Annotated in this window: 54 protein-coding genes (2 of these 54 running past the window's edge); 32 read left to right on the plus strand and 22 right to left on the minus strand. The window is 33.6% G+C overall.

From position 1 onward, the window contains the following. The 7 genes from DM444_RS12930 to DM444_RS12960 form a co-directional block, all read left to right on the plus strand. Positions 1-11, plus strand: the final stretch of a protein-coding gene (locus DM444_RS12930) for a DUF58 domain-containing protein (protein ID WP_111287257.1). 853 nt of this gene lie to the left of the window's left edge; the window shows 11 of its 864 coding nt (coding positions 854-864); its start codon lies beyond the left edge, outside the window; the stop codon is at positions 9-11. Positions 12-75: 64 nt separating this feature from the next. Further along, positions 76-1,713, plus strand: a complete 1,638-nt coding sequence (locus DM444_RS12935; RefSeq protein WP_111287446.1) for a hypothetical protein — start codon at positions 76-78, stop codon at positions 1,711-1,713. Beyond that, positions 1,713-2,714, plus strand: coding sequence for a vWA domain-containing protein (locus tag DM444_RS12940; RefSeq protein ID WP_111287259.1), 1,002 nt, complete (start codon positions 1,713-1,715; stop codon positions 2,712-2,714). The genes DM444_RS12935 and DM444_RS12940 overlap by 1 nt, the downstream gene beginning before the upstream one ends. 68 nt (positions 2,715-2,782) lie before the next feature. Continuing rightward, positions 2,783-3,817, plus strand: coding sequence for a vWA domain-containing protein (locus tag DM444_RS12945; RefSeq protein WP_111287261.1), 1,035 nt, complete (start codon positions 2,783-2,785; stop codon positions 3,815-3,817). Positions 3,818-3,856: 39 nt separating this feature from the next. Then, entirely contained in the window at positions 3,857-4,627 is a 771-nt protein-coding gene (locus DM444_RS12950; protein WP_111287448.1) for a tetratricopeptide repeat protein, read from the plus strand. A 107-nt stretch (positions 4,628-4,734) separates the two neighbouring features. Then, positions 4,735-6,483: a BatD family protein gene (locus DM444_RS12955; protein ID WP_111287263.1), complete on the plus strand. Its 1,749-nt coding sequence runs from the start codon at positions 4,735-4,737 to the stop codon at positions 6,481-6,483. An 89-nt stretch (positions 6,484-6,572) separates the two neighbouring features. Then, positions 6,573-7,319, plus strand: a complete 747-nt coding sequence (locus DM444_RS12960) for a tetratricopeptide repeat protein (RefSeq protein WP_111287265.1) — start codon at positions 6,573-6,575, stop codon at positions 7,317-7,319. An 82-nt stretch (positions 7,320-7,401) separates the two neighbouring features. Here DM444_RS12960 and DM444_RS12965 read toward each other — a convergent pair whose 3' ends face one another. From DM444_RS12965 to DM444_RS12975, 3 genes are all read right to left on the minus strand, one after another. Beyond that, entirely contained in the window at positions 7,402-8,952 is a 1,551-nt protein-coding gene (locus DM444_RS12965; RefSeq protein WP_111287267.1) for a vWA domain-containing protein, read from the minus strand. A gap of 506 nt (positions 8,953-9,458) precedes the next feature. Continuing rightward, positions 9,459-10,028 carry a 5-formyltetrahydrofolate cyclo-ligase gene (locus DM444_RS12970; protein ID WP_111287269.1) on the minus strand — a complete coding sequence of 190 codons (570 nt, stop codon included), beginning with the start codon at positions 10,026-10,028 and terminating at the stop codon, positions 9,459-9,461. Then, entirely contained in the window at positions 10,015-10,992 is a 978-nt protein-coding gene (locus tag DM444_RS12975) for a succinylglutamate desuccinylase/aspartoacylase family protein (RefSeq protein WP_111287271.1), read from the minus strand. Before DM444_RS12975 ends, DM444_RS12970 begins: the two co-directional genes overlap by 14 nt. A gap of 138 nt (positions 10,993-11,130) precedes the next feature. Here DM444_RS12975 and uvrC point away from each other — a divergent pair, with 138 nt between their 5' ends. The 14 genes from uvrC (at position 11,131) to DM444_RS13045 (ending at position 29,025) form a co-directional block, all read left to right on the plus strand. Further along, complete coding sequence (uvrC, locus tag DM444_RS12980; RefSeq protein WP_111287450.1) at positions 11,131-12,924, plus strand: excinuclease ABC subunit UvrC; 1,794 nt, start codon at positions 11,131-11,133, stop codon at positions 12,922-12,924. Between the two features lie 172 nt (positions 12,925-13,096). Next, positions 13,097-15,289, plus strand: a complete 2,193-nt coding sequence (locus tag DM444_RS12985; RefSeq protein ID WP_239455676.1) for a patatin-like phospholipase family protein — start codon at positions 13,097-13,099, stop codon at positions 15,287-15,289. A gap of 318 nt (positions 15,290-15,607) precedes the next feature. Next, positions 15,608-16,765, plus strand: coding sequence for a homogentisate 1,2-dioxygenase (locus DM444_RS12990; RefSeq protein ID WP_111287273.1), 1,158 nt, complete (start codon positions 15,608-15,610; stop codon positions 16,763-16,765). Positions 16,766-16,998: 233 nt separating this feature from the next. Next, entirely contained in the window at positions 16,999-18,159 is a 1,161-nt protein-coding gene (gene hppD, locus DM444_RS12995) for a 4-hydroxyphenylpyruvate dioxygenase (RefSeq protein ID WP_111287275.1), read from the plus strand. A gap of 298 nt (positions 18,160-18,457) precedes the next feature. Continuing rightward, the gene (locus DM444_RS13000; protein WP_111287277.1) at positions 18,458-19,228 is read left to right on the plus strand and encodes a DUF3108 domain-containing protein; all 771 of its coding nucleotides are present in this window, start codon (positions 18,458-18,460) and stop codon (positions 19,226-19,228) included. Next, entirely contained in the window at positions 19,228-20,169 is a 942-nt protein-coding gene (locus DM444_RS13005; RefSeq protein WP_111287279.1) for a tryptophan 2,3-dioxygenase family protein, read from the plus strand. Before DM444_RS13000 ends, DM444_RS13005 begins: the two co-directional genes overlap by 1 nt. Positions 20,170-20,194: 25 nt before the next feature. Then, complete coding sequence (locus tag DM444_RS13010; protein ID WP_111287281.1) at positions 20,195-21,415, plus strand: M23 family metallopeptidase; 1,221 nt, start codon at positions 20,195-20,197, stop codon at positions 21,413-21,415. Between the two features lie 52 nt (positions 21,416-21,467). Next, the gene (locus DM444_RS13015) at positions 21,468-22,076 is read left to right on the plus strand and encodes a hypothetical protein (protein WP_111287283.1); all 609 of its coding nucleotides are present in this window, start codon (positions 21,468-21,470) and stop codon (positions 22,074-22,076) included. A gap of 9 nt (positions 22,077-22,085) precedes the next feature. Then, positions 22,086-22,706 (plus strand): hypothetical protein, encoded by a 621-nt coding sequence (locus DM444_RS13020; RefSeq protein ID WP_111287285.1) that lies wholly within the window; start codon positions 22,086-22,088, stop codon positions 22,704-22,706. 6 nt (positions 22,707-22,712) lie between these two features. Beyond that, positions 22,713-23,045: a hypothetical protein gene (locus DM444_RS13025; RefSeq protein WP_111287287.1), complete on the plus strand. Its 333-nt coding sequence runs from the start codon at positions 22,713-22,715 to the stop codon at positions 23,043-23,045. Between the two features lie 111 nt (positions 23,046-23,156). After that, the gene (gene pgi / locus DM444_RS13030; RefSeq protein WP_111287289.1) at positions 23,157-24,800 is read left to right on the plus strand and encodes a glucose-6-phosphate isomerase; all 1,644 of its coding nucleotides are present in this window, start codon (positions 23,157-23,159) and stop codon (positions 24,798-24,800) included. 333 nt (positions 24,801-25,133) lie between these two features. Next, positions 25,134-27,911 carry a TonB-dependent receptor gene (locus DM444_RS13035; protein ID WP_317048482.1) on the plus strand — a complete coding sequence of 926 codons (2,778 nt, stop codon included), beginning with the start codon at positions 25,134-25,136 and terminating at the stop codon, positions 27,909-27,911. Positions 27,912-28,019: 108 nt separating this feature from the next. Beyond that, positions 28,020-28,442 carry a hypothetical protein gene (locus DM444_RS13040; protein WP_111287293.1) on the plus strand — a complete coding sequence of 141 codons (423 nt, stop codon included), beginning with the start codon at positions 28,020-28,022 and terminating at the stop codon, positions 28,440-28,442. Between the two features lie 91 nt (positions 28,443-28,533). Then, positions 28,534-29,025: a septal ring lytic transglycosylase RlpA family protein gene (locus DM444_RS13045; protein WP_111287295.1), complete on the plus strand. Its 492-nt coding sequence runs from the start codon at positions 28,534-28,536 to the stop codon at positions 29,023-29,025. A gap of 30 nt (positions 29,026-29,055) precedes the next feature. On the opposite strand, the gene DM444_RS13050 is transcribed toward DM444_RS13045, so the two are convergent. After that, on the minus strand, positions 29,056-29,511 hold the full coding sequence (locus DM444_RS13050; RefSeq protein ID WP_111287297.1) for a DinB family protein: 456 nt from the start codon (positions 29,509-29,511) through the stop codon (positions 29,056-29,058). A gap of 79 nt (positions 29,512-29,590) precedes the next feature. On the opposite strand from DM444_RS13050, the gene DM444_RS13055 reads away from it, so the two are divergent. From DM444_RS13055 to DM444_RS13085, 7 genes are all read left to right on the plus strand, one after another. After that, the gene (locus DM444_RS13055) at positions 29,591-29,938 is read left to right on the plus strand and encodes an arsenate reductase family protein (protein ID WP_111287299.1); all 348 of its coding nucleotides are present in this window, start codon (positions 29,591-29,593) and stop codon (positions 29,936-29,938) included. A gap of 95 nt (positions 29,939-30,033) precedes the next feature. After that, the gene (locus DM444_RS13060) at positions 30,034-30,894 is read left to right on the plus strand and encodes a YicC/YloC family endoribonuclease (RefSeq protein WP_111287301.1); all 861 of its coding nucleotides are present in this window, start codon (positions 30,034-30,036) and stop codon (positions 30,892-30,894) included. 31 nt (positions 30,895-30,925) lie between these two features. After that, positions 30,926-31,330 (plus strand): hypothetical protein, encoded by a 405-nt coding sequence (locus DM444_RS13065; protein ID WP_111287303.1) that lies wholly within the window; start codon positions 30,926-30,928, stop codon positions 31,328-31,330. A gap of 69 nt (positions 31,331-31,399) precedes the next feature. Then, positions 31,400-31,975, plus strand: a complete 576-nt coding sequence (gene gmk / locus DM444_RS13070) for a guanylate kinase (protein ID WP_111287305.1) — start codon at positions 31,400-31,402, stop codon at positions 31,973-31,975. Positions 31,976-32,014: 39 nt separating this feature from the next. Continuing rightward, positions 32,015-32,374: a four helix bundle protein gene (locus DM444_RS13075; RefSeq protein WP_111287307.1), complete on the plus strand. Its 360-nt coding sequence runs from the start codon at positions 32,015-32,017 to the stop codon at positions 32,372-32,374. A 32-nt stretch (positions 32,375-32,406) separates the two neighbouring features. After that, positions 32,407-32,988 carry a nicotinate (nicotinamide) nucleotide adenylyltransferase gene (gene nadD / locus DM444_RS13080; protein WP_111287323.1) on the plus strand — a complete coding sequence of 194 codons (582 nt, stop codon included), beginning with the start codon at positions 32,407-32,409 and terminating at the stop codon, positions 32,986-32,988. After that, a complete protein-coding gene (locus tag DM444_RS13085) occupies positions 32,989-33,693 on the plus strand; it encodes a hypothetical protein (RefSeq protein WP_111287325.1) in 705 nt (234 codons plus the stop codon). 322 nt (positions 33,694-34,015) lie between these two features. On the opposite strand, the gene DM444_RS13090 is transcribed toward DM444_RS13085, so the two are convergent. From DM444_RS13090 to DM444_RS13135, 10 genes are all read right to left on the minus strand, one after another. Beyond that, positions 34,016-35,485 (minus strand): nicotinate phosphoribosyltransferase, encoded by a 1,470-nt coding sequence (locus DM444_RS13090; protein ID WP_111287327.1) that lies wholly within the window; start codon positions 35,483-35,485, stop codon positions 34,016-34,018. Between the two features lie 6 nt (positions 35,486-35,491). Continuing rightward, the gene (locus tag DM444_RS13095) at positions 35,492-36,430 is read right to left on the minus strand and encodes an ADP-ribosylglycohydrolase family protein (protein ID WP_111287329.1); all 939 of its coding nucleotides are present in this window, start codon (positions 36,428-36,430) and stop codon (positions 35,492-35,494) included. A gap of 3 nt (positions 36,431-36,433) precedes the next feature. Next, positions 36,434-37,165 carry a metallophosphoesterase family protein gene (locus tag DM444_RS13100; RefSeq protein WP_111287331.1) on the minus strand — a complete coding sequence of 244 codons (732 nt, stop codon included), beginning with the start codon at positions 37,163-37,165 and terminating at the stop codon, positions 36,434-36,436. 2 nt (positions 37,166-37,167) lie between these two features. Further along, entirely contained in the window at positions 37,168-38,007 is an 840-nt protein-coding gene (locus DM444_RS13105; RefSeq protein WP_111287333.1) for an ADP-ribosylglycohydrolase family protein, read from the minus strand. Positions 38,008-38,026: 19 nt separating this feature from the next. Then, positions 38,027-38,575 (minus strand): RNA 2'-phosphotransferase, encoded by a 549-nt coding sequence (locus DM444_RS13110; protein WP_111287335.1) that lies wholly within the window; start codon positions 38,573-38,575, stop codon positions 38,027-38,029. 49 nt (positions 38,576-38,624) lie between these two features. Next, entirely contained in the window at positions 38,625-39,152 is a 528-nt protein-coding gene (locus DM444_RS13115; RefSeq protein ID WP_111287337.1) for an NADAR family protein, read from the minus strand. Next, positions 39,149-39,982, minus strand: coding sequence for a ribose-phosphate diphosphokinase (gene prs, locus DM444_RS13120; protein WP_111287339.1), 834 nt, complete (start codon positions 39,980-39,982; stop codon positions 39,149-39,151). The genes DM444_RS13115 and prs overlap by 4 nt, the downstream gene beginning before the upstream one ends. A 74-nt stretch (positions 39,983-40,056) precedes the next feature. Then, a complete protein-coding gene (locus DM444_RS13125; RefSeq protein WP_111287341.1) occupies positions 40,057-40,749 on the minus strand; it encodes an NUDIX hydrolase in 693 nt (230 codons plus the stop codon). A gap of 113 nt (positions 40,750-40,862) precedes the next feature. Continuing rightward, on the minus strand, positions 40,863-41,219 hold the full coding sequence (locus DM444_RS13130; RefSeq protein WP_111287343.1) for a PKD domain-containing protein: 357 nt from the start codon (positions 41,217-41,219) through the stop codon (positions 40,863-40,865). A 44-nt stretch (positions 41,220-41,263) separates the two neighbouring features. Then, a complete protein-coding gene (locus DM444_RS13135; protein WP_111287345.1) occupies positions 41,264-42,169 on the minus strand; it encodes a LysR family transcriptional regulator in 906 nt (301 codons plus the stop codon). 85 nt (positions 42,170-42,254) lie between these two features. On the opposite strand from DM444_RS13135, the gene DM444_RS13140 reads away from it, so the two are divergent. The 3 genes from DM444_RS13140 to DM444_RS13155 all read left to right on the plus strand — a co-directional run bounded on the left by DM444_RS13140 (position 42,255) and on the right by DM444_RS13155 (position 45,921). Then, complete coding sequence (locus tag DM444_RS13140) at positions 42,255-43,025, plus strand: type 1 glutamine amidotransferase domain-containing protein (protein WP_162614964.1); 771 nt, start codon at positions 42,255-42,257, stop codon at positions 43,023-43,025. Positions 43,026-43,424: 399 nt separating this feature from the next. Further along, positions 43,425-44,582: an iron-containing alcohol dehydrogenase gene (locus DM444_RS13150; protein WP_111287349.1), complete on the plus strand. Its 1,158-nt coding sequence runs from the start codon at positions 43,425-43,427 to the stop codon at positions 44,580-44,582. A gap of 343 nt (positions 44,583-44,925) precedes the next feature. Continuing rightward, positions 44,926-45,921 carry an NAD(P)H-dependent glycerol-3-phosphate dehydrogenase gene (locus DM444_RS13155; protein ID WP_111287351.1) on the plus strand — a complete coding sequence of 332 codons (996 nt, stop codon included), beginning with the start codon at positions 44,926-44,928 and terminating at the stop codon, positions 45,919-45,921. 129 nt (positions 45,922-46,050) lie between these two features. Here DM444_RS13155 and DM444_RS13160 read toward each other — a convergent pair whose 3' ends face one another. From DM444_RS13160 to DM444_RS13175, 4 genes are all read right to left on the minus strand, one after another. After that, positions 46,051-46,458: a hypothetical protein gene (locus DM444_RS13160; protein WP_111287353.1), complete on the minus strand. Its 408-nt coding sequence runs from the start codon at positions 46,456-46,458 to the stop codon at positions 46,051-46,053. 79 nt (positions 46,459-46,537) lie between these two features. Continuing rightward, on the minus strand, positions 46,538-47,557 hold the full coding sequence (gene pheS, locus DM444_RS13165; RefSeq protein WP_111287355.1) for a phenylalanine--tRNA ligase subunit alpha: 1,020 nt from the start codon (positions 47,555-47,557) through the stop codon (positions 46,538-46,540). Positions 47,558-47,641: 84 nt separating this feature from the next. Further along, positions 47,642-48,091, minus strand: a complete 450-nt coding sequence (locus DM444_RS13170) for a hypothetical protein (protein WP_239455677.1) — start codon at positions 48,089-48,091, stop codon at positions 47,642-47,644. A 152-nt stretch (positions 48,092-48,243) separates the two neighbouring features. Continuing rightward, the gene (locus tag DM444_RS13175) at positions 48,244-48,600 is read right to left on the minus strand and encodes a hypothetical protein (RefSeq protein WP_111287358.1); all 357 of its coding nucleotides are present in this window, start codon (positions 48,598-48,600) and stop codon (positions 48,244-48,246) included. Positions 48,601-48,843: 243 nt separating this feature from the next. On the opposite strand from DM444_RS13175, the gene DM444_RS13180 reads away from it, so the two are divergent. Beyond that, on the plus strand, positions 48,844-49,389 hold the full coding sequence (locus DM444_RS13180) for a CvpA family protein (RefSeq protein WP_111287360.1): 546 nt from the start codon (positions 48,844-48,846) through the stop codon (positions 49,387-49,389). A gap of 378 nt (positions 49,390-49,767) precedes the next feature. Here the strand turns inward: DM444_RS13180 and DM444_RS13185 are convergent, their stop codons facing one another. From DM444_RS13185 to DM444_RS13200, 4 genes are all read right to left on the minus strand, one after another. Beyond that, positions 49,768-52,164 (minus strand): glycoside hydrolase family 95 protein, encoded by a 2,397-nt coding sequence (locus DM444_RS13185; RefSeq protein ID WP_111287362.1) that lies wholly within the window; start codon positions 52,162-52,164, stop codon positions 49,768-49,770. Between the two features lie 285 nt (positions 52,165-52,449). Continuing rightward, positions 52,450-54,396 (minus strand): sialate O-acetylesterase, encoded by a 1,947-nt coding sequence (locus DM444_RS13190; RefSeq protein ID WP_111287364.1) that lies wholly within the window; start codon positions 54,394-54,396, stop codon positions 52,450-52,452. Between the two features lie 114 nt (positions 54,397-54,510). Next, positions 54,511-56,001, minus strand: coding sequence for a cellulase family glycosylhydrolase (locus tag DM444_RS13195; protein ID WP_111287366.1), 1,491 nt, complete (start codon positions 55,999-56,001; stop codon positions 54,511-54,513). A 95-nt stretch (positions 56,002-56,096) separates the two neighbouring features. Continuing rightward, positions 56,097-57,671, minus strand: the 3' portion of a protein-coding gene (locus tag DM444_RS13200) for a glycoside hydrolase family 3 C-terminal domain-containing protein (RefSeq protein WP_111287368.1). Its footprint extends 663 nt past the window's final position; the window shows 1,575 of its 2,238 coding nt (coding positions 664-2,238); its start codon lies off the right edge, out of view — the gene reads right to left on this strand; the stop codon is at positions 56,097-56,099.

The following is a 57,671-nucleotide window of genomic DNA, read 5'->3' on the forward strand; positions in this document are numbered from 1 at the left end:
AATCACGATAAAAATCTGGCAATTTTGATTAACAAATCAAAAATCGTTAATCTAAAACCAACAATCGTTAATCAAATGAAATTTAAACTTTATATATTTTTATTGCTTTTTTCTACTATGATTTTTGCTCAGCAGAAACAAGTAGAAACGAGTATTGACACCACCAAAAATAAGATTGGTGCTGAGTTCAAACTGACCCTTAAAACAGTTGTGACTTCAACAGCAAAAGTTGAATTTCCAAAACTTAAAAACATTGGCCCGTTAGAAGTTATCCAGTCTTATCCTATTGATACGGTTAAGAAAGATGCCACTAATTACGAACTTATAAAAAAATATGGTCTAACTCAGTTTGATTCTGGCCGATATACAATTCCGAGCATCAAAATTTTAATTGATAAAAAACCTTTTTACTCTGATTCTATTAAAGTTGAAGTTGCCGCTGTGAAAGTCGATACTTTACAGCAGAAAATGTACGACATCAAAGATATTGCTTCTGTTGATGAAGGAATGGGAAATTGGTGGATTTACCTTTTAATTGTTTTAGCTATTCTAGGAATTGGAGCTTTTGTTTACTGGTATGTTAAAAAACGTCAGCTGAAAAAAATCGAAGAAGAAGTTTATAAAACTCCTATCGAAAAAGCGACTAGTTTGTTAAATAATCTGGAACAAAAAGAGCTTGTACAAAAAGGTGAAATTAAAGAATATTATAGTGAATTAACCGATATTGCCAGAAATTATATCGAAGAAGCAATTAATATTCCGGCGATGGAAAGTACGACTTCTGAGTTAATTGCTGCAATTAGAGACGCTTCTACTAAAAAGAAAATGACGCTTACACCAGAAACAGTTGAAAATCTGGAACGCGTTTTACGTCAGGCCGATTTAGTAAAATTTGCAAAATCTAAACCGCTTGATTTTGAAATTAAAGAAGATAAAAATAAAATTCAAAAAGTAATTTTAACTCTTGACAATGCTATCCCAACTGAAGTTCCAGAAGACATTGAAGATCAGTTATTGAACGAAGCGCAAAGACAAAAGCAAATTCAGGCACAACTAAAAAAACAGCGTAATGCAAGAATTGGTTATTCTGTTGCAGCTATCATACTTTTATTGTTTGCTACAACAACTTTCTTTGTTGTTACCAAAGGTTTCAATTACGTAAAAGACAATATTATTGGTCATCCGTCTAAAGAATTATTAGAAGGCGAATGGGTAAAAAGTGCTTACGGAAATCCAGCTGTTCTTATAGAAACACCAAAAGTTTTAAAAAGAATGGATGCAGAAAAAGTACTCCCAAAACAAACTATGGCATTAATTAAAGAAATGCAGCTGTTTGCATACGGAAGTATGATTGATAATTTCTACATTACGGTTTCTACAACTAAATTTAAACAGCCAACTGATATAGATTTAGCTAAAGCTCTTGAAGGATCTTTAAAAGTAATGGAAGCTCAAGGGGCACAAAATATAATTGTAAAACAAGAAGATTTTCAAACTAATGAAGGTATTCAGGGTGTAAAAGGTTACGGAACAATGTCTATTTTGAACCCAGCGACTAAAACGAGCACGAAAGCATATTATGAATTACTTCTTTTCAAACAAGATCAAGGTTTACAGCAAATCCTGATTTTACATGAAGAAGGTGACACTTATGCAAATGACATCACAACCCGAGTATTAAATTCTGTTGAACTTCAAAGAGCAGGCAACTAATGAGCAAGATCAGTTTTTTAAATCCAGAATTTCTTTGGTTGTTTCTATTAATTCCGATTGCGATAATCTGGTTTTTCTGGAAACGCAACCAGCAGTCGGCTACCTTAAAAATGAGTTCGACAACAGGGTTTCAAAATAGCGAATCATTTTGGACAAAGTTCAAACCTGCTCTATACGTTTTCAGAGTTGTTGCTTTGTGTTCGTTGATTATAGCATTAGCTAGACCAAGAACAGTTGATATTAGCAACCAAACTAAAACTACAAAAGGAATTGATATTGTTATGGCAATTGACGTTTCTGGATCTATGCTGGCAAAAGATTTAAAGCCAAATCGTATGGAAGCTCTGAAAAGAGTTGCTGCAGATTTCGTTGAAGAAAGACCAAATGACAGAATCGGATTGGTTTTATATGCTTCTGAAGCTTATACTAAAACTCCAGTTACAAGCGATAAAGCAATTATTTTAGAAGCTATAAAAGGAATCAAATACGATAATGTTTTGCAAGATGGAACTGGAATTGGAATGGGATTGGCAACTGCTGTAAATCGTTTGAAAGACAGTAAAGCAAAAAGCCGCGTTATCATTCTGCTTACCGATGGTGTAAACAATGCTGGATTTATCGAGCCAGAAACCGCTGCTGACATTGCAAAACAATACGGCATAAAAGTTTACACAATTGGTCTTGGAACAAATGGAATGGCAGAATCACCATATGCGTATGCACCAAACGGAGGTTTTTTATTCAAAATGCAAAAAGTTGAAATCGATGAAAGACTGATGAAAAGTATTGCCCGCAAAACAGACGGAACATACTTTAGAGCCACAAGCAACGATAAATTAGCAGAAATATACAACTCGATTAATAAACTGGAAACAACAGAAATTCAAGAATTGAAATTCTACGATTATGATGAAAAGTACAGAGCTTTTGTGTTATTTGCAGGCTTTTTGCTGTTATTAGAAGTTGGATTAAGAAATACGGTTTATAGAAGCTTTATTTAATATTTTAGTCGCAGTCACAGTTTAGAAAACTGCGACCGAAAACCGCGACTGAGAACTAGAATTAAAAAATGGAATTAGACGAAAAAAAATATTTATATCTCTTACTACTTATCCCAATTGTGGTGTGTATTTTCCTTTTCAATATGTATTGGAAAAGAAGAACACAACGCGAATTTGGTGATTTGGAAATGGTTAAAAGGCTGAGTCCTGAGAAATCAGTTTTTAAACCTGTTTTAAAAATCGTAGTAATTCTTTTGGCACTTACCTGCTTGATTATCGGTTTGGTAAATCCAAAGATTGGAACTAAAATGGAAACCGTAAAACGAGAAGGTATTGATATTGTTTTTGCTGTCGACGTTTCTAAAAGTATGCTTGCAGAAGACGTTGCTCCTAGCCGTCTGGACAAAAGCAAACAGTTGGTTTCTCAGATCATTAATAATTTAGGAAGCGATAGAATCGGAATTGTAGCTTATGCAGGAAGTGCTTTTCCCGTTTTACCTATTACATCAGATTATAGCGTTGCTAAAATGTTCTTGCAAAGCATGAGTCCAGGAATGGTTTCATCTCAGGGAACATCTTTGGATGAAGCGATTAGATTGTCTTCGACTTATTTTGATGAAAAAAGCAAAACCAGCAAATTATTAATTCTAATTTCTGACGGTGAAGATCATTCTGAAGGTGCAGCTGCTGCTGCGGAAGAAGCCAATAAATTAGGAATGAAGATTATTACAATTGGTGTTGGAACAGAAAAAGGAGGAACAATTCCGTTAAAGGAAAATGGCGTTGTAAGAGGATATCAAAAAGATCAAAACGGAGAAACGGTAATCACCAAATTAAATCAAGAAGGTTTAAAAACGATTGCCAAAGCAACAAAAGGCGGTTACGTTTACGGCGGAAGCACTAAAGAAGTTTTAGAATATGTAAAAAATGCTTTAAACAATATTCAAAAAACAGAGTTTGAAGCTACACAAATGGCCGAATTCCAATCGCAGTTTCAATGGTTTATTGGGTTTGCCTTTTTATTACTGTTCCTAGATATTTTCTTATTAGAGAGAAAAACAAATTGGATCAAAGAGTTGGATTTATTTAACGAAAAGAAATAAATGTTCAGATTAAAATTCGGGACAGAAAACAAAATTAGAATGAAAAATTTACTTCTTTATATTTTACTAACGGTTTCTTTTGCAGTTTCTGCGCAAGAAAAAGACAAAACATTGCCCGCTGGTAATGAAGAATATAAACAGAATAAATTTGTTGATGCTGAGGCAAACTATAGAATTTCGGAATCAAAATTTCCTAAACGATCAACAGCGCCATATAATTTAGGAAATACCATTTATAGACAAAATCAAGTTTCGGAAGCAAAATACGCTTACGCCAAAGCGATAAAAAATGCCAAAACAAGACCTGAAAAACACAAAGCTTTTCACAATCTTGGAAATGTTTTCATGAAAGAGAAAGATTATACGCAAGCAGTTGAAGCTTACAAACAGGCATTACGTAATGATCCAACCGATGATGAAACACGTTACAACTATGCTTACGCAAAACAAAAATTAAAAGAAAATCCTCCGAAAAACGACCAAAATAAAGACAAGAATAAGGATAAGGACAAAGACAAGGATAAAAATAAAGACAAAAACAAAGATCAAAATAAAGACAAGGATAAGGATAAAGATAAAAAAGACGACAAGGGCGATAAAGACAAGGATAAAAAAGATGGTAAAAACGATCCTAAAAAAGACGACAAGTCTGACAACCAAGGAGAGCCAAAACCACAACCTGGAGGAATATCAAAAGAACGTGTTCAGAATTTGTTAGATGCGGTTAACAATGAAGAAAAGAAAATTCAGGACAAAGTAAACGCTCAAAAAGTAAAAGGTAATCCTAAAAAAACAGAAAAAGACTGGTAAAATAATTTGAATCGTTTAATCGTTAATTTGTTTATTAGAAGAAATATTCAAAAGACGATTAAACGATTAAACGATTAAACAGTTAAATAACAACGATTAAACATTAAATGAAAAGATATTTAATTCTATTTCTACTCACTTTTCAAGGACTTATGGCTCAAGTACAATTTGAAGCCAGAGTCAGCAAAAACACGCTTGGAGTAAACGAAAGACTTCGCATAGATTTCATCATGAACGTTGACGGAGACAATTTCGAACAACCTTCTTTTGAAGGTTTCAAACTTGTTGCAGGGCCAAGTCAGCAGATTAGTCAGTCTTGGATAAATGGACGAAGCTCTTTTCAAAAAATCTATTCGTATATCTTACAGCCTGAAAAAAAAGGTGCTATCACTATTAAACAGGCGGCAATAGAATTCAACGGCCAGATTTACAAAACAAATCCAATAAAAGTTACGGTAACTAATGCCGTGGCTCAAGAAAGAGATCCAAACGACAGACCTCCAGGATCTGGAAATGAGTTATTGACTCTTGTTGCTGAAATTTCAAAAACAAATCCGTACCTAAACGAACCAATTACGGTTGTTTACAAATTGTATTTTAATAATATTGGAGTAACTGGTTTTAAAGAACTGGCAAAACCAAAATACAATGATTTTTGGAATCAAAACATTGAGATCAAACAGCTTGCAATTGAGGAAGGTAATTTCCAAGGACAAAGATGTTATTATGTGATCTTGAAAAAAGCGATTTTATATCCGCAAAAATCTGGAAAACTAACAATTGAACCTCTTTCACTCGATATTGGGGTACAATTACCAACAAATCGTCGCGACATGTTCGGCCAGATGATTACTGTTGAAGACAATAAAGTAGTTTCTGCTGGAGCAAAAACAATCAATGTAAGACCACTTCCTGAGAGCACAAAACCAGAAGGATTTACTGGCGCTGTCGGCAGACTTAATTTTACAGTAACACCTTCGAAAACAACACTTAAAAATGGCGAAAGTCTGGATTTAATTGTCAGCGCTCAAGGAACAGGAAATATGAAGTTATTTACGCTTCCAAAACCTGTTGTGCCAAATGCACTTGAAATGTATGATCCAGTTCATGACGAAAATGTAACAACGTCATTGAGTGGAATGTCTGGAAGAATTACAGATAAATACACGATCATTCCGCAATACAGAGGAAAATATGCAATAAAACCAATGCAGTTTTCTTATTTCGATTTGAGTACAGGTACTTATAAAACCATTACTTCTAAGGAAATTATGGTTGATGTTTTAGACGGACCAACACCTGCTGAAGCAAATACGGGAGAGAAAGCTTCTAAAAATGCAATTGCAAAAACAGATCAGTTTAGACACATCAGAACTAGAACGGCTTTAATTCCTCTTGCAAAAAATGATTTCTATGGCTCGAATTTGTATTTAGGTTTACTGCTTGCTCCATTTGTTATCATTCCGCTAATTATTTTAGCTAGAAAAAGAAAAGAAGCTATTGATAGTGATGTTACTGGAAATAGAATTAGAATGAACAATAAGCTGGCGAAGAAATACTTATCGCAAGCGAAGAAACATCTTAACAATAAAGAGCCTTTCTATATCGCACTGGAGAAAGCAATGCATAATTTCTTGAAAGCAAAACTGCATATTGAAACTTCAGAAATGAGTAAAGACAATATTAGAGAATTACTGTTATCTAGAAAAGCTAATACAGAAACCGTTCAGAATTTTATTGCCCTAACTGAAAACTGCGAGTTTGCACGTTATGCACCAGCATCAAGCGCTTCGATTCAGCAGGATTATGATAAAGCGGTTATGATTATTTCTGAATTAGAAAAACAGATTGCTTAATTTTTTTTACCGCAAAGTTCGCTAAGAAAATTGATTTAGATTGAGTCGAATTTAAGTTCGCAAAGTTTATAATCTTATTATAATAGAAAATGAAAAACATATTATATCTCTTTTTATTAATTTCGCAGGTTTTCTTTGCGCAAGGGCGCTTTGAATCGGCTAATGCGTTGTACCAAAAGGGACAATATAAAGAAGCTGCGCAGGTTTATGAAAACATTATAACAGAAGACAAATTACATTCTGCTGAAGTGTATTTTAATTTGGGTAACTGTTATTACAAACTAAATCAGGTTGCGCCTTCGATTTATAATTATGAAAAAGCTTTGGTTCTTAAACCAAATGACCCAGAAACTTTAAACAATTTAAAATTTGCTAAAAAGCTAACGATTGACGAGATAAAAGAAGTTCCTAAAGTGGGGTTTGCAAAACTAATTCAAAACTTTACTTCTATTTTTGATTACAATACTTGGGCTAAAATTTCTATTGCGCTTGGTTTTGTATTCTTATTGAGTTTTATTAGTTATTATTTTTCAAACGCTACACTTGCAAAAAGAATTTATTTTGTTGGGATGTTTATTGTTTTGGTTGCTTTTGCTTTAAGCATTTCAGCTGGAATGTCTGAAAAAAACCATTTTGATAATGATCGTGTTGCTATCGTTTTTTCTGAATTAAGCCAAGTCCGACATGAACCTCAAAAATCTTCAAATGGAATTATTTTATTGCACGAAGGAGCAAAAGTTTATGTATTGGAAAGTGTTGCAGGTTGGAAAAAAATCGAATTAACAGATGGAACACAAGGCTGGATAGAATCTTCGACAATAAAAGAAGTAAAATAAAGTTTTAAAATATTCAAATATAGAAATCCCAAATTCCAATCTTACTTTGGAATTTGGGATTTTTTCATTTTTGAAATTTGAATTAATTTACGGCATCAACCAATCTTACAAACTCAGATCTATATCCTTCTTCGTCATTTGACAAACCAGATTTTGCTAATCTTTTGATATCCGAACTTGAACTGTTTGCTATATATTTTGATTCACGCAATTTTAATCCGAACCAAGAAACAGCAGTTGTAAATTTGAAATCTTGAGAACTATTTTCTAAGTCCGTTTTCTTGTCTGCAATAACATTTACAATTTCAATACTTTTGTTGCCATCAGGTTTTTTATACCTAAATTTTACTGTAGCCAACTCATCGCTATGATTTCCAGCCACTTTTGGCGTTTTAGTGTATTTTAGATCCGAAGGAACATAATCGCTTTCTACACCCGCAGGAACAATCTCGTACAAAGCCGTAACCGAATGTCCGCTGCCTAATTCTCCCGCATCAATTTTATCATTTTTAAAATCTTCTGCATTTAATTTTCGGTTTTCATAACCGATCAATCGATAAGCTTGAACATGATTCGGATTAAATTCGATTTGGATTTTTACATCTTTCGCGATAGCAAACATTGATCCTTTAAATTCTTTTCCAAGAAAACGATTTGCTTCTTGAATGTTATCGATGTAAGCATAATTCCCATTTCCTTTATCAGCAAGAATTTCCATTTTACTGTCTTTGTAATTCCCCATTCCAAAACCTAGAACAGTTAAGAAAACACCCGATTCTCTTTTTTGTTCAATCAATTTCAGCATATCATCATCAGAAGAAGCTCCAACATTAAAATCACCGTCAGTAGCTATCACTACTCTATTGTTTCCTTCTTTGATAAAATTCTGCTGTGCTAGTTTGTATGCTAGTTCAATTCCTTCTCCTCCTGCAGTGCTTCCGCCTGCGTGTAAATCATCAAAAGCATCCATAATTTCGTCTTTATTATCACCAGAAGTTGGTTCCAAAACTACTCCCGCAGATCCTGCATAAACCACAATCGAAACTTTATCAATGCTTCTAAGTTCTTTTACCAAAACTTTCATCGATTCTTTCAGCAACGGCAATTTATTCTGTTCATCCATCGAACCAGAAACGTCAACTAAAAAAACCAGATTAGAAGCCGGCAAATTTGCCATTGGAATGTTTTTTCCCTGCAAACCGATCTTTAACAATCGGCTGTTTTTATTCCAAGGACAATCACTGTATTCTGTGTTAATGGAAAACGGATGCTCACCATCTGGCTGTGGATATTTGTATTTAAAGAAGTTGATCATTTCTTCAACACGAACTGCGTCTTTTGGAACTTTCTGTCCTTCGTTTATAAATCGGCGGATATTGGTATACGATGCATTATCAACATCGATAGAAAAAGTAGATAAAGGTTCTTTTAGCGGAGATTCAAACGGATTCTCTTCTAATTCTGCGTAGCTTTCTGTATTGGCCTCTGGAATGTAATTTTCCTCTTCGACTAAATCTGTTGTTACTGCAACCGCAGTAGAATCTGCAGTCTCCACTGCAGAGTAATCAGCTTTCTTACAGCCGAAAATAGTAAATACGAGGAATGCCATCATAAAGAAATTAAGATTTCTCATAAAGTAAGTTTTTAAAAAATTAATAAAAGGTTATAGGCTTCAAATAAGGACTAGCATTCCGGATTTACTAGAGGCGATTATTTGCATTTTGTCGAGTATCAAAATCGTGCCAAATTTTTTACAAATATTTTTCTTACCTGAAAATAAAATGAGAAACCCTTATTTTAAAGGTGTTTCTAGCTGAAAATATTTTTTTGATTTCTGTAAAATGAGAAATGTGAGAAGTGAAATGTAATCCTATCTTTTTGTCCATACAGAATTGTAGAGACGCACCGCAGTGCGTCTACGTCCAGCATATCCACAACGATTGTATTAGATGTACTGAAATGAATATTTATTTTTTGCCACAGATTTTAAGGATTAATCATTTGGAATCTTTTTAATCTTTGGTATTGTTTTTTACATCCAATTAATCGGCAAACGTTGTGTTAGACGCACTGCGGTGCGTCTCTACAGTCTCTACAGTAAAATGAGGTGTAAAAAAAATGTGTTTTTTTGCAGTTAAATTAAAACTGATAAATCTTCTCTGGCGTAACGCAATAATCCAATTTGATATCAGATTCAAAAACATCATCAATCTGGTTTACCGCTTCAAAGAATGAAAGTCCAATTTTGATAGTTTCAGGTTTGCATTCGGCAAGGAATTTATCATAAAAACCTTTTCCGTAACCAATTCGGTTTCCGTGAATATCAAAAGCTAAAAGCGGTGCAAAAACCACTTCCACTTTAGACGAAGGAACTTCAATTCCGTCAACTGGTTCAGGAATATTGTATTCGTTTTTTCTGATTTTAGTATTATCCGTTAAAAGAAAATGCGTCATTTTTCTGGTTTCGAAATCACTTTTAGAAACTAAGATTTCTTTATCTTTTCCAGAAAGCAAATGCAGAACAAATTCTGTATTGACTTCTTTATGCTCTTCGATAGGAAGAAAAACATGGTAATAAATTTTATTCCAAATGGGCATTTGGATTAATTGGTTTGCAATTGCCAAACTCTTTTCTTCTACTTCATCAAAAGAAAGAGCTTTACGGAAATTTTTATATTCTATTCGAAGTTCTTTTTTACTCGTCGGCATTGTCTGGGACTTTAGATAAATGATAAATTGCATCGCCTTCGTAAACAATTGGCGAATGATTGGCATTAATTACAAAACCATCATGTGGAGCTTTGACTTTTTGCTCAAATTTCCCAAACGGATCTGTAATAATAGCCAAGATAGTCCCTTTGGTTACATATTTTCCAACCAAATTAAAATCGTGCAGCAATCCCGAACATTTTGCGCGAAGCCAAACCGATTGTTTAATGTAAATTGTAGGAGTTAAGGCAGGTTCCATAATTTGTTTAGAATCGAGCATTCCTAAATAATCAAGCAAACGTTTAGTTCCCAAAACGCCTTGATTTGCAATTTCGTTATTGATATCTAAAGATTTTCCCCCTTCAAAAAGCAGCATATTCACGTTGGCACTTTCAGAAGTTTTTCTAAAAGACCCATTTATGTTTTTAGAATAAAGCGTAAAAGGCGCATTAAAAATATCAGCCAGAACTTTCAGTTCAGGATTATTTTCGGTGATTCTGATTTGCGGCGCGTTAAAACGGCTTGCGCCACCGGCATGAAAATCGACAGCATAATCTAAAATTGGCAGAATTTCTTCTACAATATGATACGCAAATCGACTGGCAAGCGAACCTTTTTTACTTCCTGGAAAAACACGATTCAAGTCGCGTCCGTCTGGAAACTCGCGAGATTTATTCACAAAACCGTACATATTGATCACAGGAATGCAGATTATTGTACCGCGAGCTGGTCTATTTATTTTTTTACTGATTATCTGACGGACAATTTCAACACCATTAATTTCATCACCGTGAATTCCCGCAGAAAATAAAACAGTTGGGCCTTCATGCTTGGAACGGCGTACAATAACAGGAATATTTAGTTTTGTTGTAGTATGAAGCCGAGCAATTTCGACGTTTATGGTTCTGTGTTCTCCCGGCAAAATCGATTCGCCGAAAATAACCAATGGAGCACTATTTTTCATGTAGAATTATAAAATCTAAATATAGAAATTATTCTTTTGATTTTGTAAATTTGAAACTAATTCAATGTTAAGCTTCTTTTAGAAATCGGAATGGTTTTTGAAAAAAGCTTTTCGAGTATCTTCAGACATAAAAAAAGAATGCAAAAACCAGCCTTAGATCTTCAAATTTTAACTTTACCAGATAATCCTGGCGTCTATCAATATTATGATAAAGACGGGAAAATCTTGTATGTGGGAAAAGCTAAAAATTTAAAAAAAAGGGTTTCTTCTTATTTCAATAAAATTCATGATACTGCCAAAACTAATGTATTGGTAAAAAAAATCGTGACTATAAAACACATCGTAGTCCCAACAGAAACCGATGCGCTTTTATTAGAAAATAATTTAATTAAAACACTTCAGCCGAGATACAATGTTTTGCTGCGCGATGATAAAACGTATCCATGGATTTGTATCAAAAAAGAACCTTTTTCTAGAATATTTTCAACTCGAAGAATGGTCAAAGACGGCTCGGAATATTTTGGCCCGTACACCAATTTCAAAACGGTACATACGATTTTAGATTTAATCAAAGAATTATATCCGCTTCGAACTTGTAATTTCGACTTGAGTCAATCGAATATTAATTCAGGAAAATTTAAAGTTTGTCTGGAATATCATATTGGCAATTGCAAAGGTCCTTGTGAAGGTTTAGAACCTTTGGAGGAATACCAAAGACAAGTCAATGCGATTCGCGAAATCCTGAAAGGAAATTTCAAAGAAAGTTTAAAGGATTTCAAAAAATTGATGAACAATTATGCGCAGAATCTTCAGTTTGAAGAAGCGCAAAAAATAAAAGAAAAGATTGAGGTTTTAGAAAACTACCAATCCAAATCGACGATCATTAATCCGAAGATTACCAATGTTGATGTTTTCTCGATCGTTTCTGATGAAAGTGCGGCTTTTGTCAACTTTCTTCAGATTTCGCACGGTTCGATTATTCGTTCGCACACTTTAGAAATGAAGAAAAAGCTGGACGAAAGTGACGAAGAATTATTAGAATTGGCAATTGTAGAACTTCGTGAGCGTTTTCAATTATTATCAAAAGAAATTATCGTACCTTTTGAAATGGATTTGGGAGAAAATATCAAAACCACAGTTCCTCAGCTTGGAGACAAAAAGCAGATTTTAGATTTATCGATTCGAAATGCCAAATTTTATCGAATAGAACAATTGAAGCAATTGCAAATTGTAGATCCAGATCGTCATGTTAATAGAATTATGGCTCAGATGCAGAAAGATTTACGTCTTCCTTCTGAACCTCGACATATTGAATGTTTTGATAACTCAAATATTCAAGGAACAAATCCTGTTGCGGCTTGTGTAGTTTTTAAAGACGGAAAACCAAGTAAAAAAGATTACCGTCATTTTAATGTCAAAACCGTTGAAGGTCCGAACGATTTTGCTTCGATGACCGAAATTGTTTATCGCCGTTACAAAAGATTGCTGGACGAAAATGAACCTCTTCCGCAATTGATTATTATCGACGGAGGAAAAGGACAACTTTCAGCGGCACTAAAAAGTATCGATGATTTAGGATTACGAGGAAAAGTTGCCATCATCGGAATCGCAAAACGTCTCGAAGAGCTTTTCTATCCTGGAGATTCAATTCCGTTATATTTGGATAAAAAATCAGAAACTTTAAAAGTAATTCAGCATTTAAGAAACGAAGCGCACCGATTTGGGATCACTTTTCATAGAGATAAACGAAGTAAATCGGCGCTTAATTCCTCGGTAGAAAGCATTCCTGGAATTGGCGAAAAAACCATGACAACATTAATACAACATTTCAAAAGTGTTAAAAGATTAAAATTAGCCACAGAAAAAGAAATTTCAGACGTTATAGGTGTTTCTAAAGCCAAAAAAATTGTCGATTTTTACAAAACCAATTAAAAATTGTATGCGCCCATTCCAGCTGTCCATTTCAAATACTCGGTCAAAAGGATTTTTTTCTAAGTCCAAAAAAGGAGCTTCTTGGGTCGCTCTTTTTTGGCAAGAAAAAATATCCTTTTGTCTCTCGCAGTTTTCCATTTCCATCTGGGGCGTGACAACACTCTTTTTTGTAATGACCTTTTTGTTTTCGCAAAAATCATTTTCTCAGGAAATAAAAAAAGACAGTGTCAAAAGACCTAAAATTGGATTAGTTTTAAGTGGCGGCGGCGCCAAAGGTTTTGCGCACATTGGAGTTTTAAAAGTTTTGGAAGAAGCCGGAATCAAAATTGACTACATTGGCGGAACCAGCATGGGATCAGTAATCGGCGGACTTTATGCTTCTGGTTACAATGCTTCGCAAATTGATTCCATTTTCAAACAAACCAATTTCGACGAATTAATAAACGATTATATTCCGCGTTCTTCTAAGAATTTTTATGGCAAAAAGAACGACGAATTATATGCTGTCGTTTTGCCTTTTAGTAATTTCAGAGTAGGCATTCCAGAAGCACTTTCAAAAGGAATGTACAATTATAATTTATTGAGCAGTTTAACTAGAAATGTGCGTCATGTTCGCGATTTCAATAAACTGCCAATTCCCTTTTTATGTATCGGAACTAATATTGAAACGGGCGAAGAAGTTTTATTGAATAAAGGAAATCTCGTTCAGGCCATGATGGCGAGTGCCGCTTTTCCTTCCCTATTTACTCCTGTAGAAATTGATGGAAATTTGGTAGTTGATGGTGGTGTGGTAAACAATTATCCAATACAAGAAGTTCGAAATCTTGGTGCTGATATAATTATTGGTGTGGATGTTCAGGATGATTTGATGAAAAGAAAAAACCTGAAAAATGCTACGAGAATTTTGGTTCAGATTACCAATCTGCAGTCTATTGAAAAAATGAAAAGCAAAATAAAAGACACAGATATTTACATTAGACCCGATATTCGTGATTTTGGAGTAATTTCATTTGATAGAGGTGAAGAAATCATCCGAAAAGGAGAAGAAGCTGCTTTTGCTGTTTATGAAAAAATCAAATCATTGACAGATGAAAATAATTTTTATAAAAAACCGAAACTGAAAATTAGCACAGATACTCTTCAAATCCAGAATATTAATACAGATAAATTAGAAAATTATACCAAAGAATATATTCGCGGAAAACTTCGTTTTAAGCCTGGAAGCACTATAACTTACGATGGTCTTAAAACCGGAATCAATAACTTAAATGCTACGCAAAACTTTAGCACTATTTCATATTGTCTTCAGCCAAACGGAGACAAAGATGATCTTGATTTGGTTCTAAGAGAAAATCCGACACAAACTTATTTAAAACTGGGACTTCATTATGATGGTCTTTACAAAAGTGCCGTTTTATTAAATCTTACCCATAAAAAGACTTTCTTAAAAAACGATGTTACCTCTCTGGATATCATTTTAGGTGATAATTTTAGATATGATTTTAATTATTATGTTGAAAATGGTTTTAATATCAGTTTTGGTTTCCGTTCTAGATTGAATCAATTTAATCGAAATGTAACTACTAGTTTGAGTGGCGTTCTTAAAGAGAATCCAAACGTCAACCTTATTAATGTTGACTTTATGGATGTGACCAATCAGGCTTATTTCCAGACTATTTTTGTGCAGAAATTTTTAATGGGCGGTGGATTAGAATATAAGTATCTAAAAATTAGTTCGCCAACCCTTACCAACGAAGACAACATAATTGAAAAAAGCAATTATGTTAGTGCCTTTGCCTATTTAAAATACGATTCGCTAGATGAAAAATATTACCCAAGTTCTGGATTATATTTCTCTACAGATTTGCAAACTTATATGGCATCATCAGATTATACTCAGCAATTTAAACCTTTTTCGATTGCGAAAGCCGAAATATCAGTTGTTAGACCACTATTTAGAAAAGCAACTATAAAATTTGGAGCCGATGCTGGATTTAACATTGGCAGTGACAGTGTTCCGTTCTTTGATTTTATACTTGGAGGTTATGGCTACAACAAAATAAATAATTTTAATTATTTCTACGGATATGATTTTCTAAGTATTGCTGGCAACAGTTATATTAAAACTGATATTAATATTGATTACGAAATCTTAAAAAAAAATCACATCAATTTATCTGCTAATTTTGCCAACTTAGGAGATGATATTTTTTCTTCTGTCGATTGGGTCTCTATGCCAAAATATACAGGATATGCAATTGGTTATGGTTTAGAAACCATCATTGGTCCTATAGAAGTAAAACAATCTTGGTCTCCAGAAATGTCAAAAAGTTTTACGTGGTTTAGTATCGGATTTCAATTTTAGTATTAAAATCGAGAATACTTCAATAAAATCTTCTTATTTTTTTACTTCATAAAATTTATATCAAAAAAAACTAAGTTATTTTATAGTTATAAATAATATAATTTTTATTTTTACTTCGAAAAAATTACGACATTTGTTATAATGAAAACAAATTGGACAGGTTTATTAGAGTATCTTCAATTCCTCATCAAGAGAAATCCTGAGTAATGGCTCTATCGAATTGAAATAATCAGTCAATTGCAAAAATTGAACTGGTTATTATCTCTGCAATTCAAATTTTCGAATTATCTAATTTACTAATTATCTAATTGAAAAGCCATGCCACTATATCATAAACTTGGGGATTTTCCTCAAAAGCGACACACCCAATTTGAAAAACCAAATGGAGGTTTTTATTACGAACAATTGTTTGGAACCGAAGGTTTTCACGGACATTCGTCGCTATCTTATCACGTACACAGACCAACACAGGTCAAAGAAATTTTAAACTCTTATTCCGTTGAACCAAAAATTGCAATCGGAAAAAATATAAAATCACTTCTTTTTAAAGGTTTTGAATTAAAACCTGAAAATGATTTTCTGGACAGCCGAAAAGCAATGCTTGTCAACAAAGACTGCATTATTGGTTTGGCCGCGCCAAAAGAATCGCTTCGAAATTATTTCTACAAAAATGCCGATGCCGATGAAATGCTTTTCATCCATAGAGGAAAAGGGAAATTAAGAACCATGTTAGGAAATATTCCGTTTGAATATGGCGATTATTTAATAATTCCGCGCGGTATCATTTACCAGATTGATTTCGAAACAGAAGACAACCGATTATTTTATGTAGAATCGTATTCTCCTTTTTATACTCCAAAACGTTATAAAAACCAATCTGGACAGCATTTAGAGCATTCTCCATTTTGCGAGCGAGATTTTATTCTGCCAAACGAATTGGAAACGCATGACGAAAAAGGTGATTTTTTAATTAAAATCAAAAAAGAAGGAATGCTTCACGAAGTGGTTTACGCCACACATCCGTTTGATGTTGTAGGCTGGGACGGCTACAATTTTCCGTACGGATTTTCAATTCACAATTTCGAACCTATAACGGGGCGTGTTCATCAACCGCCTCCAGTACATCAAACTTTTGAAACGGCAGCTTTTGTCGTTTGTTCATTCTGCCCAAGACTTTACGATTATCACCCGAAAGCAATTCCGGCGCCATACAATCACAGCAATATAGATTCTGACGAAGTTCTGTATTATGTAGATGGCGATTTTATGAGCCGTAATAATATTGAGCAAGGTCATATCACTTTACATCCAAAAGGAATTCCGCATGGTCCCGCGCCAGGCGCAATGGAACGTAGCATTGGTCACAAAGAAACTCAGGAATTAGCCGTTATGGTTGATACTTTCAGACCTCTTATGGTTACGGAAGAAGCTATGAGTCTTGATGATGGGAAATATTATAAATCTTGGACGGAATAATTTCAATTTTCTAACGCATTTTTAACGCAAAGTTCGCAGAGGATTTTTCGCAAAGTTTGCAAAGATTTTTGATGGCGTTTTACTCAAATGAGTTCACAAAGCTTTGCGTTCTTCGCGATTTATAAAATCTTACTAATAAAAATCTTTGCGCTCTTTGCGGTAAAAAACAAATTTTAAACACAACATTTCGGAAATATCAGTTATACGATTAACCGATTAAACAAATAAACATCATGAGCAAAGAAGTAAAATCAGTAGAATACGGATTAGAAAAAATATTTGAAGGAGCACAAGATTTCCTTCCGTTATTAGGAACAGATTATGTAGAGTTTTATGTGGGGAATGCAAAACAATCTGCGCATTATTATAAATCTGCATTCGGATATCAATCATTGGCTTATGCTGGATTGGAAACTGGAGTAAGAGACAGAGCATCTTATGTTTTAAAGCAAGACAAAATTAGAATTGTTTTAACTACGCCTTTAACGGCTGATTCTCCAATAAACGAACATTTGAAAAAACATGGTGACGGAGTAAAAGTTGCAGCGCTTTGGGTTGAAGATGCTACAAAATCTTACGAAGAAACGATGAAACGCGGCGCACGTTCTTTCATGGAACCAACTGTTGAAGAAGATGAATTTGGTCAAGTTATCCGTTCGGGAATTTACACTTACGGAGAAACGGTTCACATTTTTGTAGAAAGAAAAAACTATAATGGTGTTTTCTTGCCAGGATATAAAGAATGGAAATCAGACTATAATCCAGAACCAACGGGATTAAAATATATTGATCACATGGTTGGAAATGTGGGCTGGAACGAAATGAATACTTGGGTAAAATTTTACGAAGACGTAATGGGATTCGTGAATTTCTTGTCTTTTGATGACAAACAAATTACTACAGAATATTCTGCATTGATGAGTAAAGTTATGTCAAACGGAAATGGAAGAATTAAATTCCCTATCAACGAACCAGCTGAAGGGAAGAAAAAATCTCAGATTGAAGAATATTTGGATTTCTATGGCGGACCTGGAATTCAACACATTGCCATTGCAACAGATGATATTATTAAAACAGTATCGCAACTAAGAGCACGCGGCGTTGAATTTTTATCAGCTCCTCCTCATACTTATTACCAAGCAATTCCAGAAAGATTGGGTGTTCATATGGACATGATGAAAGAAGATTTAAATGAAATTGAAAAATTAGCTATCATGGTTGATGCTGATGAAGACGGTTACCTTTTACAAATTTTTACGAAGCCAGTTCAGGACAGACCGACACTTTTCTTCGAAATTATTCAAAGAATGGGTGCAAAAGGGTTTGGTGCAGGTAACTTTAAAGCGCTTTTTGAGTCAATTGAAAGAGAGCAAGAATTGCGAGGAACACTGTAAACTGTTAATTTTCATATACAAAACAATATAATTCTCTAAAAAACGATGCTTTTTTTGCAAATGTTATGTTAAACTTGACTTTGGCTATTTGTTTTTTGAACTTTCTATCTATCTTTGCACTCGCAAATCAGGAAGGGGTGGTTTCCTTCCGAATTGATATAAATTTCATAATTTATAGTTTTTTGGTTAGTTAATAGCATAAAAACTCAGTCATCTTTGACTGAGTTTTTTTGTTTTGGTACATTTGGAATAGAATTTGCATTTATTTACCTTTATAATAAAACGTAAAGATTATACTATGAAAAAGTTCATCCTCATTATATTAGCACTAACAATACTCTCTTTTGCGCCTCAAAAAGAAGATGCTTTCGATACTGGAGAATATTTCAAATTTAGAATACATTACGGAATCGTGAATGCTGGCTACGCAACTCTTGAAGTTAAAGATGCTACCATAAATAATAAAAAAGTATTTCATTCTGTTGGAAAAGGTTTTACAACTGGTATGTCTAAGTTTTTCTTTAAAGTAGAAGATTTATACGAAAGTTATTTTGACAAAGAAACGGGGAAGCCTTATCGTTATGTTAGAAAAATTGACGAAGGCGGTTATACCAAAAATCAAGAAGGCTTTTTTAATCAAAATGAAAATCGAGTTTTAGTAAAAGACTATAAACGTAAATCCGAAAAAACGATTCTAGTATCAGAAGAAGTACAAGACATTGTATCGGCGTTTTACTTTTTGAGAAACCATCCAAATATTGATAAACTAAAATCTGGAGAAGCCATTACAATCGATATGTTTTTTGATGAAGAAATCACAAAATTTAAGTTAAAATTTGTAGGCCGTCAAGATATTACGACTAAATTTGGCACGGTTTCTACTATGGTCTTCAAACCTCTGGTACAGACAGGTAGAGTATTTAAAGAAAAGGAGAGCTTAACACTCTGGATAACAGATGACGTAAACAAAGTTCCTATTAGAATTAAAGCAGATTTAGCTGTAGGTTCACTTAAGGCTGATCTCGATGAATATAAAGGATTAAAAAGTCCACTTAAAGTAAAAAAATAATGAACCCTACAGATAATTCTGAAGCAATTTTAAAAGAAATTGATCTTAAATTTCAAGCCATAAATCAAAAAACTGATGTTCAATTGGAAGGATTGCTTTGGGCTAAACCAATTACATATTGGGATTATATTCAAACTGATGCACTTTTAAATTTACAAATACAACGCACCACACTTCCTGACGAAATGGTTTTTATCATGTATCATCAGGTAAACGAATTAATTTTCAAAATGATTCTGTGGGAAATTGACCAAATTGCAGAAACAGAAAACATCCAAGTAGATTTTTTCAGCGAAAGATTATCAAGAATCACTAGATATTTTGATATGCTTACCAATTCGTTCAGCATAATGGAAAACGGAATGGAAGTAGATCAATACATGAAATTCAGAAATACACTTACTCCTGCAAGTGGTTTTCAGAGTGCACAATATAGAATGATCGAATTTGCTTCGACTGATGTTATCAATTTAACCGACAGAAGATACAAAGCTAACTTTGACGAAAACACTGATTTAGAAACTAGTTTCGAACATCTTTATTGGCAAGCAGCCGGAAAAGATTATCATACAGGTGAAAAATCATACTTGTTAAATGAGTTTGAGAAAAAATATAAAGGGCAATTTTTAAGACAAATGGCTTCGTTTAAAACGAAAAATATTTGGCAAAAATTCACGCAATTACCAATTGAAGATCAACAAAATACAGCATTAATCGCAGCAATGCGTCATTACGATCAAACGGTAAATATTACTTGGGTAATGCAACACCTAAATACTGCTAGAAAATACATTTTAGAAAGCGGAAAAGGAAATGGTGAAGCAACTGGAGGAAGCGACTGGCAAAAATATATGCATCCAAAATACCAAAGACGCATCTTTTTTCCTAAATTGTGGACCGAAGAAGAATTGTCCAATTGGGGGAATGAAAACGAAGAATAATTTCTCCACCAAAAAATCATAAAGTTTGAAAAAAGCAGTCGTAATTTTAATTGTCTTGTTTTCTATTTTTTCTTGTAAAAAAGAAGAAGAAAAAGTAGAAGCCAAAATCACTAAACCAGCAACCAAAAAAATAGAATTCGGTTTTAATTACGCAGATTTTAATGTTGTAAATGATACTATTTCGAAAGGAGATTCTTTCGGTTCGATCATTCAAAGTCAAAATATTGGAGACAAAAAAGTTTTTGATATTGTAGAACAAGTTAAAGATTCTTTTAATGTAAGAAGTATTCGTTACGGCAAGCCTTTTACTTTACTTCGTTCAAAAAACAAAACTAATGATTTACAGGTTTTTATTTATCAGCCAGATGCTTTAAGCTATTATGTTATTGATTTAAGAGATAGCATTGCAAAAGCTTACAAAAAAGTAAAACCGGTTACCTTAAAAAGAAAAATTATTGGAGGCGTTTTAAAAACTTCATTATCTGAAACTTTAGGAGGTGAAGATGTTGAAACAGCATTGGCTGGCAGAATTACAAAAGTATTTTCATGGTCTATTGACTTCTTTAAACTTAAAAAAGGAGATCGCTACGGATTAATTTTTACTGAAAGATTCATCAACGGAAAAACGTATGATGGTGTTGAAGATCTTGAAGCTGCATTTTTTGAATATAAAGGTAAAATCGTTTATGCTTTTCCTTTTGAAAAAGACACTACTTCAGGAAAGATTGAATACTATGATGACGAAGGAAAAACACTTAAAAACTTCTTCTTAAAAACTCCAATCAAATTTAGCCGAATCACTTCAAGATTCACGATGAATAGATTCCATCCTGTACAACATACTTGGAAAGCACATAAAGGAACCGATTATGCAGCGCCAACAGGAACGCCAATTTCTACAACCGCTTCTGGAGTTGTTGAAACTACTGGATATACTGCAGGTAACGGAAATTTCGTAAAAGTAAAACACAACGGAACCTACTCTACTCAATATTTACACATGTCTAAAATCTTGGTTCGCCGCGGGCAGCGCGTTACTCAAGGACAGACAATTGGTTTAGTTGGAAGTACAGGTCTTGCTTCTGGTCCGCATGTTTGTTACCGTTTTTGGAAAAATGGAGTTCAGGTTGATGCTCTTAGACTGAATCTTCCAACAGGAGAATCTTTGACAGGAGGCGACAGGACTCGTTTTATGAAACAGATCGAACCTTTGAAAAGAGAGTTGGATAGTATTGGGAATTTGTAAGAATAAATCTTTATTTTAGCAAAATAAAAATAAAACCAACAACCAATTCTATATGAAATTTAAAAACTTACTTCTGCTTCTTACTTTGGCAGTAAATTTTTCTTTTGCCCAAAACAACATTATAGTAACTAACAATTACGGAAGTAAGAATAGTGAAATTCAGAATTTACTTGATTTTGAAAAAATATATTTTGAGCAGTTCAATTTTGAAGGAAAAGATTTAAAAGGAAAACAATACGTTATTAATCTACAAGAATTTTCAGATGGCAAACTTGTAAATACATCTTTACTTTTTGACGGCAGAGAAACCGATTATTTCAAAATAAAATCGAATAAAGAATCGCTTACTTTTCTATTTAAGATAGCTGATGGAAAATTAAAAACTTATATCAGAGGTGTGAGATTTGGAAGTAAAAAATCGTACTTTAACCTAAAAAGTGATTCTGACGATTATACCTTAAAAGATTTTTTTGGAAATAAAAGAGAATTGAATATTGACGCCAATCAAGAAACACCAATCCTTGCTATTATTACTCCAACCAAACATGCAGATGGAAGTACTTCTTACTGCGAAGTAGTTCAGTCAAACGTTAAACCAGAAAATCTTGGAACACATTTTAGTATTCCGCATTATTTCTTAGTTACAATTCAATTCAAATAAGAAACAGTCATGAAAAATGCGCGTCTTAAAACCATTTACCATGAAACTTTTTCTGGTTTAAAATTATTTTACAGAGACACTACCCTTTCTGAAAATTTGATTTCAAACTATAAAATTGGACAAATAATTCAAGAAAAAGGTTTTACCGATATGACTTCTATGAGCGGCGGTCTTTCGGGAAACTTCAGATATTTGATTGCAAGCGCACATGCTAAAGATTTATCAAAGTTTAATCCTGATTCGGCAAAAATTGGTCATTTTCTTTTAGATTCAATTGCCTATTTTAAAGTATTGGACATGCAGAAAATTGGCGATAAAACACAAATTTTTCTTTTAAATATTCCAGACAACTCGATTTCACTTTTCAAAAATTCATCTTCAAACTTAGAAGAAGAAATTACTGAAAAAGCTCAAAAACGCTTTCGCGAAAAGATCGATGCTGTTTTAATTCCTGAATTACAAACTGAAAATTGGAAAGAAAGAACCAAACTTCCTCTCGGGATGGACGAAAACGGAATTCTATTTTTTGATGATTCTAAAATTAAAATAGAATATCCAAAAAGAATTGATATTGACGTAGCTAAAAAAACTATAGCAATTAACAAGAAACCTTGGTGGAAATTTTGGTAAAACTTAATGAAACAAATTTTATTACTATCTCTCTCGGCAATTACAATTGGATGTTCTAAACCAAAAACTTTTCTCTTAAATGATACTGGGAAAAACAAAAATTATGTTTCAGAATTCGTAAATAATGCTTTTGAACAAAATGAAATAGGCGCTTCACCTATAATTGTAATTAACGGAAAACCTTTAATTTACGATAAAAGCAAAGACACCATAATAGTACCTTTAAAGAAAACAGACATATCTAGTTTAGAGTTTTTAAACAAAAATAGCAGCCGCATAATATATAATGAAAAAGAAAATGATGGCGCAATAATCATAACCAGTAAAATTCAACCTTAGAATCTATAAAACGTTTTCGTAACTAATTGTTATATAATCGCAAACCGTTCTCCTTTTAAAAGTTATTTCAGTATTTTTGTGTTTCAAAAAACAAACTCAATTATAGATCAAATGGCTTTAAACACAACAAACCCAACTGGGACTGAAGCGTGGAAAAATCTACAAAACCACTATAACGCAATTCATAAAACCACAATACAAGAATTGTTTCAACAAGATAGTGCTCGTGCTGAAAAATTCAATTTACAATGGAATGACTTTTTAGTAGATTATTCAAAAAATAATATCAGTCAAGAAACTATTTCTCTTTTATTAGAATTAGCAAATTCAATCGGAGTAAAAGATGCTATCGCACAATATTTTGGAGGAGAATTAATCAACCAGACTGAAAATCGTGCAGTTTTACATACCGCTTTACGTGCTCCAAAATCGGCAGTGATTAAAGTTGATGGAGAAAACGTAATTCCAGAAGTATACGAAGTAAAAAATAAAATTAAAAATTTCACTGACGAAGTAATTTCTGGTCAGAGAAAAGGTTACACAGGAAAAGCTTTTACGGATGTTGTAAATATCGGAATTGGAGGTTCTGACCTTGGTCCTGTTATGGCTGTTGAAGCTTTACAATTTTACAAAAATCATTTAAATCTCCATTTCGTTTCAAACGTTGATGGTGATCACGTAAATGAAGTAATCAAAAAACTAAATCCTGAAACCACTTTATTTGTAATTGTTTCTAAAACTTTTACAACTCAAGAAACGCTTTCAAATTCTGAAACTATTAAAGAATGGTTTTTGAAATCGGCAACTCAAGAAGATATCGCAAAACACTTTGCAGCGGTTTCTACAAACATTAAAAATGTAACAGAATTCGGAATTAATCCAGACAACGTTTTCCCAATGTGGGATTGGGTTGGAGGAAGATTTTCTCTTTGGAGCGCAGTTGGTTTGAGCATCGCTTTAGCAATTGGTTTTGAGAATTACAGCCAATTATTAGTTGGAGCAAATGAAATGGACGAACATTTCAAATCGGCAGAATTTGACAAAAACATTCCAGTAACTTTAGCTTTATTAAGTGTTTGGTACAACAATTTTTATGGCGCTGAAAGTGAAGCTTTAATTCCATACACACAATATTTATCAAAACTAGCTCCGTATTTGCAGCAAGCAACAATGGAAAGTAACGGAAAAAGTGTTGGCCGTGACGGAAAACCTGTTAATTACCAAACTGGAACAATTATTTGGGGAGAGCCAGGAACAAATTCGCAACACGCTTTCTTTCAATTAATTCACCAAGGAACAAAATTGATTCCGACAGATTTTATTGGATTCGTAAAACCACTTTACGGAAACGAAGATCATCATGATAAATTAATGTCGAACTTCTTTGCACAAACGGAAGCATTAATGAATGGAAAAACAGAAGCGCAAGTTCAGGCTGAATTTGACAAACAAGGACTTTCTGCAGAAAAAGCATCTTATTTAAGACCTTTTAAAGTTTTCACAGGAAACAAACCGACTAATACTATTTTGATTCAAAAACTTACACCAAAAAGCTTAGGTTCTTTGATTGCATTATACGAACATAAAATTTTCGTTCAAGGAGTAATTTGGAACATCTTTAGTTTTGACCAATGGGGAGTTGAATTAGGAAAGCAATTGGCTAATTCTATTTTAGATGAAATCAATTCTAAGGCTGTTAAAAATCATGACAGTTCAACTTCATTTTTGCTGAATCATTTCTTGAAAAACAAATAAAAAACAGAAAATTAAATCTTTCATAACATTCTGAAACGCCTTGATTTAACTCAAATTAAGGCGTTTTTTTTACTAAAATACCGACAAAAAGCATAAAAAAACCGCTTAATTGCACGTTTTAGCTTACAAGATAATTAGAAAAATTATATTTTTAACAAAAAACAGCCGAATAAATTTAACAAAACGACATTTTATTTAAAGAAAAAAGAATAATTCATTTTAATACGCAACACAAAAGACAAAACTTTGTTTTCTTAACATTTCGATAACATTATCTGAGTTATTTGTTATAATTTTGCCAAAAACAATTAACTCAATAACAAAATGAAGAAAATGAAAAATTGGTTACTGACCGGACTATTTTTTATGATAGTTTCAACCGTATTTTCTCAAGGAAAAGTTACTGGTACTATTACCGACGGAACAGGTTCATTACCAGGAGCAAATGTAGTGATCAAAGGGTCTACTACAGCAACTTCAACAGATTTTGATGGAAAATTTACTCTTAATTCTACATCAAGCACAGGAGAGATCGTTGTATCTTTCTTAGGTTATGACAACCAAACTGTAAAATTTACAGTATCAAATGGCGCAACTACAAACTTAGGAACTATTACTCTAGTAGCTTCAAATTCTAACGAATTAAGCGAAGTTGTAGTTACAAGTAGCGTTATTGACGTAGCTAAAGACAGAAAAACTCCTGTTGCAGTTTCGACAATTAAAGCAGCTGAAATTCAATCAAAATTAGGATCTCAAGAGTTCCCTGAAATCTTAAAAAGTACTCCATCTGTATATGCTTCAAAAGCAGGAGGTGGATATGGAGATTCAAGAATTGCGATTCGTGGATTTGACCAAAAAAATATTGCAGTTATGATCAATGGAGTTCCAATCAATGATATGGAAAATAGCTCTGTTTACTGGAGTAACTGGGCAGGTATCTCTGATGTAACATCTGCTATGCAGGTTCAAAGAGGTCTTGGAGCTTCTAAATTAGCTATTTCTTCTGTTGGAGGTACAATCAACATTGTAACTAAAACATCTGATATGAAAGAAGGAGGATCTGTTTCTTCAAGCTTTGGTAACAATAATTACTTAAAAACACAAGCTTCTTACAACACAGGAGTTATGAAAAACGGACTTTCAGCTTCTGTTTTATTTAGTAGAACAGCTGGAGACGGATACGTTGATGCTACTGAATTTGAAGGATACAATTATTTCATTGCTTTAGGTTACAAAGCTAGCGATAAGCATAACTTCCAATTTACATTCACAGGAGCACCTCAATGGCACGACCAAAGATCTACATCTCCACTTTTAAGTGATTACATTAAATACGGTAATGGTACTGATCCAAACATCAAATACAACTCTGATTGGGGAATGAGAAATGGTGAAGAATATAATTTAAAAACAAATTATTACCACAAACCAGTAATGTCTCTTAACTGGGATTACGATATCAACTCAACTACAAAATTATCTACAGTAGCTTATGCTTCATGGGGACGTGGAGGAGGTACTACTACAAATGGTGGTATTAGAGGAAACAACGCTTACTCAACAAACAACTCATTAAGAACACCTGATGGTCTTGTGAATTTTGATTTAATCGAAAACTGGAACTCAGGACAAGCTACAACTTTAGGAACAAGAGTTCCAGTAAACGGACAATACGAAAACAGTGCTGATACAGGTAGTAACAGAGTAAATGGTGCAACAGTTATCAATAATACAGCAGGTATTTCTCAAATTGCTTCTGTAAACTCTCACAACTGGTATGGTACAGTAATCAATTTAGACAAAAAATTCTCTGAAAACCTTACATTCGATTTTGGAGTTGAAGGAAGAATGTATCAAGGTATTCACTTTCAAAACTTAATTGATTTACTTGGAGCTGATGTTTACAAAAACACTGCTGACGTAAATAACAATCCTGGTTATTTTAGCACTACTTATGCTCCAAGACCAAATGGAAATCCATTTATTAGTACAGACTACCAAGATAGAATTAACTACTGGAATGACAGTAAAGTTAATTACTATGGAGCTTTTACACAATTGGAATATACTACTGGTAACTTGACGGCTTTCCTTCAAGGAGCTATATCTCAACAAGCTTACCAAAGAATTGACCACTTCAAGTATGCTTATGATAATCCTCTTGCTAAAACAGGTTTCAAAACTATTACTGGTGGAGATATTAAAGCTGGAGCTAATTATAACATTGACGAACACCATAATGTATTTGTAAATGGAGGTATATACTCAAAACAACCGTTTTTCAATGCAGTATACCCTAACAATGCTTCAATTGTTAACCCGAACCTTACAAACGAGAAAATCAAAGCAATCGAACTTGGTTACGGTTTCCGTTCTGGAATCTTTAATGCTAACTTAAATGCTTATTATACTACTTGGGATGACAGATTTACAACTGCAACTGACCAAGCAGCGACTAACCCTAGCGGATATTATACTTTCCAAGGTGTTAATGAAATACATAAAGGTGTTGAGTTAGATGTTACAGCTAAACCAATTGACAAGTTAAAATTAAACGGAATGATCTCTATTGGTGACTGGAAATATAGCGGTAATGCTACAAGTAGCCGTTTTGATGTTGCTAATAACCCAATTGATGGAGACCAACCTTTATACTTGGATGGAGTTAAAGTTGGAAACAATGCTCAAACAACAATGGCACTTGGTGCGGCTTATGAGATCTTAAACGGTCTTAATGTTGATGCAAACCTTAACTACTCAGAAAAATTATACGGAAATATCGATGTAGCTAAATTCTCTGCTGTTGATAACAAAGGCGCTATGGAATTACCAGGTTTCGCAACTACAGATGCTGGTGTATCTTACAAATGGAACATTGCTCCTAAGTTAGGTTCATTAAACTTCAGATTAAATGTAAACAACGTTTTTGATAAAGTTTTCATCAACGAATCATTTACAAACATCTTTGCTGATGACAACATAAGCACTTCAAACCCAGCTTTAGGAACTTATGCTTCTAACGGTCAGCTTTACAACGGAGTTGCTACTGCAAACAAAGTTTACTTTGGTTACGGAAGAACTTGGAACTTAAGCGTTCGTTACGATTTCTAAGAATTTAGAATCTAAATAAATAATAAAAACGGCATTGACTTTTAAGTTTGATGCCGTTTTTTTATAGCCTTTTTTGCTATATTTGTTTTTAAACAAAAAACAAAGTTTATGTATAATTTTCTACAAAAATTCCACTCTGGTTGGGCGTACTTAGCATTGCTTCTTTTACTTGTTGCAGTGGTTAACGCAATTCTCGGAGTAACATCAAAAAAAGAGTTTACTGCTAAAGATCGTAAAATCGCTTTATTTGCCTTAATTGGAACTCATACTCAGTTATTAATTGGTTTAATCTTATATTTTGTTTCTCCTCTTGGAAAAGCCGCTTTTGGACAAATGTCTAATGCAGAATTAAGATTAACATCATTAGAACACCCTCTAATTAATATTATCGCTATCGTCCTAATTACAATTGGATGGTCTAAACATAAAAAACTAATCAATAGTGAAGCTAAATTTAAAACCTTTGCTATTTTTTACGGATTAGGATTACTGCTTATTTTAAGTAGAATTCCTTGGAACCTTTGGTTCTAAAAAAATACCAATTAAAGCCCTCCTACAGGGCTTTTTTTATCTCGGCATATTATTTGTACAAACTCCCCCCAAGTCTGAAAAAGAATAACCCATGAGAAATAAAAAAACCATTTTATTCGCCACAATTGCTCTAACGTTACTTAGCGGCTTTACCTATGTGATAAGCCAAACCAAACCTACAACAGAACCTAAAATTGTTCAAGACACTGTTAAAAATGTAAAACCAACTATTGTTCCCTTACCAGAGGACTCAGTTTTTACAGATAAAGGTTTAAAACTTAGACCATACAAGAAAAACGCTCATGCATCCTACTACGCAGATCGTTTTAACGGAAAAAGAACCGCTAACGGAAGCAGATTCAACAACAACAGTTACACTGCTGCCCACAAAAAACTTCCTTTTGGAACTAGGGTAAAAGTAACAAATGAAGCCAATGGCAAATTCGTTATCGTAAAAATTACAGATCGCGGACCTTTTGTAAAAACCCGCGAAATCGATTTGTCTAAAAGAGCTTTTATGGACATCACAAAAAGCAAAGGTGCCGGAGCAATGAAGGTTACCATTGAAACCATAGTAGAATAAAAAAATCCCGCTTAAAGCGGGATTTTTATTTTAAACCAATTTTCTTAGCGCCATTGCGATTCCGCTATGAAGTCCTTCATGATAATTATTAAAATCTAAAGCACCTTGGACATGACGAAGCGTGAATCCGATGCTTGTAGTATATTCATGGTAATCAACAAAAAGACCACTTTCAAAATCATTTTTTGTTTTTTCTAATGTTGTCGAAAGCAATGTTCTAATTTCGTCGACCTCAGCCTGAGAAACATCTCCTTCAGGTTTGGTTCCCTTTCTGTATTTGTTAATGAAATCTTCAGAAACCATTGTTGGAAGACCTGATAATTTATAAACCAAAACCTGTTGCGAAGAAATACAATGGCCTATATTCCAAATAATATTATTGTTAAAACCATCTGGAATTTTGTTTAATTGTTCTAATGAATGACCATCTAAAATTTTCAAAAGAATTTCTCTAATCGTTTTTTGTACATCAAAAACTGAACTCATAATTTTATTTTTTTTCTAAAATTAGGCATTTTTAAGTTTCAAATGAATTTTCTTTGTATTCTAATAAAATTCAAAAATCATGAACAAAATATATTATTTATCATCTTGCGATACTTGCAGAAAAATCATTAAAAGTTTACCCGAAAACAATTTAGTTTTTCAAGACATAAGACAAGATCCTATTACAGAAGATCAGCTTGAAGAAATGTACAACCTTTCAGGAAGTTATGAAGCGTTATTCAGTAAAAAAGCTCAATTATACAAATCAATGGACTTAAAAAACAAGTCTTTAACTGAGGCTGATTTTAAAAAATATATTTTAGAACATTATACTTTCTTAAGTCGCCCAGTTTTTATCATTGACGGAAAAATTTACATTGGCAACAGCCAAAAAAATGTAGCAGAAGTCATAAATGCTCTAACGTAAGAATAACCGTAAATTTTGACCTACAAAACTGATTCACAATTTACAACACAAGGCATCAAACTTTTAATTATCTTTGCGCCTTTATACTCAATTATATGATACAATCTATGACAGGGTTTGGCAAAGCTTCTTTGCAATTGCCTACAAAAAAAATTACCGTTGAAGTAAAATCCCTAAACAGTAAAGGTTTAGATTTGAATGTAAGAATGCCATCGCTTTATCGCGAAATGGAACTTGGATTACGAACTCAGATTTCGACTAAATTAGAAAGAGGAAAAATTGATTTTGCGATTTACATCGAAAATACCGCAGAACAAACTTCAACTAAAGTAAATGTGCCTGTCGTAAAATATTATATCACACAGTTAAAAGAAGTTAATCCTGATGCAGATGAAACTGAATTAATGAAAATGGCGGTTCGTATGCCAGATACATTAAAAACAGAACGTGAAGAAATTGACGAAGATGACTGGGATCAAATTCAGGTTATTATAGATGAAGCGCTTCAAAACATCTTAAGTTTTAGAAAAGACGAAGGCGAATCTCTTGAAAAAGAATTCAATTTACGAATTGGAAATATTCGCCAATTTATGAACGATACGCTGGCGTTAGATCCAGAACGTGTTCAAGCTATTAAAGATCGTTTGCAAACGGCAATTTCAGAACTGCAAGTTAATGTAGACGAAAACCGTTTTGAACAAGAATTAATCTATTATTTAGAAAAATTAGATATCACAGAAGAAAAAGTGCGTTTAGGAAATCATTTAGATTACTTTTTAGAAACTTTAAATGGTTCTGAAGCTAACGGACGAAAACTTGGCTTTATCACTCAAGAAATGGGACGTGAAATCAATACAATGGGATCTAAATCGAACCATGCTCAAATGCAGAAATTGGTCGTAATGATGAAAGATGAATTGGAGAAGATTAAGGAACAAGTATTGAACGTTCTTTAAATTAAAAAATCCTTTATTGATCTTTTTAAGCATGAAAACTATTTTTAAAATCATAGAGAAAGTTTTCCTGCTAATTTGCATAACGATTCTCGCAGATCGCTCTAACTTCCCTCCTAAAGAATTTACTCTTATAGGAAAATGGAAAGAAATAGAATCAAGTGGTAGTGATGTAAACAAGCTGTTTCAAATCAGTATAGAAGATGGAAATGAAATAACTTTTGAGAAAGGAAATATTGCAATAGATAAATTAAAGAATAAAGGCACTTATGAAACTTTTGGAGATAATCTTCATATCTCCTTTCCAAAAGAAGAATACTATTACATCATCAATCGTCATAAAACTGACCCTGAAAAAATGTATTTAACACCAGCAGATGAATATTATAGCATTCTTTGTGATGAAGGTTGCGCTTTTTTATACAAAAAAATACAATAAACAATTTCAATATAAATAAAATATTGAGTTAAGGCTTAAGCTCAAAAGCCTAAAATAAAAGCACATATAATGAACAAAGGAAAATTAATTGTTTTTTCGGCACCTTCAGGCTCAGGAAAAACAACTATCGTAAAACATTTATTAGGACAAGAAGATTTAAATCTTGAATTTTCTATTTCGGCAGCATCGCGCGCACCACGAGGTGAAGAAGTACACGGAAAAGATTATTATTTCATTTCGTTGGAAGAATTCAAAAAGCACATTAAAGCAGAAGATTTCTTAGAATGGGAAGAAGTTTACCGTGATAACTTCTACGGTACTTTAAAATCGGAAATTGAAAGAATCTGGGCTTTAGGGAAAAATGTCATTTTTGACATTGACGTAGTTGGTGGTCTTCGTATTAAACATAAATTTCCAGAAGAAACTCTTGCTGTTTTTGTTAAACCTCCAAGTGTTGACGAATTAAAACGCCGATTAAAACAACGTTCTACAGAAAGCGAAGACAAAATCAATATGCGTATTGCAAAAGCTTCTGTAGAATTGGCAACTGCTCCTCAATTTGACGTAATCATCAAAAACTATGATTTACCAGTTGCCCTTGAAGAAGCGCATCAACTGGTTAAGGATTTTATTTCTAAAAAGTGATTAGTGAATAGTAATTAGTCATTAGCTTAAAAAACAAGTATGATAAAGTCTTATAAAGATTTACTGGTTTGGCAAAAAGGAGTTAAAATAGTTTCTTTAGTTTACCAGTTAGTAAAATCATTTCCTCAAGAAGAATTATATGCTTTAACAAGTCAGTTAAAAAGAGCTTCCGTTTCAATTCCCTCAAATATAGCAGAAGGTTATGGCAGGAATACAGATAAATCTTTTAGCCATTTTTTAAACATATCAAGAGGTTCTTTGTTCGAAATCGAGACTCAATTATTAATTGCTAATGACCTTGGTTTTATAACCAATCAAACTCTTTATGCAGAAATTTTAAATCAAATTGAGGAAGAATCAAAAATGATTAATGCCTTTTCAAAAACACTAAAAGACTAATCACTCTTTACTAATCACTAGTTACTACAACTATGAAAATAGGTCTTTATTTCGGAACATATAATCCTATACACGTTGGTCATTTAATCATTGCCAATCATATGGCAGAATATGCTGGTTTAGATCAGATTTGGATGGTTGTTACACCTCATAATCCGTTAAAAAAGAAAGCGACTTTATTAGACGACCAACAGCGCTTGCAAATGGTTTTTCTGGCAACAGAAGATTATCCGAAAATAAAACCGTCTGACATTGAATTTAAATTACCTCAGCCGAGTTATACCGTTATCACACTCGCTCATTTACAAGAGAAATATCCAAATCATGAGTTTTCATTGATTATGGGCGAAGACAACTTGAAAACGCTTCATAAATGGAGGAACTATGAAGTAATCCTCGAAAATCATGATATTTATGTGTATCCAAGAATTTCTGACGAACCAGAAAATGTCGAATTAAAATCGCATCCAAAAATTCATGTAATCGATGCGCCAATTGTAGAAATCTCTTCGACTTTTATTCGAAATAATATTAAAGAAGGTAAAAATATTCAGCCTTTATTGCCTCCAAAGGTTTGGGAATATATTGATCATAATAATTTTTATAAGAAGTAAATGCTTTTTTCTGCTTCGATTTTTATTCCTGAAAAAACTAAATTCTTCAATTTAACCCTATCAGAGAAATTATCTTATTTTTCTCTAGGAGCAATGATGTTTTATGCTTTAACACTTGTAATAATTGAATATTTTGTTGGTTATCAACTATCTCAATATTTCTACTATCCATTACCTGTGATTTTACTACCACATCTTGCGGGATTATTCATTAGATTTACAGAATTCGAAAATCTAAATGGCTGTTTTGAAGGAACAATTTCATTACAGGAAGATTTCTTAATGATAAATGAAATTGAATATAAATATACAGAATTAGAGAATTTAGTAATTTATGGAAACTCATTTTCTGGAGAAAAAACACAAAACTATAGATTCGGTCCAATGTATGGGAATGGCATCCAAAATCTAATTTCATTTACTCATAACGGAATTAAAATTGAAAAACATTTTCAATTAAATTCAGAACGCCATCTTGATGAATTGCAAAATGCTTTAATTCATATTATTACTGAGGAAAAAATTCCTTTCAAAAAAGAATATCTAAATTTTATCAATGAAGAACATCGTTCCTATATTCTTTTCGAATTTTTAATTGGAAAATTAATACGAGAAAAGCAAATTAGCAACAAAGAAGGTCTTAGTTTAATAAAATTTAATTCAAACAAAGATGCTCAGGAATTTAAAGCAAAATATTGCAGTTAAATTTTTGAATTGCCTCCAGTTTTAACTGGAGGTTTTTTATTTTCAACAATACATGGCTTTAGCCAAAATACAATGTTTGGCTAAAGCCGATATTGGGATATTTCTTTTAACCTCCAGTTAAAACTGGAGGCAATTCATTCCAACCATACACAATCTTGTCATTTCGACGAAGGAGAAATCTTCGTTAGAAACTCTACAAAGATTGATTTACTATATGGAGTTACTTGTGAAGATTTCTCCTTCGTCGAAATGACAAACAGAACGTAAAAAAATCAAATCACAAAAAAAGCCTGAATTTTAAATTCAGGCTTTCATTTTATAACTAAACTTCAACGCTTACTTCGCTTTTTACTCTTGTTCTGATTTCACTCAGCGATTGATCAACCAAAAGTTTTCCATCTCTGAAAACTTCTTTCAATTCACCTTGTTTTTCTTCTTCCCAAGAAACATTATCAGTTAAATGATACTTGCCATCGATTAAATCGATTTTCATTAATCCTTTAGCCGATTTTTTAGTTCCGTCATCTGTAATTGGATCTTTGAAGATTGCTCTTCCTTCTCCGTTTACTTCTCCGTAAGTTGCTTTCATCGCAAATCCGAAAGTATCTCTCGTGTTGTATTGATACGTGAAAGACCCTATTCCTAAAACAACATTTGTAGATGCAAATCCTTTTTCTTTTAATCTTTCGCAGATTTGAGTTGCTCTTGCTACTGTAATACTATCACCATAAATTGCTCCAATTTGCGGAACTAATTCTTTAAATCCTTTAGTATTTGTAGTTCCTCCAAAAACATCCCAAAGCAATTCGACAACACCTTTTTTCTCTTGTTCCGTTTTTCCGTTTGGATTTCCGCAGATAATATCTACTGGATCACCACTGTCAGGACGAATTACAACTTTGCCTTCTCTTGAAACAATTTCTTCTTTTAATCTCGGAAGATAATCCGTTAAGACTTTCCATAAATCCCAAGTATCAGAAACAATAGAAACGATTCCTTTTGGATACACTTCTGTGATTAATCTTTTGAAAGTTTCGTACTCACCTTCTGTTGTTCCCATACACATAACAGAATGTTCTGTTGCTGCTACTGAACCTGCAACAAGTTCTTGATCTGAATTGGCATTGTAATATTCTTCTAAGAAATCAATTGCAGGAATTGTGTCAGATCCTGTAAAACTCAATAAATGTCCAGCTGCAGAAGTTAGAGCCGCTTCTATTCCGCCCATTCCTCTCATTGAGAAATCATGTGCTTGCCAATCTACAAATTCTGGAACAGAAGACGTTTCTACTGCATATTTGTCTAATACTTTTCTATATTCTTTTGCAATTGTAGCTGAATTACAAGGCAACCAAACTACTGCAGAAAGTAATGTTTCGAAATAATTCGTCAGCCAGAAAAACTCTGGAATTGTATTGTACATCGTAAACATTGGAACTCGCAATGGAACACTCGCGCCTTCTGGCAAAGCTTTAAATACCATCGGAATATATCCTAAATCGTGCAAATCTTCGATATGTTTAATTCCAACTTGGTTTTCGCCCAAATAATTATTGATTCTGCGAGCGTATTTTTTAACTACTTCTTCTTTTGATTTTTTGAAAAAATACTCTTCGAAGTCATGAATAATATATTTTTTGATGAAGTACTGCAATCCGAAAAAGATCACTTCATCAACTGTTTCAATTCTTGATTTTCTTGGTGTCCAGTTAGAATATACAATTGTCGTTCCGTCTGGGTATTGTCTTCTGTGGTCAACTTTGTAACCGTCGGTTAATAGTAATGGGTTCATATTTTTTTATTTATATTTAATAGACAATCGATCTGTCAAATCTTTTATATCTTTTACTCTAGCAAAATTATTAATCCATTTTTGAGGGATATTTTCAAGTCCGAAATAAATTCCTGACAATCCTCCCGCAATTGCGCCTGTTGTATCTGTGTCTTGCCCTAAATTGACTGCTTTTAAAACTGTTTCTTCATAAGAATCCGAATTCAGAAAACACCAAAAGCTTGCTTCTAAACTATGAAGCACATAACCCGAAGAATGTATTTCGTTTTCATTATACTTAGAAATATCATTTTTTAAAATTCTATCAAACAATCCTATTTCAACAGAATTAAAACTTTTATCTTTCAAAAACTTAGAAAGAACGAACTGCATATCTTTATAAGCTTCGAATTTATCTTTGTCTTTTAGAATTTCCAAACAATATATTACGTAAATAAAACAAGCAAATACCGATCTGAAATGTGCGTGCGTAATAGACGAAACTTCTTTTACTTTTTGGTAAATAACTTCAATATCATTTTCTTTTTGAAGATAAAAAACCAATGGCAAAATACGCATTAATGAACCATTTCCGTTATCGCTTTCAGAAAATCCTCCACATAAATCAGGCTGATGTCCTTTAGAAATATTAAGAATTGCATTTCTAGTTGCGATTCCAATATCAAAAACTTGTCCGTGTGGTGTCCACAAATCTGCAGAATACCATTTTACAAAATTCTTAGCAATATCATTTAAATCATAACCTGCACACAAACTTTCTGCTAAACAAAAAGCAAGAGAACTATCGTCGCTCCAGGTTCCTATTGGCTGATGATGTGTTCCAAAGCCAAACATGTCAGTAACTGGATTTTCTTTTAAATAAGCTCTGGATTGAAATTCGACTGGAACGCCCAATGCATCACCAACCGCTAATCCAAATAAACCAGGTTCTATTGTGTTTTTCATTTTTTACTTATTTCTTCCTTTTTCGTTAGGATAAAATGTCTGTACGACATCGCTCTGCCAAAATCCTTTCGTTTCAACTTCTATGCAGGTTAATTTTCCATAAAAACCTGCTCCGGTATCAATATTCCAAACATTACATCCTTGCATCGGGATTTCGACATCATAATGAAGTGTCGGCGTATGACCGATATAAATTTCATTAAAAAGCAGTAATCGTTTTGGATAAGAAAGCGAATCTTTCTGAATTCTTTTATCCATCGTCAAAGCCATTTCCCACAATGTTCTATCCCATGAATAATTGGTTTTGTAATGTTCTTTGTCTGGACCGTGCATCGATGAAAAACCAGCGTGAATGAACAAATTGTTATTTTCGTCTACAAAATAATCTTTCATCGAGCTAAAAAAAAGACGATGCTTTTCTTTTTCTGAAAGATCAATATTGGCATAACTTTCTATAGTCGATTTTCCTCCGTGCAAAAACCAAATATCATTTACAACATCATTCTGTAACCATTCCTGACACCAAGCATCATGATTTCCTTTTATAAAAACACATTCCTGTTTTTGAGATAAATCAATAAGGAAATCAATTAACTGTTTTGATTCGCTCCAGCCGTCAACATAATCTCCTAGAAAAACAAATCGGTCCTTTTCTGAATAATCTGCTCTTTCCAATAACTGAATTAAAGCTTTTAATCCGCCGTGAATATCTCCAAAAACTAAGGTTCTTTTCATGATTAACAAAACTTGTTATTTAGAGCTACATCCAGTTTTATGAGAAAATCTTTTCCGAATTTATCATTTTCCAACTCTTCATATAGAAACAAAGGCAATGTCTTCTCACAATTCTGTTTCTGACTTAAAATTGCCATAGACAATGCTGCAACGGTATCAGTGTCTCCACCATAACCAATTCCTGTTTTTAGGCAATCTTTCATAGAAACAGCTTCAGAAACCATTTTAATTACAGCTTGTGTGGTTGGATATCCATGCATATCAATTGGAGAAGTAATTCGATAATTTTCATTCTCACTTAATGTCTCGTTCAAAAAATCTATCAAAGTAGATCCATCACCAAGATTATACTTAAAATAATGAACTGCCAGCGCAATACGTTTAGCACAGCTTATTCCTTCAACTGTATTATGTGAAGTTTTCGCCTGAATCTCACAGAACTCGAGTATTTGTTTGATATCTTTAAGATGTCCAATTGAATATGCTCTCATGGCAGAGCCATTTCCACTGCTTCCATTATCGATTATTTTGATAAAATCGGAGCCATTTTTACTGGCATCTAAAGCATTGTAAACTCGGTCTGAATAACCGCGTCTTTTATCTCTATGAAATACCTCAACAAACTTATCTGCTACTTTAATCTCATTCCAATTATCATCTTCTAAAAGCAATTCTGAAATCGCAATTGCCATTTGAGTATCATCGGTATATTTTTTGTAAATCTCTGTATACATTCCGTGTTTATCATACTGAGTCAGATTGTTGTTTTTAGAAATAAAATCTAAATCTCTAAATTCAAAACCCGCACCGTATGCATCGCCTATTGCTGCTTCTAAAATCATAATTGTTACTTTTGATTATTTAAGATTTGAATTCGATATACTTTGCTGGAACTTCATCTGTAAGCCAAACATTGTTTTCAGACAAATAAAATTTAAATCCGTCTCTGTGCATTGCTCCGCTTCTAACGGTTAAAATTTGCGGAACACCTCTTCTACTTCCCACTTTTGTTGCGGTTTCTTTGTCTTTGGAAAGATGTACATGCTGACGGCTCATTTTTTTCAAGCCTTCTTTCTGAATGTTTTCCATGAATTTTCCAACAGTTCCGTGATACAGATATTCATAAGGTTCTGTTTCTGCTAAATTCAATTCAACTGAAATAGAATGTCCCTGACTTGCACGGATTCTAGTTTTATCTTCGTTATAAGCGAAACGCTTTTTATCGTTATTTTCTACAACATAATCCAAAAGTTCAGCGTCGAGACGATTCCCTTTTTTAGTACATTTTTCTATTAATTCGTCAACATCTGCCCAACCATTTTCGTCTAATTTTAATCCGATTTTTTCTGGCGAATGTCTGAGCACCAAGCTCAAAAACTTGCTGACGCTCTTTGCTATATTTTCATTCATTACCTATGATATGTTCCTATGGAACATCTTTATTTTTTATAATTTCTAATTATTTTAATTCATCCCGAACTTCCATCAAAGCAAAACCTAAAAGATTCAATCCTTTCCAAGCTTTCGGATTTAAAACATCTTTGTGGTCACTTGCCATTCCGATTCCCCAAATTGGATCTACGGGACTTGCCTCAACAATAACTCGTTCTTTAGTGTTTAGTAAGAAAGTTTTCAAATCAGCATTTTGACTGAATTTGTGATAGTTTCCTTCTTTTACGATTTCATATCGGTTTTCTAACCAGACTTTGTCATCATAATTTCTCACTTCACGACCTAGTTTCTTAGCTTCTGCAGGAGAATCGGCTTCAAGGATTTTTTCTAAAATTTCCTGATCTTGAAACAATTCTGCTTTTTTGGCCATCATCCAGTGTTCGGCAGTTTTATAAGTAACTTTATCTACTTTAAAAGAACTTAACCACCACTGACTGAAACAGGTTTTGGTAATTTTTCCGCTTTTATCGGGTTGATGTCCCCAGAAAAATAAAAACTTACTTTCCGGAACTACATCTCCTATATTGTATTTCATATTAATTGATCTAATTTGATTTGAACAACGCTTTGGTCTTCAAAATCTTTTACTGAATTGGTTGTGAAAATTTTATCGAAACAATCTAAAACTTCAAAACCTTTATTGAAAATTCCGTGGCTTACCGCTAAGTATAATTTGCCTGCATTTTTATTTTTTAATTCTTCAGCTAATCCTACGAAAGTTCCTCCTCCGTCGCAGATATCATCTACAATTAAACAATCCATTCCTTCCAAATCATCTTCGTAAACTTTAAAACCAGATAATTTTCCCGTTTTTACATCACGACTTTTACTGCATTCTACCACTTCAACACCGCCTAAAAACTCAGAAACTTTGTAGATTTTTTTCAAAGCCCCGCCATCTGGAGAAATTAGTTTTACATTATTTCCGATATTTTCTAGAACTTCTTTGATAAAAGTATAGTTCGGAATCACAGTACTATTATTCAATAAAGCTGGAGTAACTTCTGAATGCGCATCAAAAACAAAAACTTTTTTCAATTGCATTGCATTAATAATATCTGCATACACTTTTACAGATAAAGGCTCGCCAGGAATCATAACACGATCTTGTCTTGCAGCTGGAAAATACGGAATAAAAAGATCGATGATTTTAACATCCATTCTGCGTAAAGCATCAACTGTAATGCACAATAATCCTAAATCGTTGAATGAATTTAATCTATGCGTAATTGTTATTTTCTGATTACGATCAAAATCTGGATTGATTTTAATGTGTGGTTCTCCTCCAGAGAAAGTAAAACTTTGAAATTTAATTTCTTCCTGATTTTGAAATGGAGTGAATTTTGGGTCGAGATTTAGTATCATAGTTTTTTAGTTTGCGTTAATTATACGCAAATGTAGAATTTAATTTTAAATAAACAATTTATTTTGTGTAAAAATTACGCAAACTTTATTTCGAAGTGAAAGCCTTTTTTAATTAACTCGTTATATTTCAACTTATTAAACTTAAAAAGTTTTGCCGGACGGCCCGTTTTTATTGGTGAAAATTTTTCTGTTTCTTCTAAAATACCATAACTAAGTATTTTCTTTCTGAAGTTTCTTCGATCAATTTCTTTTTCTAAAAGGGTGCAATAAAGGTTTTCAAGATCTGAAAATAAAAACTCTTCTGGAAGTAAATCAAAACCAATTGGTTCGTAAGTCAATTTTGCTTTTAATCTCTCAATACCTTTTTCTAAAATCAAATTATGATCGAATGCCAGAGGCGGAATTTCATCTATTTTAAACCATTGTACTCTTTCTGCATCTGTGTCGGCTTTGATTTCTAAATTTGAAGCATCGACCAAAGCATAATACGCAACCGAAATAACTCGGTTTCTAGAATCTCTGTGAATATCATCTCCAAAAGTGTACAATTGTTCCATAAAAGTTAATTGCACATTGGTTTCTTCATGCAATTCACGAATAACGGCATCGTTTAATGATTCTTCATCTTTAACCAAACCGCCTGGCAAAGCCCAATATTTTTCGGAAGAGCCAAATTGCTGTTCAATCAATAAAACACACAAACCACTGCTTTTGTAACCAAAAACAATAGCATCTACAGCAATTCTAATATTTTGCAATTTTTCCATATTTAAAAATCCTATCAAACAAATATAAAGAAAGAGAGCCAATTTTGTGATCAAATGCACAAGCATAAATCACATAATTGACTCTCTGATATTTTTTTTCTTTCTGTTCTTCTCTACTCTATTGTAACAGTTCGTTTTGGGCTTGAAGTACATTCTGATCCATCTTTTTTAATTGTTACTTCGGCTGTTGCTGTGTATTCTCCAGCAGCTGCATAAGTATGAGTAACCGTTGTTCCTGTTCCTGTTGTTCCGTCACCAAAATTCCATTTTACAGAACTTAGAGTTCCTGTTCCAGAATATTCAACAGAATAATTCATCAATTTCGGGTTTGTAGCATCTGTAGAATTATGCAATTTGATATAAACTGCTTCGGCCAAACAATCTACCACATCTTCAGCATCACTCTTGCTACACGAATTACCAGTAAATAAGGTTGTAAATAAGATTAAAAACATTGCAATTCTTTTCATAACTGATATTTTTAAATTAACACCTTAAATATATAGAATTTTTACTACAATCTATTACCGAAAAACAGTTTTAATTCTTTTGAAATCGTCTCAAAAAACGAGTTCGTATTGCTATTTTTTGCAGTCAATAAATACACAAATTGTTCTGGTACATGAAAACTATTCCATACCAATTGCAGTTTATTCTCTTTTATCAATTTTCTTGCATTACAATTCCAAGTTATCGCTACTCCTTCATTCTTAGACAATAATCTCAGCATTTCAGATTCTGAAGGAATAATATAATTTGGCACCATAGATGGTCTTTTTTTATTAAAGGCATGAAGCCAGAATAATTTTATATGCGGAATTCGTGCATCATGGCTATACCATTTTTGCTCATTCAGCCATTGTTCGATTTCTGTATAATTGTCTGCTTTTAATTTGTGACGGAAATCGGTAATATCTAAACTAGTTGGCGCAACCATTATCAGTTTGATTTTTCCAACCACTTCATATTTGGTATCGAAAGTTTCATAACCTTTCGTGACAATTGCAAAATCAAGTTTTTTAGAATCTACTAATTCAAATAAAGCGTCGTTTTCGGCGAAAGTAAAATCGATCAATTCGAACTTTGAAATCAAAAGATTACCAATACAACTAAAAAGATGCTGCGAAACACCAACAGAAATTAATCGATTTGCATCTTCTGCTTTAGTTCTAAAACTAGTTTCTACATTTTCAAGTCTTTCTAACGCATCTATTATCAGATTATTCAGTAACTTAGCGTATTCGGTCGGCTCTACTCCTTTGGATTTCCGATTAAACAATTTATTTCCCACGTGTGCTTCAAGCATTGATATCTGCTGACTAACCGCAGGCTGGCTCATAAATAATTCCTTCGCAGCCACTGAAAAATTACCGTTTTTGTAAACTGCCTTAAAAGTTCTGTACCATTCTAGATTTACCATGTCATAAATTTATTTATAACAAACATAGTTTATTTTATTTTTACTGATATCACTTTAGCCGTAAATTTGTTCAAAATTTAAAATTATGAAAAAAATAGCACTATTCGCAATAACTGCATTTACAGCTGTAAGCATTTCTGCTGAAGCTCAAAAATCTAACAAAAAGAGTATGAAAAAGGTATTATTTGTTGTTACCAGTAATGATAAACTGGGCAATACAGGAGAAAAAACAGGATTTTGGTCAGAAGAATTTGCTGCACCTTACTATGAATTATTAGATCAAGGCGTTGAAATTACAATTGCATCTCCGCTTGGAGGTCAGCCGCCAATTGATCCAAAAAGTGCCGATCCAGCTTCAGCTACTGAAGACACAAAACGTTTTGACGCTGATAAGGTTTTACAGGAAAAGCTAAAAAATACTTTGAAGCTTTCTACAGTTAACCAAAAAGATTACGACGCTGTATTTTATCCAGGAGGTCACGGTCCGCTTTGGGATTTAGTTGAAGATAAAAGTTCAATCGCTTTAATCGAATCTTTTTACACGCACAATAAACCAGTAGCTTTTGTTTGTCACGCACCTGCTGTTTTGAAAAACGTAAAAGTAAAAGGGGAATATTTAGTAAAAGGTAAAAAAGTAACTGGTTTTACAAATGAAGAAGAAGAAGCAGTTGGTTTAACTAAAGTAGTTCCATTTTTATTGGAAGATGCTTTGGCATCAAATGGAGGAATTTTTTCTAAAGGTCCAAACTGGCAACCGTATGCAGTTGAAGACGGACTTTTAATTACAGGACAAAATCCAGCTTCATCTAAATTGGTAGCTGGCAAGTTGTTACTAGAGCTTAATGGTAAAAAATAATTATAGTTTATTTTGAAAGAAACTAAAGTACAATACTACAATCAATTTAAGAAAACATTAGAAGATTGTGAATCTGAATTTTTAATAAATGAAGAATCTTCATTATTTAAGATGTTGGATTTATATGAAAAACTTCATGAAACAAATTATCATGACCTTTCTGATAGTATAGAGCTTTGGATTTCCGAATATCCTAAAAAAACATTATTGGAATATATTAGATTGAAACAATATCCAAATTACGTAAGAATAATCGAAATCTTGGAAAACAATAATCTATGATTCTTTCAATATTATAGATCATCAAAATTAATATAAACAAATGCTGAGATTCTAAGATCAAGTTAAAAAAACTTAATCTCTTAGAATCTTAGCATCTTAGAAACTCTAAAAAAAATCATGCTCAACTTTGAATTATACAATCCGACTAATTTAGTTTTCGGAAAAGGACAAATTGAAAAACTTTCGACTTTAGTTCCAAAAGACGCAAAAGTGCTTTTGGCTTATGGAGGCGGAAGTATATTTAAAAACGGAATTTACGATCAAGTAATCAATAATCTTAAAGGTTTTGAAATTGTAGAATTTGGCGGAATTGAACCAAATCCGAGATTTGAAACTTTAATGAAAGCTGTTGATGTGATCAAAGCTGAAAAAATCGACTTTATTTTGGCTGTTGGTGGCGGATCTGTAATTGATGGCGTGAAATTTATTTCGGGCGCTGTTCATTATGAAGGAAATCCGATTGACATTTTGCAGAAACGTATTTTGATTAAAGAAAATGCAATGCCATTTGGAACTGTTTTAACGCTACCGGCAACAGGAAGTGAAATGAATTCTGGATATGTGGTAACAATTGAAGCAACTCAAGAAAAATTATCTTCTGGCGGAAGCGCTTTATTTCCTCAATTTTCAATCTGTGATCCGACAGTAATTTCGTCTTTACCAAAAAGACAAATCGAAAATGGTGTTGTAGATGCTTACACACACGTTATGGAACAATATTTAACGTATCCAACTGATGCTTTTCTTCAAGATAGAATTGCCGAAGGTGTTCTTCAGACTTTAATTGAAGTTGGTCCTGGAATCGTAGAAAACCCAACTGATTACACTTTGGCTTCTAATTTTATGTGGAGCTGTACAATGGCTTTAAACGGATTAATCCAAAAAGGTGTTCCAAGTGATTGGGCAACTCACATGATTGGTCACGAATTGACAGCGCTTTACGAAATTGATCACGCAAGAACTTTGGCGATTATTGGCCCAAGTTTATACCATGTAATGTTTGAAACTAAAAAAGCAAAACTAGCGCAATACGGAAGAAGAATCTTTAACTTAACTGGTTCTGACGAAGAAGTGGCGAAAGAAGCGATCAACAAAACCGTAGAATTTTTCCATAAAATGGGAATGGACACGAAACTTTCTCAATATACAAAGGAATATTCAAATACAGCAGATTTTATCGTAAATCGTTTTGAAGAAAGAGGCTGGAAAGGTTTAGGAGAAAATCAATTAGTGACTTTAGATAAAGTAAGATCAATTGTTGAACTTTCATATTAATCGGAGTATTCAGCGACATTACCGTTTTGCATATAACTGAAAACTGGCACTGTGACTGAAAACTAAAAATAAAAAAGGCGTTCTTAATAAATTTAGGAACGCCTTTTCAAAATACTAAAACAAAACTAACTAACTCAATTTTTTCTAAATTCATTAAAATTCTAATTTATAAAATGTTATAACGCACAACGATTTATTTTATTGTACAGCATTTAAAAAAAACATTTTTAAACTTAAACATCTTGAAAGTCATTGCTATTAAAGTGTCTTTTCAAAATTTCTTAAATCAGGTTTTGCTTTATTAGCACATTATTAAGTACTTTTGTTTTAAATTATTAAAATAATGAGCGAAAATTTAAAATTTGCAGTGATTGGTGGTGGAAGCTGGGCAACGGCAATTGCAAAAATGTTATGTGTAAATCTTTCTGAAATTTCGTGGTACATGCGCAATGATGCCGCTATCGAGCATATCGAGAAATTCAAACACAATCCGAACTACTTAAGTTCTGTTGAATTTGATACCAAAAAACTCAAATTAACCAACAATATAAACGAAGCGATAGAATATGCAGATTATATCATTTTTGCAATTCCATCTGCTTTCTTAGATGCCGAATTAAAAAACATGACGGTTTCTTTATCAGATAAAATTATTTTTTCTGCTATTAAAGGAATTGTTCCTGAAACTAGTTTAATTGTTGGAGAACATTTCCATATTCAATACGACATTCCATATTACAATATTGGAGTAATTACAGGTCCGTGCCATGCAGAAGAAGTTGCCTTAGAAAGACTTTCCTACTTGACAATTGCTTGCGGTGATCCTGATAAAGCTAAAACTGTAGCTAAAACACTTTCTGGAAATTATATCAAAGCCAAAATCTCAGACGATATTATCGGTACTGAATATGCTGCAATGCTAAAAAACATTTACTCTATCGCTGCCGGAATTGCTCATGGTTTAGGTTATGGCGACAACTTCCAATCCGTTTTAATGAGTAACGCGATTCGTGAAATGAAGAAATTCATTCGAAAAGTGCATAAAATGAAACGTAACATCAATGATTCAGCTTATTTGGGCGATTTATTGGTTACTGGATATTCTGTTTTCTCTAGAAATAGAATGTTCGGAAATATGATTGGAAAAGGTTACACCGTAAAAAGTGCCATGATGGAAATGAGTATGGTTGCCGAAGGTTATTACGCAACAAAAAGTGCCTATAAACTAAATCAAGGTTACGGAGCGAAAACGCCAATTATAGACGCTGTTTATGCTGTTTTATACGAAGGAAAAGATGCTAAAACGGTTTTCAAGAAATTGACTGAATCTTTGGATTAAGTATTCAGTGGTCAGTTTTTAGTGATCAGTTACAATAAAATAAAAAGTCCGAAAAAATATTTTTTCGGACTTTTTTATTTTAACGCTTAATTTCAATTTTAAACTGAATACTGCGACTGCGACTGAAAACTATTTCACCATAATTCCTTCAACAAACAAAATCGGCACTTCTTCCGTTTTATTTTCGTCAAGAGAATTGGCTTTAAAAATGAACTTCTTATCGTACAAAGTATTTCCAATGAAGAAAGTCACCATGAATTCGTTGTTAAGTGCTAAAAGGCTTTTTTCTACCAATTCTATTTTTACAACAGAGACAGAAGGAACCTCAACAAAAGCATGACGCAGAATTGACGTTTTTTTCATTTCGCCGTCAATAGTTCCAAAAGCTTTCGAAACCACCATTACGCTGTCTAAATTAAAATCGCTGTCATTAACTAAATAAGCGTACCATACTTTTTCCATAAAATCGTCGCTCCATTCCTGCACTGCGGCAAGAAATACGTTTTCGACTTCTGGAATTATTATATCTTTTTTCATAATCTAGTAATTAGTAAAAAGTAAATAGTGATTAGAAAGAAAACTTCTCACTAATCACTATTTACTAATAACTTTATTTTTAAATATTTGCTTTGAACTGCTCTAAGAAACGAACATCGTTTTCATAGAACATACGGATATCGCCAATTTGGTATAAAAGCATTGCAATTCGCTCTACTCCCATTCCGAAAGCGAAACCATTATACTCTTCAGGATTGATGTCGCAGTTTTTAAGAACATTTGGATCTACCATTCCGCAGCCACCAATTTCTAACCAACCTGTTCCTTTTGTGATACGGTAATCAGTTTCTGTTTTTAATCCCCAATAGATATCAATCTCAGCACTTGGTTCTGTAAATGGGAAATATGATGGACGAAGACGAATCTTAGATTTTCCAAACATTTCTTTAGTGAAATAAAGCAAAGTCTGTTTTAAATCGGCAAAAGAAACATCTTTATCAATGTATAATCCTTCCACTTGATGGAAAATACAGTGCGAACGAGATGAAATCGCTTCGTTACGGAAAACACGTCCTGGAGAAATCGTACGGATTGGCGGTTTATGATTTTCCATATAACGCACCTGAACCGATGATGTATGCGTACGCAATAAAACATCTGGATTTGTCTGAATAAAAAATGTATCCTGCATATCACGCGCTGGGTGATATTCTGGTAAATTCAATGCCGTAAAGTTATGCCAGTCGTCTTCGATTTCTGGACCTTCAGATACGTTGAATCCGATATTAGCAAAAATATCTATAATCTGATTTTTAACGATAGAAATAGGATGGCGAGAACCAATAATTACTGGTTCTGCTGAACGTGTTAAATCACCAAAAACGCCTTTAGATTCCTCTTTGCTTTCAAGTTCTTCCTGAATAACTCTTACTTTCTCTTCAGCAACGGCTTTTAAAGTATTGATTACTTGTCCAAAATCCTTTTTTTGGTCGTTTGGAATATTTTTAAATTCGGTAAAAAGTTCTTTCAACAAACCTTTACTTCCTAAATATTTAATACGGAATTGTTCTAACGATTCTTTATTTTTCTCATTAAAGGCTTTAGCTTCCTCTATATGCTGTTTAATCTTATCTATCATTTTCCTTCGATAATTGAGAGTACAAATTTAGTGTTTTTAGTTGAAAGTGTGCGGTCACCGTCGCAGTTTTAGGTTTTCTGTAAATTATTTTATCAGATTTAACTTTTCTTCAACTTGTTTAATCTTTACATGCCAATAATCTAAACCTTTCTGATTGGTTACTATTTCCTTTTTGTAATTAGAAGAAATACTGCTTAGTTTATTCCAATTTTTATTTAAATCCCGTTCTTTTTCTTGTTTATTCGTTGGTTCGATTCTAGTGCGCCAAAAGCCCATATTTTCAAGATATCTTTTTTTTATCCCTTCAAAATATTCCACTAATTTTTCTTTAGAATTCGGAATATAGCCTGGCCCACTGCAACTGCAGGAGTGAAATGTAATACCTACAGAAAACAAACTTTTAATATGTTCCCACTTTTTGACATCGTCTTTTTTAGGTGATTCAAAATCTAGTCCCATATTTGCCATAAATTCTCCGCATTGCGGGCATTTGGCTTCAAAAACCGATGTTTCTCCTTTTTTCACATCAACCATCAATCTTCTTTTAAAGGTCTTTCGACAATTAAAACAAGCATAATGAGGCTTATAAGATATCATTGCGTATCTGCACATTTTCTTTAGTTTTCAGTATTCAGTCGCAGTCGCAGTCCAAACTGTAAACTGAGACTTCGACTGTAAACTAGACTCTAATCGATAAGTTTTCGTTCTAAAAAATAATTTACAATCGCTTCTTTCATTAAAACCGATTGTTCACCAGCTTTTAGCGGTGGCAAATTTTCTTTTACTTTGTAATGAGGCCAGCCTTCATCGTCGAAATATTCGAATTCGTAAAATCCGTATGGTTCTAGCAACCGGCAGATTGCAATGTGCATTAAATTCAGTTTTTCGTCTTTCTTGTATTCACGGTGCACTTTTCCGTATTCCTGAACTCCGATTAGGTAAATTATGGCATCCAAATCTAAGTCTTCGCCTTGCGAAAACTGATTGGAAAGTATATCAACGAGCTTTTCCCATCGCTCTTTTAATTGTGTATCTCTAGACATTTAATTTATGTTTTTTGATTGTAGATCTTAGATTGCTGATTTAAAAATCTATTCTGAAGGGGGCAGAATCGCAATCTATACTCTAAATTTTGATTTGCAAAGATACATAGTTCAATACATTGCACCTAAAAAAATAAACGTATACCAAAGAGCATTACAAAAAACCTCTGAACCTTCGCCTCTCTGAACCTCTGAACCTAAAAAAAATCTATATTTGCGCCTCATTAAACACCAAAACAAAACATGAGTTTTTTTGATATTATCGTAGGTGCACTTTTGTGTTACAGTTTATACAAAGGCATTAAAAACGGACTTTTTGTAGAAGTTGCTTCTTTCATTTCATTGTTATTAGGAATTTATCTTGCGATAAAATTTTCTTCATTAATGACCGAAATGATTTCAAAGCATGTTTCTTGGAATCCTACAAATATTCAAATAACGGCTTTTATCTTAACTTTTATTCTAGTTGTGATAGGCGTATATTTCTTAGCCAAAATTCTAACAGGAATTGCCGATTTTGCCATGTTAGGCTGGATAAACAAACTCGGTGGTGGCTTCTTTAGGATTTTAAAAACCATTCTAATTCTGAGTATTTTTATTGCTTTGTTCGAAAAGATAAACTTCAATAATACATTCGCAAAAAAAGAAACTTTAGACAATTACATTTTTTATAATCCGGTAAAAAAAGTTGCTGCTTTTGTGTATCCTTCCATCGAAAAATGGTACGAGACTTTTAAAAAAGAACATTCTGAGAAACCAGAAGAAGAACAAACTGCAGACAAGGAATAATTCATTTTGTCAGGCTGAGCGAAGTCGAAGCCTCTTGTTTTCAAATCAACAAACCCGACAGGTTTTTGAAACCTGTCGGGTTTGTTATTAAAAAGCCTCAGCGAGGCGATATATTTATAGAAATTAAAAAGTACGATCCCAAAGCGAGCTCCAGCGGAGCGACATATATTTCGCTCCGCTGGAGCTTTATATTGTAAATGTTCATTATTTCCTATAAATATTTCGCTTCTCCGAAGCTTGCCTAAAAACACAAAACCCGAGAGGTTATAAAAACCTGACGGGTTTACTATTCGTTTGTCAGGCTGAGCGAAGTCGAAGCCCTTATATGCAAAATGAGCCTTCGACTACGCTCAGGATGACATTCATTTTCATAATTATTTAGAACTTTACTTCTAATTTTTCTCCTTTTTTCAAAACAATCTCTTGTTTTTTATCGCCAAAAATCAAAGTTGTTTTCCCTCCATTTTTAGAAGAAACAATTACTTTTTCTGTTTTTTTATTATTCCACGTCATTTCAATTTCAAATCCGCCGCGAGCGCAAATTCCTTTCACTGAACCTTCTGCCCAGGCATCTGGCAAAGCAGGTAATAATCGAATTTCATTTTCATCTGACTGAACTAACATTTCTGCAACCGCAGCTGCGCCTCCAAAATTACCATCAATTTGAAATGGCGGATGCGCATCAAATAAATTCGGATACGTTCCTCCTCCTCTTCTTGGTTTGTCTGTTTTCTTTCCGTCAGGATCTACGTAGCGCAGTAATTCACGATACATTTTATAAGAGCGATTTCCGTCCCAAAGTCTCGCCCAAAGATTGATTCTCCATCCTTTTGACCAACCAGTGGTTTCGTCGCCTTTTATTTCTAATGTCTTCTTTGAAGCTTCCGCTAAATCAGGAGTTTTTAAAGGTGTAATATGATCACCAGGGAAAAGTCCGAATAAATGTGATTGATGACGGTGTTTTGGATCATTATCTTCCCAATCAAAATACCATTCCTGTAAATTTCCTTTTTTACCAATTTGATACGGATGCAGTTTTAAAAGTGCTGTTTCCAATTCTTTTCTGAAACCAGCATCCGTATTCAGCACTTTTGAAGCTTTTATGGTTTTATCAAAACATTCGCGAATCATGGCTAAATCGGCAGTTCCACCATAAAGTGTTGCGCCCACAAAACCATCTGCCAGTTTATATTGATTTTCTGGTGAAGTCGATGGCGAAGTGATTAGGTTTCCGTTTTTATCCGCGACAAGCCAGCCTAAACAAAATTCGGCTGCGCCTTTCATTAACGGATAACCTTCTTTTTTCAAATAAGCTAAATCTTGTGTAAAAGTATAATGTTCCCAAATATGTGTACTCAACCACGCTTGTGCCATTGGCCAGCACGCCCACATAGGATCTTCTTTTCCGAATTGTCCAACCGGATTAGTCATTGCCCAAATATCTGAATTATGAGCCGCCGCCCAGCCTTTATCTACTCCGTAAAAAGTTTTGGCTGTAACTTTTCCTGTTACCGAAAGGTTTTTAATAAAACTCAAAAGTGACGAATGCATTTCGGAAAGATTGGTGTTTTCTGCCAGCCAGTAATTTTCTTCCAGATTGATATTCATCGTATAATTACTGCTCCAAGGCGGACTTAAATGCGGATTCCAAAGTCCTTGTAAATTGGCAGGAACGCCCAAAGTTCTTGACGAACTGATTAATAAATAGCGTCCGAAATTGAAATATAGAATTTCGAGATTTTTATCTTCGCTTCCATCTGCGTAACGTAATAAACGTTCGTCTGTTGGCAAATCTGGAGCGGTTGTTTTTCCTAAATCTAAATTGACACGATTGAAGAATTTTTGATAATCGGTAATGTGAGATTCTTTTAATTTATCGAATGCTTTTGCGTAGGCGTTATTCAGATTCTGCAAAGCAATTGAAACATCGTCTAAACCTTCTGATGCTGGATTTTTGTCAAAACCATTAAAGCTTGTTGCGACAGAAACAAAGATTATCGCTTCTGTAGCATCTTTTAAAGTCAACGTTTCTCTAGAACTTGTAATCGTCCCATCAGTTTTTTTAATTTGGACTAAACCAGTAAATTTCGTTCCTCTATCTTTTAAATTCAGATATTTTGGCAAAACATTATATCCTGCATTTTCATGAATTGGTGCAGAACCTCTCAATATCAAAATATTGTTTCGGACTTCGACATTTGATTGTAAAAGGCTTTTCAAATTGATATCAAAGTTTAAAGCTCCTTTTTGATCGGCTGTTAATTTGATAATCATAACCTTATCTGGAGCCGACACAAAATATTCTCGTGTATATTTTATTCCCGCCATTTCGTAGCTTAATTTTGAAATAGCGTTCGAAAGATCCAATTCACGATGGTAATTTACTGCTTTTCCCTTTTCAGAATTATTGATTTCTAATGTTCCTAAAGGCGCATACGATTCGGAATTTTTCCCCTGAACTTTTTTATTCAGTTCTTCTGCCAGTTTGTAATTTTCATTCTGCAAAGCTTCGCGAATTGCTGGGATGTTTTTATAAGCGTCTGGGCTCATATTAGCATTTACGGGTTCACCTGACCAAAGCGTAATGTCATTCAAATAAATTTTATCTGAATTGGCGCCTCCAAAAACGGTTGCTCCCATTTTTCCGTTTCCTAAAACTAAGCTTTCTTCAAAGAATTCTGCGGGTTGTTTGTACCATAAAACATTCTTGGATTGCGCCGAAATGTTTGTGTAGCAAGACGTGAGAAGTAAGAGGAGAAATGTTTTTTTAATCATATTTGGTTATATTATCCTAACAGGTTTCCAAAACCTGTTAGGTATTTATTTTTTATCTAAACTAATAAAAAAATCTAGTGATACCTAACAGGTTTTGGAAACCTGTTAGGATAAAAACCTATAATCAATCAGATGTTCCTATGGAACATTATTATGGGACGTTTATTTTTTCATCAACGGATTTCATCCGTTGCTACCGATGAAATGTTCCTAGCGGAACATATATCGTTGCGAATTATTTAGCTATTTACTGGGGACTGAGGACTAATCACTAACGACTAATAACTATTTACTCACTTTATATTTCTCATTCGCCGTCAGCATTTCCCAATTATCAGTTCTAAATGGCGATGCTGGAAATTTTTCTTTATTAAAAAGATTAATTGTTGTATCGTCGTCTGCCCAGCCGTAATGCACTGCAACGGGATTTTGAACATTATCGCTTGAAACGATTATTTTGTTGTCTTTAATGATCGCTTTCGCGGAATGAAAAACTTTGTCTGCACCAGCGATCTCGAAACCTTTTAATTCTTCATTATCTGAAGTTGATAATCCGCTGCCGATGTTATCGAAAGTAAGGATAATTTGGTTTCCTTTTATTTGTTGAGATTTATAAGTTGGTCCGCTGTGAACTTGTTTTTTGCCGTAAATATTATTCATCGCAATCGCTGCCAGACGCAAACCAATGTCTTGTTTGTTGGTTGGGTGAATGTCTTTTGCATTTCCAATATCGGTTGTTACGGCCATTCCAGTATTTGGCAATTTTAAAGTTTCAGATTGTGCTTCGCGAAGTTCTGCCCAACGGCTTCCTTTTTGGCTGTTTCCTCCAAATTCATCGAAAGTGGATAATTGAACAAAATAAAAAGGGAAATTACCTTGTTTGAATTTTGTTCTCCAATCGTTTATCATTAATGGAAATGACTTTTTGTATTCTGCCGCTCTCCAAACATTGGCTTCTCCTTGATACCATAAAACTCCCTGCATCGCATAAGGCACTAATGGATTTACCATCGCATTGTACAACAAGGAAGGATAACTGTTTGGCGAAACTTCAATTCTCACTTTTACTACGTTGAATTTCCAAAGTCCTTCTAACGGAAGACTCGAATCTTTAAAGTCGATTTTTAAATCTTGCGGATCGCCGTAAATTCCGCCGCCGCCGCTGTAATCTGTAATTCTTACTGCGATTACGTTTGTTCCTTCTTTAAGAACATTTGCTGGAATTTTGTAAATTCTTTTGGCATCCCAAAGATTGTTTGTTCCAATTTCTACTCCGTTTACAAAGGTTTTGTCTTCGTCGTCAACTTTTGCTAAATGTAAAGTGGCTTCTTTTTTGGCTTGTTCTGCTGTTAAAACAATGGTTTTTCGCATCCAGACAATTCCGTCGATATTGCTGATTTGCTGATTTTCCCAAAGTGAAGGCACTTTTATTTCTGGCCAGTTTTTATCTTGGTAATTTGCGTTTTTAAATTGATCTTCGTTTTCCATTGAAACATCAAAACCTTGTACCTTTTTCAGATTGTCTAAAACTGATTTTTTATAGGTTTCAAAAATGGCATTGATATCTACGGTTGGAACATCAGCAATCATGGCTTTAAAATCAGGACTATTTTCAAAAGCTTCACGGCTTGTCCAAGTTTCAACATTGGTTCCGCCCCAAGAAGTATTGATAATTCCGATTGGGATTTTTAATTCTGAATACAATTTTCTAGCGAAATAATATCCAACTGCTGTAAAGTTGCCTACATTTTCTTTATTTGCTACTTCCCATTTCCCTTGTTTTAAATCGTCTTTTGGAGTTCCGCTTAAATCTTGCGCAACGCCAAAATGACGAATCATTGGATAATCTGCACTGCTAATTTCTTTTTCAGAATTCATGGTTTTGAAAACCTGAAATTCCATATTCGATTGTCCGCTGCAAATCCAAACTTCGCCAACCAAAACATTTTTGATCGTGATTTTATTTTTTCCGATAATGAGTAATTCGAAAGGTCCACCGGCTTTTTCTGGACTTAAATTTACCGTCCATTTTCCGTTTTTATCGGCCGCTGTTTTCTTAATTTGTTTATTAAAATGAATTTCTATACTTTCATTTGCATCGGCAAAACCCCAAATCGGAATTTGCTTGTCTCTTTGCAAAACCATTCCGTCAGAGAATATTAAAGGCATCCTTACATTAGCGCTAGATATCGCACTAAATATCAATAAAATAAAAACTATTGATTTTTTCATATTTTCTAATTTAAATATTTTTGAACCACATAAGTGATATAAGAGATTTTAAGTTTTAAATTTATTCATTTCTAAAATTTACTTATATCACTTGCATGATTTAAAGACTTATTTCTATTGTAAACCTTCGATTAAAGCATTTAAAGCCTGTGTATCGAAGACGGTATTATTGCTTCTATTTATAATTCCAAAACCGTTATTTCCTGTACTTCCTTCGTCCCAATAAAAAGGTAATAATCCGTTTGCTTTTGCTGTTTTGACTACCGTTTTTAAATAATATGCTCTCGAATTTAAATGTAAAGTCAAAGCATCTCCTGTCAAAGTTGTTCTTCGAATTGCTCCAAATTCTCCTAAAAGAACTGGAATTCCTTTGTCTACAAATTGGGTTTTCATCAATTTGAAACTTTTCTCTAAATCAGCTTCTTCACCCCAACTTGCATTTCGTTCTGTATCTGTTGTTGAGTGAAAACCAACTCCCCAATAATAGAACATTTTACCCCAAGATTCGTCTTTGGTTAAACCAGCAAAATTCCACGGAGAATAATAATGTACTTCGACCATCATTCTGCCTGTAACTTTATCTACTGGCAATGTAGTCATTAATTTGTTTGTTTTTTCAATATCTGTAGTTGGACCTTGAACTACTAAAACACGAGTAGCGTTTTTCCCTCCTGTTGAACGAACGGCATCAATAAATGTTTGGTGATATGAAGTTAAAACTGCCATTTGTGCTGCATCTTCAACCGCTGGTTCGTTGGCGCTTGCAAAAAGTAAATGCTCATCGAAACCTCTTAAATGCGTTGCGATTTGTTCCCAAAAAGCTTTTTGTTTCGCATTATTTTCATCTTTTTTAGCTTCGGTAATATTGTTTTCCAGCCAGCCTCCATCCCAGTGAATATTGACCACAACATACATATCATTGTCAACACAATATTGTACCACTTCTTTTACTCTATCCAGCCATTCAGTTTTGATTTTTGCTGTTGCTGCATTTTCAAGATTCTGATTCCAAGAACACGGAATTCTGATCGCATTAAATCCGTTTGCTTTTACAGCATCAATTAAGGCTTTTGTCACTTTTGGATTTCCCCAAGCGGTTTCGCCTCCAGTTGCTTCTAAAGTATTTCCGATATTCCAACCTAATTTAATTTTTGCTGCCAATTCAACTGCAGAACTTCCCATTCCTGATGCATCGGCTGCAATTGGATTAGTGTTATAACTTGGATATAAACTTCCTGCTGCTTGAGAAACTGAAATTGCCTCAGAAGCAAGTTCACCGCCACTTAGTGTAATAACTGCATTTCGCAGAGCCGTAGTCGTATTTTCTAAAGCAGTAATTTTTACTACTGTTTGTCCCGATGTTCCAGTAGTCTGACTTAATTTTATCCAACTGGCAGAATTACTCAAAGTCCAAGTGACGCCATTAGAATTAATCGTTATTTCAATTGTATTTTCTTTGCTTTCAAAATCAATTTTGCTTGTAGTAGAAGAAAGCGTTTTTATAGTTGGAGGAGTCTCTTCTTTATCTGAACTGCAAGCTAAAACTCCTAAAAAAGCAAAGCACAGTATAAAGCTCAAGACATAATCTTTGATTGTTTTTTTCATTTGGTTTGGTTTAAGTTAAGTGTAAGTCTTTAAAATCAACGCCAGCTTTTTATGGGCTGGCGTTGAGAGTTTGGTTATTTTATAGCAACAACAATTTATTTAACTGTTACCTGAATTTCTTTTTTGATGTCTCTAGAAGAAGTTCCTACTTTAATAGTATATTTTCCTGGCTCAACTGTCCATTTTTTAGCAGCAACATCGTAATATGCTAATTCTTTTACTGGAACTTTAATGGTTACATTTTCTGAACCTCCAGCTTTAACAGCAACTTTTTTGAAACCTTTTAATTCTTGTGCTGCACGTGTAATTTTAGAATCTGATTTCGCAGTATATAATTGAACTACTTCTTTTCCGTCTACTTTTCCAGTATTTTTAACTTCAACAGAAACTTCAATTACATCAGTTTGAGCATATGAATCTTTATTCGATTTTGCATTATCAAGCGCGAAAGTCGTGTATGATAATCCGTAACCGAAAGGATATAATGGCGCTACGTTTTTAGTATCAAACCAACGGTATCCAATCAAAAGTCCTTCAGCGTAATTTACTGTTTTATCTCCAGGGAAACTGTTTGTTGCGTGTGCAGGAGAATCTTTTAATTGTTTAGGCATTGTCCAAGGTAATTTTCCTGACGGATTTACTTTTCCTAAAATAACATCTGCCAAAGCATTTCCTCCTTCAGATCCGTTAAACCAACTCCACACTAAAGCTGAAGTTTTTTGGCTCACTTCATTAATATCAAATGGAGCACCAGCAACCATAACTACAATAGTTTTTGGATTAACAGCCAATACTTGTTTGATTAATTCTTCTTGTCCAAATGGCAAGTGTAAATCTCTACGGTCTGAAGCTTCTGTTTCGTAATCACGGTTTGAACCCGCAAAAATAATCGCCACATCAGAGTTTTTAGCTGCTTCTACTGCTTCTTTAACTTTTGCTGGATCTAGTTCATCGATTGTAACCGGTCCATTAGCCGTAATATTTCCTAAATTTCCTCTGTTCTTCTTATCGTAACGCTCTAAATATCCTTCAGCATAATTAATTTTAATTGATGCAGGAAGTCTGTTTTTAAGACCTTCAAGAGGTGTAACTTCTCTTTTTGTTTTTACTCCAGCTCCAAATCCGCCAAGAGCATTTTTCTTTGTCGCATTGTTTCCAATCACTGCAATAGATTTTACTCCATCCAATTTTAACGGTAATGCATTGTTTTCGTTTTTCAACAATACAATTGCTTCAGCGGCAATTTTGTAGGCATCTTGGTAATGTGCTTCGGTTGCAATGCTTCCTTTTGCACGCTCGCCTCCGCCCATTGCTTTCACTTGGAATAAAACTCTTAAAATACGTTTTACATGCAAATCAATTTCTTTCTCAGAAACTTCTCCAGATTTAACTGCAGCGATTAATTTATCGGCCAAGAAAAATTCATTGAAAGGTTTTGGTGTTCCCATTTCAATATCTAAACCACTTTTCAAAGTTTTTGCTGTAGAATGAACCGCAGCCCAGTCTGAAACTACAACGCCTTTAAATCCCCATTCGTCACGAAGGATTTTATTCAGCATATAATCATTTTCACATAAATATTCCCCTCTGAATTTATTGTAAGCACCCATAATACTGTATGCTTTTGCTTCTTTAACCGAAGCTTCAAAAGCTGGAAGATAAATTTCGCG

It is taken from the genome of Flavobacterium ginsenosidimutans, assembly GCF_003254625.1.
GTDB lineage: Bacteria > Bacteroidota > Bacteroidia > Flavobacteriales > Flavobacteriaceae > Flavobacterium > Flavobacterium ginsenosidimutans.

What these genes read in the sequence shown, in the direction of transcription:
- DM444_RS13180 (WP_111287360.1), top strand. Translation starts at nt 48,844, where the DNA reads ATGAGTTTTTTTGATATTATCGTAGGTGCACTTTTGTGTTACAGTTTA.
- DM444_RS13195 (WP_111287366.1), bottom strand. Translation starts at nt 56,001, where the DNA reads ATGAAAAAAACAATCAAAGATTATGTCTTGAGCTTTATACTGTGCTTT.
- DM444_RS13040 (WP_111287293.1), top strand. Translation starts at nt 28,020, where the DNA reads ATGTATAATTTTCTACAAAAATTCCACTCTGGTTGGGCGTACTTAGCA.
- DM444_RS12955 (WP_111287263.1), top strand. Translation starts at nt 4,735, where the DNA reads ATGAAAAGATATTTAATTCTATTTCTACTCACTTTTCAAGGACTTATG.
- DM444_RS13175 (WP_111287358.1), bottom strand. Translation starts at nt 48,600, where the DNA reads ATGTCTAGAGATACACAATTAAAAGAGCGATGGGAAAAGCTCGTTGAT.
- DM444_RS13020 (WP_111287285.1), top strand. Translation starts at nt 22,086, where the DNA reads ATGAAAAATGCGCGTCTTAAAACCATTTACCATGAAACTTTTTCTGGT.
- DM444_RS13110 (WP_111287335.1), bottom strand. Translation starts at nt 38,575, where the DNA reads ATGAATGAAAATATAGCAAAGAGCGTCAGCAAGTTTTTGAGCTTGGTG.
- DM444_RS12975 (WP_111287271.1), bottom strand. Translation starts at nt 10,992, where the DNA reads ATGAAAAATAGTGCTCCATTGGTTATTTTCGGCGAATCGATTTTGCCG.
- DM444_RS12935 (WP_111287446.1), top strand. Translation starts at nt 76, where the DNA reads ATGAAATTTAAACTTTATATATTTTTATTGCTTTTTTCTACTATGATT.
- DM444_RS13130 (WP_111287343.1), bottom strand. Translation starts at nt 41,219, where the DNA reads ATGAAAAGAATTGCAATGTTTTTAATCTTATTTACAACCTTATTTACT.
- DM444_RS12945 (WP_111287261.1), top strand. Translation starts at nt 2,783, where the DNA reads ATGGAATTAGACGAAAAAAAATATTTATATCTCTTACTACTTATCCCA.
- DM444_RS13185 (WP_111287362.1), bottom strand. Translation starts at nt 52,164, where the DNA reads ATGATTAAAAAAACATTTCTCCTCTTACTTCTCACGTCTTGCTACACA.
- DM444_RS12960 (WP_111287265.1), top strand. Translation starts at nt 6,573, where the DNA reads ATGAAAAACATATTATATCTCTTTTTATTAATTTCGCAGGTTTTCTTT.
- DM444_RS13100 (WP_111287331.1), bottom strand. Translation starts at nt 37,165, where the DNA reads ATGAAAAGAACCTTAGTTTTTGGAGATATTCACGGCGGATTAAAAGCT.
- DM444_RS12950 (WP_111287448.1), top strand. Translation starts at nt 3,857, where the DNA reads ATGAAAAATTTACTTCTTTATATTTTACTAACGGTTTCTTTTGCAGTT.
- uvrC (WP_111287450.1), top strand. Translation starts at nt 11,131, where the DNA reads ATGCAAAAACCAGCCTTAGATCTTCAAATTTTAACTTTACCAGATAAT.
- DM444_RS13015 (WP_111287283.1), top strand. Translation starts at nt 21,468, where the DNA reads ATGAAATTTAAAAACTTACTTCTGCTTCTTACTTTGGCAGTAAATTTT.
- DM444_RS12990 (WP_111287273.1), top strand. Translation starts at nt 15,608, where the DNA reads ATGCCACTATATCATAAACTTGGGGATTTTCCTCAAAAGCGACACACC.
- hppD (WP_111287275.1), top strand. Translation starts at nt 16,999, where the DNA reads ATGAGCAAAGAAGTAAAATCAGTAGAATACGGATTAGAAAAAATATTT.
- gmk (WP_111287305.1), top strand. Translation starts at nt 31,400, where the DNA reads ATGAACAAAGGAAAATTAATTGTTTTTTCGGCACCTTCAGGCTCAGGA.
- DM444_RS13155 (WP_111287351.1), top strand. Translation starts at nt 44,926, where the DNA reads ATGAGCGAAAATTTAAAATTTGCAGTGATTGGTGGTGGAAGCTGGGCA.
- DM444_RS12940 (WP_111287259.1), top strand. Translation starts at nt 1,713, where the DNA reads ATGAGCAAGATCAGTTTTTTAAATCCAGAATTTCTTTGGTTGTTTCTA.
- pheS (WP_111287355.1), bottom strand. Translation starts at nt 47,557, where the DNA reads ATGATAGATAAGATTAAACAGCATATAGAGGAAGCTAAAGCCTTTAAT.
- DM444_RS13025 (WP_111287287.1), top strand. Translation starts at nt 22,713, where the DNA reads ATGAAACAAATTTTATTACTATCTCTCTCGGCAATTACAATTGGATGT.
- prs (WP_111287339.1), bottom strand. Translation starts at nt 39,982, where the DNA reads ATGATACTAAATCTCGACCCAAAATTCACTCCATTTCAAAATCAGGAA.
- DM444_RS13105 (WP_111287333.1), bottom strand. Translation starts at nt 38,007, where the DNA reads ATGATTTTAGAAGCAGCAATAGGCGATGCATACGGTGCGGGTTTTGAA.
- DM444_RS13135 (WP_111287345.1), bottom strand. Translation starts at nt 42,169, where the DNA reads ATGGTAAATCTAGAATGGTACAGAACTTTTAAGGCAGTTTACAAAAAC.
- DM444_RS13090 (WP_111287327.1), bottom strand. Translation starts at nt 35,485, where the DNA reads ATGAACCCATTACTATTAACCGACGGTTACAAAGTTGACCACAGAAGA.
- DM444_RS12970 (WP_111287269.1), bottom strand. Translation starts at nt 10,028, where the DNA reads ATGCCGACGAGTAAAAAAGAACTTCGAATAGAATATAAAAATTTCCGT.
- DM444_RS13075 (WP_111287307.1), top strand. Translation starts at nt 32,015, where the DNA reads ATGATAAAGTCTTATAAAGATTTACTGGTTTGGCAAAAAGGAGTTAAA.
- DM444_RS13190 (WP_111287364.1), bottom strand. Translation starts at nt 54,396, where the DNA reads ATGAAAAAATCAATAGTTTTTATTTTATTGATATTTAGTGCGATATCT.
- DM444_RS13065 (WP_111287303.1), top strand. Translation starts at nt 30,926, where the DNA reads ATGAAAACTATTTTTAAAATCATAGAGAAAGTTTTCCTGCTAATTTGC.
- DM444_RS13170 (WP_239455677.1), bottom strand. Translation starts at nt 48,091, where the DNA reads ATGGTTGATGTGAAAAAAGGAGAAACATCGGTTTTTGAAGCCAAATGC.
- DM444_RS13095 (WP_111287329.1), bottom strand. Translation starts at nt 36,430, where the DNA reads ATGAAAAACACAATAGAACCTGGTTTATTTGGATTAGCGGTTGGTGAT.
- DM444_RS12985 (WP_239455676.1), top strand. Translation starts at nt 13,097, where the DNA reads ATGACCTTTTTGTTTTCGCAAAAATCATTTTCTCAGGAAATAAAAAAA.
- DM444_RS13140 (WP_162614964.1), top strand. Translation starts at nt 42,255, where the DNA reads ATGAAAAAAATAGCACTATTCGCAATAACTGCATTTACAGCTGTAAGC.
- DM444_RS13005 (WP_111287279.1), top strand. Translation starts at nt 19,228, where the DNA reads ATGAACCCTACAGATAATTCTGAAGCAATTTTAAAAGAAATTGATCTT.
- DM444_RS13050 (WP_111287297.1), bottom strand. Translation starts at nt 29,511, where the DNA reads ATGAGTTCAGTTTTTGATGTACAAAAAACGATTAGAGAAATTCTTTTG.
- DM444_RS13160 (WP_111287353.1), bottom strand. Translation starts at nt 46,458, where the DNA reads ATGAAAAAAGATATAATAATTCCAGAAGTCGAAAACGTATTTCTTGCC.
- nadD (WP_111287323.1), top strand. Translation starts at nt 32,407, where the DNA reads ATGAAAATAGGTCTTTATTTCGGAACATATAATCCTATACACGTTGGT.
- DM444_RS13125 (WP_111287341.1), bottom strand. Translation starts at nt 40,749, where the DNA reads ATGGAAAAATTGCAAAATATTAGAATTGCTGTAGATGCTATTGTTTTT.
- DM444_RS13035 (WP_317048482.1), top strand. Translation starts at nt 25,134, where the DNA reads ATGAAAAATTGGTTACTGACCGGACTATTTTTTATGATAGTTTCAACC.
- pgi (WP_111287289.1), top strand. Translation starts at nt 23,157, where the DNA reads ATGGCTTTAAACACAACAAACCCAACTGGGACTGAAGCGTGGAAAAAT.
- DM444_RS13115 (WP_111287337.1), bottom strand. Translation starts at nt 39,152, where the DNA reads ATGAAATACAATATAGGAGATGTAGTTCCGGAAAGTAAGTTTTTATTT.
- DM444_RS13045 (WP_111287295.1), top strand. Translation starts at nt 28,534, where the DNA reads ATGAGAAATAAAAAAACCATTTTATTCGCCACAATTGCTCTAACGTTA.
- DM444_RS13060 (WP_111287301.1), top strand. Translation starts at nt 30,034, where the DNA reads ATGATACAATCTATGACAGGGTTTGGCAAAGCTTCTTTGCAATTGCCT.
- DM444_RS13000 (WP_111287277.1), top strand. Translation starts at nt 18,458, where the DNA reads ATGAAAAAGTTCATCCTCATTATATTAGCACTAACAATACTCTCTTTT.
- DM444_RS13085 (WP_111287325.1), top strand. Translation starts at nt 32,989, where the DNA reads ATGCTTTTTTCTGCTTCGATTTTTATTCCTGAAAAAACTAAATTCTTC.
- DM444_RS12965 (WP_111287267.1), bottom strand. Translation starts at nt 8,952, where the DNA reads ATGAGAAATCTTAATTTCTTTATGATGGCATTCCTCGTATTTACTATT.
- DM444_RS13150 (WP_111287349.1), top strand. Translation starts at nt 43,425, where the DNA reads ATGCTCAACTTTGAATTATACAATCCGACTAATTTAGTTTTCGGAAAA.
- DM444_RS13055 (WP_111287299.1), top strand. Translation starts at nt 29,591, where the DNA reads ATGAACAAAATATATTATTTATCATCTTGCGATACTTGCAGAAAAATC.